Here is a 57671-nt window from a genome sequence, read left to right on the forward strand (position 1 = left end):
CTGCGCCCGACCGACGACCTCTCGGTGATCCTCGGCAGCCGTCTGAGCACCTTCAAATACAACGAGGACTACTCCTATAACGCCGGCACCGGCATGTCCGACACGCATGCCAGCTACAAGGAACACGGCGTCGTCACGCCTTACGCCGGTGTGGTCTATGACCTCAACGACACCTACTCGCTGTACGGCAGCTACACCAACATCTACCAGCCGCAGATCTACAAGGATACCGACGGCAAAACCCTCGCCCCGGTCGAAGGCAACGCCTACGAAACCGGTCTGAAGGCCGCCTACTTCGATGGCCGCCTCAACGCCAGCCTGGCGTTCTTCCGCATCGAGCAGGACAACGTCGCCGAATCGATCGGCACCAACCCGGTGACCAACGAAGGCATCTACAAAGCCATCGACGGCGCCACCACCAACGGTGTCGAACTGGAACTGGCCGGTGAACTGCAAGAAGGCTGGAACCTCTCGGCCGGCTACACCTACGCCCGTACCCGTGACCAGGACGAACAACGGATCTACGGCTACCCGCTGTCCACCACCAAACCCGAGCACGTGTTCCGCACGTTCACCACTTACCGCCTGCCGGGTGTGCTGAACAAGGTCACCGTCGGTGGCGGCGTGAGCTGGCAGAGCGCGTTCTACGGCAAGATCTACAGCGCACCGGCCGGCGACTACACGCGCATCAAGCAAGGCGGCTACTCGCTGGTGGACCTGATGACCAAGTACGAATACGACGAGCACCTGAGCTTCACCGTCAACGCCAACAACGTCTTCGACAAGAAGTACCTGACGGGCCTGGGCAACTTCGACACCACGTTCTACGGCGAGCCACGCAACCTGCAACTCACCGCCAAGTACAACTTCTGATTCACCCCGGAAACACCCATGCCCGTCTCGAAAGAGGCGGGCATTTTTTTTGCCCCGTCGTGGGTCTCGTGGACTTTCTGTCGGGCAAAAAAAACCGCCATTGCCGGCTCGGCAAGGGCGGTTCCCGGATCAGATCAGGTCAGATGTGTGAGCGTACCCACTGCGCCACCTCGGCATGGATCGCCTCGACCTCACCCAGCAGCCCGGCCATGCGCAGGAAGTCGTGGGTCATGCCCGGCTGTTCGAGCAGGGTCATGTCATTGCCGGCCGCGCGCAGGCGCTCGGCGTAGGCCAGGCCTTCGTCATGCAGCGGGTCATACCCGGCGAGGTACACCAGCGCCGGGGCGACACCGGACAGATCCTGCGCCAGCAACGGCGAGCAGCGCCAGTCGGCCAGATCTTCCGGGGTGCGTGCGTAATGCGCGTAGAACCAGTCCAGCGTCGGGGTCTCCAGCAGATAGCCTTCGGCAAAATCACGATGCGAAGCGCGATGGTGGGTGGCGTCTGTTACCGGGTAGACCAGAACCTGCGCCTTGGGCAGCAGCTCCAGTTCCTCGGGTTCGCGCACCGCGATCAACGCCAACACGGTGGCCAGCGTCGCACCGACGCTGTCACCGGCCAGCACCGTGCGCGCGGCGTCCAGGCCCAGACCTGCGCCTTCGCGCACCAGCCAGTTGCCGGCATCGCAGGCATCTTCTACCGGGGTCGGGAAACGCCATTCCGGCGCCAGGCGATAGTCCACCGTCAACAGGGCGAAACCACCCTGCGCCGCCAGGCGCCGGCACAGTGCATCGTGAGAATCGAGGCTGCCGACCACGTAACCGCCACCGTGGAAATACAGCATCACCGGTTGCAGGCCGTCAGTGGCCTGCCCGGCGCGGTACAGGCGTGCCGCCAGACGGTGACCATCGCGGGCGGCGATGGTGAAATCTTCGCAGGCAACGTGGTCCAGCGGGACATCGAGAAACCCCGAAGCCGCTTCGAAATCGATGCGTGCCTGTTGCGGGGTCTGCTCGTGCATCGCACGGCTTTTGCCGGTCAGTCGGCCGAACTCGGCGAGTTCGAGAAATGCTTGCAGCTCTGGCAGTACCGCCATCGTTTACATCCTTCCAAAAACAGGTGAATGACCGGGCAGCGTTGGCTGCCCGGCAGTGATCAAGCGACTGTGGTGCGACGTTCGAGCAAGGCTTGCAACTGATCGAGCAACTCGTCACCGCGCATCAATTCATAGTGCCCGCCAGCCAGTAGACGGTCGACGCCATGGCGTCCGACCTGAGCGGCGAACACCTCGCGCTCGGCGTCTCGCTCAGCCACCCACCAGCGGTACGCCGCCACCTGGATCTTCGGCAGTTGCTGCTGGGCCAGCGCCAGTTGCTTGAGCGCGGCACCGGTGGCGAAGATCCGCGTGAACTCATCGGCGCCCAATGCTGCATCGCTGCTGGAACCGTGCAGCGCGGCTTCGATCACTGCCGCAGCGGCGGCCTGTTCGTCGAGCCCAGCGGCTTTTTCAACGATCAGCGCCTGAGCCTCGTCAACCGACAGGCCGAGCACAAATTTGAGGAAATCCGCCAAGTCTTCACGCCAGTCTCCCGCCTCGGCCGTGCCGGCCACGTAGCTGTCGACCAGACCGGCGAACGCGACGGTTTCACCCTGGCTTTCCAACTCGCGCGACACCAGTTGCACCAGCGCCCCGCCCAGCGACCAACCGAGCAAGTAATACGGGCCTTCCGGTTGCTGCGCACGAATGCGCTGGGCGTAGGCCTGGGCCATCGCCGGCAGCGATTCATCCTGCCATTGCGGGTCGAGCAGCATCCGGCATTGCAGGCCGTAGACCGTGCGCCGACCTTCCAGACGCCGGGCCAGCGGCTCGTAATCGAACACCGTGCCGAACCCGGCGTGCAGGCAGAACAGTGCCGGCACATGGGCCAGGCGGCTGTTGAGCGCCAGCAACGGATCCGGCGCAGTGGCCGCCTCCTGCACCTGATAACCACTGAGTTCGGCAATGCACGGCTTTTGCATCAGGTCACGCAGCTTCAATTCGAAACCGAGTTGCGGCTGACTGCGCACCCGCGAAATGACTTTGAGCACCTGCAACGAGTCGCCGCCCAGTTCGAAGAAGTTATCGTCGATGCCGATTTGCGGCACGCCGAGCACCTCCTGCCAGATCGTCGCCAGTGCCTGCTCCAGCGCATTGCGGGGGGCGCGATAACCGCCCAGCGCCCACTCCGGTTGCGGCAGCGCCCGACGGTCGAGCTTGCCGTTGGCCGACAGCGGGAAGCGCTCCAGCAGCATGATCCGCGCCGGCACCATGTAGTCGGGCAGTTGCGCCTGCAGCTCGGTCTTGATGCGGCGATCCAGACCGGTCACACCTGCTGCGACCACATAGCCCACCAACTGCTTGCCGGTCGGCGTGTCGTGCACCACCACGGCGGCATCCTGCACCCCGGCGCATTCACGCAGGCGTGCTTCGATTTCGCCGAGTTCGATGCGGAAGCCGCGAATCTTCACTTGCTGGTCAAGACGCCCGAGGTAGTCGATCAGACCGCATTCGCGCTGGCGCACCAGGTCGCCGGTGCGGTACATGCGCCCACCCGCGTCGAACGGATCGGGAATGAAGCGTTCGGCGCTCATGCCCGGGCGCTGGTGATAACCGCGCGCCAGGCATTCGCCCCCCAGATACAGCTCGCCACTGACCCCGGCCGGCAACGGATTGAGGTCGGCGTCGAGTACATACAATCCACGCCCGGCCACGCCACGCCCGATCGGCGCGTAGGCCGCCTCGCAGCGCTCACTGGCTTCGGCACGCCACAGCAGCGGCGTGACCACGGTTTCGGTCGGGCCATAGCCGTTGACCAGACGCTGTGGACGCAAGGCGCGTTTGACCTGTTCGAAACTGGCCTCCGGCACCGCATCACCGCCGAAGCAATACACCTGCACCGCCGGCGCATGCCCCAGGCGTTCAGCCACTTCAGCCATCTGTTGCAGGTAGGCCGGCGGGAAGCAGGCGACGCTGACCTGATGGCGCTCCAGCACTTGCAGGGTCTGCTCCGGCGTCCACAGATTGTCCTCGCGAACCACCAGACTGCCACCAGCCAGCAACACGCTCAGCCAGCGCTCCTGAGCACCGTCGAAGGCGAACGACATGAAGTGCAATTCACGACTGTCCGGCACCAGTTCGTACAGGTCGATGATGCCTCGGCAATGCCGGGCAATCGGTCCGCGCGCCACTGCCACGCCTTTGGGCTGACCGGTGGAACCGGAGGTGTAGATCAGGTACGCGAGGTGCCCTGCCAGCGGCTGCGTCAACGGGCATTGCGCGCTGTCGTCGTGAGGCAGTTGATCGAGCAACAGGCGCGGCACATTGTCGGCCAGGGTCAGGCGCTGCCCCAGGTCGCTGTCGCAGAGCAGCAGGCTGGCCGCCGAATCATCAAGCATGTAGGCCAGACGCTCCGGCGGGTACGCCAGGTCCAGCGGCAAATACGCCGCGCCGGCCTTGAGCACCGCGAGAAACGCGATGATCGTGCGTTCCGAGCGCGGCAATGCCACGGCCACCAGACTTTCCGCACCGATACCACGCTCGATCAATTGCCGGGCCAAGCCGTTGGCCCGGGCTTCAAGCTCGGCATAACTGACTTCACGGTCTTCACAGAACAGCGCGGTTTTCTGCGGCTGGTTGCGCACGTGTTGGTTGAAGCTGCACAGCAGATCAGTCTCGTCGGTCGACGCTTGTGGCAGGCCCGGACGCGCCCCGGGCAAGCCGAGATTGCCGATCAGGCAGCGTTCATCTTCCGGCAAGGTGCGCAGCAAACCTTCCAGTTGCGCGCGGATCTGCTCGACCTCGGCATCACTGAAACGATCACGCAGGTACAGGTATTCGACTTCCAGGCCATCGTCGTTGGCGCTGACCATCAAGTCCATCGGCACGTTGGTCACGCCGGCGCTGCCGACTTCGGCAAAGCGCAACTCGCCCTCCTCACCGCCGCGCAACGCCCGATCGACCGGATGGTTTTCGAACACGATGATGCTGTCGAACAGGCCCTGGCCACCGAGTCCGGCCCAGCGCTGGATGTCCGACAACGGCGTGTGTTCATAGTCACGCACGGTCAGGTTGTAGTCCTGCAGTTCACGCAACCACTCGCCCAACGGCTGCTGCGGGTCGAGGGTCTGGATCACCGGCAAGGTGTTGATGAACAGACCGAGCATTTCCTGCGCCCCCGGCAGGCCGGTCGGGCGCCCCGCCACCGTGGCGCCGAACGCCACGCTGCGCTGGCCGCTGTGCCGTTGCAACAACAGCAGCCAGGCGGCCTGCACCAAGGTGTTGAGGGTCACGCGCTGACGCTTGGCAAACGCGTGCAGCTTGCGCGTCGCCTCGGCATCGAGATCGGTGTACATCACGCCGTGCCCGGAGCCCGTGGCGCCGCTGGCCTTGGCCAGAATCGTCGGTGCTTCGAGCAACGCCAGACGCTCGCGCCAGAAGCCTTCGGCCTGAGCGCTGTCCTGACGTTGCAGCCAGCCGATGTAATCGGCGTAACGGCCATTGAGCGCTGGCAGGCTGGCGTGGTGATACAGGCGCAGCATCTCGCCGAGCAGGCGCGATGCACTCCAGCCGTCGAGCAGCAGGTGATGGTAGACCCAGATCATCTGATAACGCTCGGCATCGAGGCGCACCAGCACGAAACGCATCAGCGGCGGGCAGCTCAGGTCGAAACCCTTGGCCTGCTCGGCGGCGGCCAGTTCGCTCAGCACCTGCTCGGTGTCGCTGCGCTCGCGCCAGTCGAGTTCTTCGATTGGCAACTCGACATCGGCGAACACTGCCTGAAGCGGATCGGCCAGCCCATCACGCCAGCGGAACGCGGCACGCAGCACCTCATGGCGTTCGATCAGGGTTTGCCACGCCGCACGGAAACGCGGCACCTGCAAGCCGTCCACGGCCACGCTCAACTGGTTGACGTAGGGGTTCAGCTCCGGTGAATCCAGGCAATGGAACAGCATGCCCTGCTGCATCGGCGACAGCGGATACAGGTCTTGCAATCCTTCGCGAGCGGCCCCGTCGATGTGCGGCACCAGCGCGAACGCGGCGACTGTCGGCGCCTCATTCAAGGTCGTTTCGCGAGTGACCGCCACGGCTGCCAGCGCGCGGATGGTCTGCTGTTCGAACAGCTGCTTCGGACTGAACACCAGCCCGCGCTGCCCGGCGCGGCTGACCGCTTGCAGGGAAATGATCGAGTCACCGCCCAATTCGAAGAAGTTCTCGGTGACGCCCAGAGTGTCCAGGCCCAGCAGGTCCTGCCAGATCTCCACCAGCAGCGCTTCCGCCGGTGTCGCGGCCGGCACCTGATCCTGAGCCTGGCGCGCAACGTCCGGTGCCGGCAGCCCCTTGCGGTCGAGTTTGCCATTGGGCGTCAGCGGCAATGCGGCCAGGCACATCAGGTGCGCCGGCAACATGTGCGCCGGCAGACGGCTGCGCAGGTGCGCGGTCAACGCGGCGTGCAGGTCCTGCTCGTTGGCCAGTGGATCGCGCGGCACGATGTAGCCGACCAACTGGCGGCTCACCGGCCCGTCGCGATCGATCACCAGTGCTTCGCGCACGCCTTCGTGCTCCAGCAGGCAGGCTTCGATTTCCCCCAGCTCGATGCGGAAACCGCGAATCTTCACCTGCTGGTCGATCCGGCCGAGGTATTCCACCACGCCATCGGCGCGGAACCGCGCCAGGTCACCACTGCGATACAGGCGCGCCCCCGGCACGAACGGATCCGGCACGAAACGCTCGGCAGTCAAGTCCGGACGCTGGTGATAACCCCGGGCAACGCCCTCGCCGCCCAGGTACAACTCGCCGGCCACCCCCACCGGCAGTGGCTGCAAACCACCGTCGAGAATGTAAGCGCTGCGGTTGCCCACCGGCCGGCCGATCGGCATGAAGGCCGAGTCGAATTCGGTGTCCGGGTAGGCCAGCCAGATCAGCGGGGTGATCACGGTTTCGGTCGGGCCGTAACCGTTGATCAGGCGCTGCGGTTGCAGCACCTGCTGCACTTCATCGAACGCATGCTTGGGCATGCCTTCGGCGCACGGCGTGTAGGAGCGGATCGGCAGGTCGCGCCCCGCTTCCCCCATGAAATCGGCGATCTGCAACAGATAGCTCGGGGTAAAGCAGGCAATGGTGATGCCGTGCTGCTGGATTTCCGCGCAGGTGCGCTCGACGCTCCACAACTCATCGTCACGCGGCATGACGGCCGAACCGAACAGCAGCGGGGTCAGCCAGCGTTCGTGAGCACCGTCGAAACTGATCGAGGCAAACTGCAGCTCGCGATCCTCCGGGGTCATGCCGTACAACTCGCCGATTGCCAGGCAGTGCATCGCCAGTGGACCGTGGGCCACGCTGACGCCTTTCGGCCGCCCGGTGGAGCCCGAGGTGTAAATCAGGTACGCAAGGTTTTCCCCACAAGTCAGGTTGACCGGGTTGCTGTCCGCCATCAATTCCAGTGGCTCGCGGTCGATGTCCAGCACCGGCAGGTCGTCCGGCAGCGCCAGTTTGTCCCGCAGCCACGACTGGCTGAGCATCAGCACAATGCCGCTGTCCTGCATCAGGTATTGCAGGCGCTCGGCGGGATACGCCGGGTCGAGCGGCACGTAGGCACCGCCGGCCTTGAGGATCGCCAACAGACCGACGATCATCTCCGGCGAACGCTGCATCGCCAGACCGACCCGCACCTCCGGCCCCACCCCGAGGTTGCGCAGGCGATGGGCCAGGCGATTGGCGCGACGGTTGAGCTCGGCGAAGGTCAGCTCGACCTCGGCAAAAATCAGCGCCGTGGCCTGCGGACGAATCTCGGCCTGGGCTTCGATCAGTTGATGCACGCACAGCGGATTTTCGTTCGCGGCGAAGGCCGGGTTCCAGGTTTGCAACTGCTGCGTGCGCTCGCTGGCGGTCAGCAGATCCAGTTCGCTCAAGGCGCCCTCAGGTGCGTCGACCATCGCGTTCAGCAGCACAACCAGATGCTCGCTCATGTGGGCGATGGCCGCGGCGCTGAAGTGGCTGCACTGGTAACTCCAGTTCAGGCTCAGGGTGTTTTCCGCGGTGGCCGCCAGGGTCAGCGGGAAGTTGGTGCGTTCATGGTTTTGCGGCGTCGAGAAGCTCAGGCCGGCCGGCGCACCCTGTTGCAACGCCTCGGCCACCGGGAAGTTTTCGAACACCAGCAGGCTGTCGAACAACGGCTCACCGGCACGTCCGGCCCAACGCTGGATGTCGCCCAGCGCGGTGAACTCGTGCTCACGCAGCTCCAGGTTCTGTGCCTGCAAACGGCTCAGCCACTGGCTGACTGTTTCCACCGCGTCCGGGCAACTGATCACCGGCAAGGTGTTGATGAACAGGCCCAACTGGCTTTCCGCTCCCGGCAGGTCCACCGGGCGCCCGGCAACGGTCGCGCCGAACGCCACGCAGCGCTGGCCGCTGTAGCGTTGCAACAACAGCGCCCACGCGCCTTGCAGCAAGGTGTTGAGGGTGACTTTCTGCTCACGGGCAAACTCGCTCAAGCGCCGCGTCGCAGCCACGTCGAAGGTTTGCAGATGGTCGGCAAAGGCGTCGCTGGTCGACTGTTTCAGATCGCCATGGGCCAGGCTTTGGGCCAACAGAGTCGGGTTGTCCAGCGGCGCCAGTTGTTCCAGCCAGAAGCGCTCGTCGGCCTGTGCATCCTGGCGTTGCAGCCAGCCGATGTAGTCGGCAAAACGTCCGCTCGGGGCCGGCACTGCTTGCCCGGCGTAACGCTGCAGCACTTCGCTGAGCAACAGCGAATTGCTCCAGCCGTCGAGCAGCAAATGGTGGTGGGTGTAGATCAGTTGCTGACGCTCATCGTCCAGCCGCACCAGGGTCAAACGCATCAACGGCGCTTGAGCCGGGTCCAGTTGCAGGCGCTCGCTGTCGATCAGTTGCGCCAGCGCCTCGGCCTGATCGGCACGGCCGCGCCAGTCCAGGCAACGGAACGGCAGGCGCAGATGACGCTGCACCAGTTGCACCGGCGCCTCGAAGCCCTGCGGGAAGTGGAAACTGCTGCGCAGGATCGGATGCGCATCGATCACCGCCTGCCACGCCTGCCCCAGTCGCTCGGCGTCCAGACCACGGGCCTCGACATTAAGCTGGTTGACGTAGGCACCGGACGCCGACTCGAACAGGCTGTGGAACAGCAGGCCGGCCTGCATCGGCGACAGCGGGTACAGGTCCTCGATCTGCGTCGCCGCCACTGGCAAGCCATCGAGTTGTGCCTGGCTCAAACGTGCCAGCGGGAAATCCGCCGGGGTCACGCCACCGGCCTCATCGCTCAGGCAATGCTCGATCAGCGCCAGCAGTTCGTGGCGATAGTCTGCAGCCAGCTGTTCGATTTCACTGTGGTCGAAGCATTCGCGGCTGAAGGTCCAGTCCAGTTTCAGTTCACCGCCATACACCTGACCGTCCACCGACAGCCAGTTCGGCAACGGCGCGTCGGCCGATTGCGCGGCACCGCTGGCTTCGCTGGCGGGGCTGAACAGCGCGTCCTCGGCGAAACTCTGGTCGAACTGCCCCAGGTAGTTGAACGTCACCCGCGCCTGCGGCAACGCCGTCAGCGCCGCTTGAGTCGCGGCGTCGCCCATGTAGCGCAGCAGCCCGTAACCCAGGCCTTTGCCGGGGATTTCACGCAGCTGCTGTTTGATCGCCTTGATCGAACCGACAAGGTCCGCCGTCGGCGTCAGGCACACCGGGAACAGGCTGGAGAACCAGCCGACCGTACGGGTCAGGTCGATGTCGTCGAACAGGTCTTCGCGACCATGCCCTTCGAGCTGGATCAGCGCCGAGGCGTGACCGCTCCAGCGACTCAAGGTGCGGGCCAGCGCGGTCAGCAGCAGGTCATTGACCTGGGTGCGATAGGCCGCCGGCGCCTGTTGCAGCAAACGCCGGGTCTGCTCGCGATCCAGCGCAATGCTCACGCCTTGACGCAAATGTCCGGCCTGACTGGCCTGGGCATTGGCCGCCGGCAAACGGTCGCTGGCCTGGCCCAGTTGCGTCTGCCACCACGCCAATTCGGCGAGCGCCGCCTCACTGCGCGCATGGTCTTGCAGCTTCAGCGCCCAGGTCTGGAACGCGCTGGTCTTGGCCGGCAGTTCCTTGTCCTGATAAGCCGCCTGCAAGTCTTCCAGCAACACTCGCCACGACACACCGTCCACCGCCAAATGGTGGATCACCAGCAACAGGCGCTGGCTGCCGTCGGCCTGGGCGATCAGAGCGACACGCAGCAACGGGCCGTCTTGCAGGCTCAGGCTGCGCTGGGCCTCTTCGCACACCGATTCCAGCGAGTCATTGCTGGCGACCCGGGCGGTCCAGAGCATGTCGACGACGTCGGCACTGTCGGCGCCGACATAGCGCGCCGACCACTGGCCGTCGACCTGACCGAAGCGCAACCGCAAGGCGTCGTGCTGCTTGAGCAGGCGTTGCAATGCCGCTTGCAGGCGTGGCAGTTCCAGCGGCTGACGCGGGACCAGCAACACCGCCTGGTTCCAGTGCTGGCGTTGCGGGATCGGTTCGTCGAAGAACCAGCGCTGAATCGGCGTCAGCACCTGCCCGCCCTCTACCGGCCCCTGTGGCGCCAGCGGCGCGGCCTGCACCTTGACCACCGCAGCCAGCGCCTGCAGCGTCTGCTGCTGGAACAGATCACGCGGTTGCAGGCTCAGGCCGGCACGCCGGGCGCGACTGACCACCTGAATCGAAATGATCGAGTCGCCACCCAGCTCAAAGAAGTTGTCCTGGCGCCCGACTTGCGCCACACCGAGCACCTCCTGCCAGATCTGCGCCAGCGCTTGTTCATGCGCTGTACTCGGCGCTTCGAAGGCGCGCTGGCTGACTTGCAGGGTCGGTGCCGGCAGGCGTTTGCGTTCAAGCTTGCCATTGGGGCTGAGCGGCATCTGCTCGATCAGCACGGTCTGCGCCGGCACCATGTAGTCCGGCAGGCTCGCGAGCAAATGAGTTTTCAGGGTTTCGCGCCAGGCGTTCTGCCGGGCGCCATCGGCATTCGGCAGCGCCCGATCCTGCGGCACCACGTACGCCACCAGTTGCTTGCCGCTCGGCCCGTCCAGCGCCAGCACCACCGCCTCCTGAACCTCGGCATGTTCTTGCAGGCGCGCTTCGATTTCGCCCAGTTCAATGCGCAGGCCGCGAATCTTCACCTGATGGTCGATACGTCCGCAGTACTCGATGGCCCCGTCGGCGCGGTAGCGCGCCAGGTCACCGGTGCGGTACAGGCGCTCGCCGCTGCCGAACGGGTCGACGACAAAACGCTCGGCGGTCAACGCGCCACGCCGGTGGTAACCACGGGCCAGGCCGATACCGCCCAGATACAACTCACCCACCGCGCCCAGCGGCAACGGCTGCAATTCGCTGTCGAGGATCAAGGTGCGCAGGTTGGCGATCGGCCGACCGATCGGCACGCTGTCGCGGCCCTCTTCCACACACGTCCAGTGGGTCACGTCGATGGCCGCTTCGGTCGGGCCATAGAGGTTGTACAGATTGGCTTGCGGCAAGCTGTGCAAGGTCTGGCGCTGCAACGCCATCGGCAACGCTTCGCCGCTGCAGATGATCCGCGTCAGCGAGGTGCAGGCCAGCGACTCGTCGGCGCTGATGAACGCGGACAGCATCGACGGCACGAAATGCAGCGTGGTGATCGACTGCTCGACGATCAGCGCGGCGAGGCGCTGCGGATCACGGTGCTCGCCGGGCGCGGCAATCACCAGTGTTGCGCCCTTCATCAGCGGCCAGAAAAACTCCCAGACCGACACGTCGAAACTGAACGGGGTCTTTTGCAGCACCCGGTCGCGCGGTTGCAGATTGTAGGCCTGCTGCATCCACTCCAGACGGTTGTGCAGCGCTACATGACGGTTGCCGGCACCCTTGGGTTTACCGGTGGAGCCGGAGGTGTAGATCACGTACGCGAGGTTTTCCGCCAGCGCCAGATTGGGCAGATCGCTGTCCGGCAGTTCGCTCAGCCAGTCGGCGTCCGCTTGCAGGCACAGGGTACGCAGCGAATCCGGTGTCGGCAGTTGCGTCAGCAAATGCTCCTGGGTCAGCAGCAGGGAAATGCCGCTGTCTTCGATCATGTAGCTCAGGCGATCGAGCGGGTATTCCGGGTCCAGCGGCACGTAGGCGCCACCGGCCTTGAGAATCGCCAACAGGCCGACAACCATCTCCAGCGAACGCTCGCAGGCGATCCCGACAAGCACTTCCGCGCCGACGCCTTGCGCACGCAAGTGGTGAGCCAGACGGTTGGCGCGCCGATTGAGCTCGGCGTAACTGAGGGTCTGGCCCTGGAACACCAGCGCCGTGGCGTCAGGTTGCTGCGCCGCACGCGCTTCGAAATGGCGCTGCACGCAGGCTTCGCCCGGGTACGTCTGTGCAGTGTCATTGAGGTCAGCGAGCATGCGCAGACGCTCGTCGGCGTCCAGCAGCGGCAGTTCTGCCAGCGGGCATTGCGGGTTTGCCACTGCCCCGGCCAGCAGGTTGCGCCAATGCCGGGCCAGGTGTTCGATGCGCTCGGCGTCGAACAGATCGGTGGCGTAGGTCAGGCTGGCGAACCACTGCTCACCGACTTCCTGAGTATCGAGTTGCAGGTCGAACTGGGTGGTTGGCGTCGTAGCGTTCAGCGCCTCGACCCGCAGCCCTGCGAGCAAGCCGCCGACTGCCGTCGCGTTGCTCTGTTGATGGTTGAACATCACCTGGAACAGCGGACTGTGGCTCAGGCTGCGATCGCCTTGCAGCGCCTGCACCAGACGTTCGAACGGCAAGTCCTGATAAGCCTGCGCGTCCAGCGACGCGGCGCGGGTCTGCTCAAGCAATTGGCTGAAGGTCTGACGCCCGTCGACCTCGACGCGCATCACCTGGGTGTTGACGAAGAAGCCAATCAAGCCACGGGTTTCGGCGCGGTTGCGGTTACCGATCGGCACACCGATGCGCAGGTCGGACTGGCCGCTGTAGCGATAGAGCAAGGCCTGGAAACTGGCCAGCAGCAACATGAACGGGGTGACACCGGCCTGCTTCGCCAGGGCCATCAAGCCAGCGGCCAGATCGGCCTCCAGCGCAAACTCCAGACGCGCACCGCGCTGGCTTGGCTGGGCCGGACGCGGGCGGTCGGTGGGCAGTTCCAGCAGCGGTTGCTCGCTGCCCAGGGTGTCGCGCCACCAGTTCAACTGGCGCTCAAGCTCGCCGGCTTCCATCCAGCGGCGTTGCCAGGCGGCGTAGTCCGAGTACTCGATCGGCAGCGCTTCAAGCTGCGCGTCCTGGCCCTGACAGTGAGCCGCATACAGGCGCGAGAACTCCTCGATCAACACGCCCATCGACCAGCCGTCGGTGACAATGTGATGCAGGGTCAGCACCAGCACGTGGTCTTCGGTCTCCAGTTGCAACAGGCTGACGCGCAACAGCGGGCCGTGCTGCAGATCGAAAGGCCGGGCAATCTCAGCTTCGACCTGGCGCATGGCGCAGGCCAGACGCTCGGCCTGTGGCTGCGCCCGCAGGTCATGCGGTTCGATCGGCAGCGAGGTGACCGCCGCGAGGGTTTGCATGACCTGACCGTCGTCCTCGACGAAACGGCTGCGCAGGCTCTGGTGACGCGCCAGCAGCACGTCGAAACTGTGTTGCAAGGCAGCGACGTTCAGCGGCCCTTGCAGACGCAAGACAGCAGGAATGTTGTAGGCCGCGCTCTGCGGGTCGAGCTGCCAGAGAAACCACTGGCGTTGCTGCGCGTACGACAGTTCGAACGTCGTTTGTGGCTCGGCGGCGGGTGGGATCGGCAGTTGCCCGAAGCTCACGCCCTGCTCTTGCATGCGTTGCAGAAATTCGCGGCGCTTGTCTGCCGGCAACGCGGCAAAACGGGTAGCGATGCGCCAGGCGGTAGAGTGTTCCATCAGTTGATCTCCATCTCGTCGAGAAGCGACTCAAGCGCATCCAGACGTGCATCGTTGTCAGTCGGGGCGAGTTGCCCGGCCAGGGCGGCATAAGCCTGAAGGTCGCTGGATTCGAACAGCGCACGCAGCGCCAGCTCGATGCCCAGTTCCAGCGCCACACGGGCGCTGGCCTGCGCGGCGAGCAGCGAGTGCCCACCCAATTCAAAGAAGTTGTCGCGCCGCCCGACTTGCGCCACGCCCAGCACGTCGGCCCAGATCGCCGCCAGTTGCCGTTCGAGTTCGCCTTCGGGGGCTTCATAAGGGCGCTGCAAGGCCTGGGCATCGGGCCGCGGCAAGGCCTTGCGGTCGAGCTTGCCGTTGTTGGTCAGCGGCAAGGCATCGAGCAGCAGCCAGTGGCTCGGCACCATGTAGTCCGGCAGATCGACCTTGAGTGCCGCGCGCAGGTTGTCGCGCCAGGCGATCGGGTCGGCCGGGGTGTGCTCGGCCACCACGTAGGCGCACAACTGCGGCCCACCCTCGTCACCGTGTACGCTCAATACCGCGTGGCGCACGCCGGGTTGCGCGAGCAGCGCCGCCTCGATTTCCCCCAACTCGATGCGGAAACCACGGATCTTCACTTGCTGGTCGATCCGCCCGAGGTAATCGATGCTGCCGTCGTGTCGCTGGCGCGCCAGGTCGCCGCTGCGATACAGGCGCTCGCCGCTGCCGAACGGGTTCGGCACAAATCGCTCGGCGCTCAGGTCGAAGCGCCCGTGGTAACCGCGCGCCAGACCGGCGCCGGCGATATACAACTCACCGGCCACACCCTCTGGCACCGGTTGCAACTGACTGTCGAGCAAGTACCAGCGCAGGTCGCGAATCGGCAGGCCGATCGGGCTCTGCGCCTTGCCGTCGAGGTCGACCCGACGGATCGCGCGATAGGTCACGTGCACCGTGGTTTCGGTGATGCCGTACATGTTCACCAGCGTCGGCTGTTGATCGCCGAAGCGTTCGAACCACGGTCGCAGGCTCGCCACTTCCAGCGCTTCGCCACCAAAAATCACCTGGCGCAGGGCCAGGTTGCGCGGGCTGGCGCAGGCGATCGGCAGCAGTTGCCGGAACGCGGTCGGCGTCTGGTTCAACACCGTCACGCCTTCGTCGCACAGCAGGCGATGGAACGCCTGCGGCTCACGGCTGATGTAATACGGCACGATCACCAGGCGCCCGCCGGTGCACAGCGCACCGAACAGCTCCCACACCGAGAAATCGAACGCACAGGAATGGAACAGGGTCCAGACGTCGTCCGCGCCGAAGTTGAATTCACAGGCGGTTGCGCTTAACAGGCGCCCGACGTTGGCATGGCTGAGCAACGCACCTTTCGGCCGGCCGGTGGAACCCGAGGTGTAGATCACATAGGCGAGGTTGTCCGGGCGGCTCAGGCTCGGCAGATCGTCCGCGCTGTAGCCGTCCAGTGCCAACGTGTCGAGGCACAGAACCTGCACCTCATCACGCGCCGGCAAACCTTCGAGCAGAGGTTGCTGAGTCAGCAGCAACGCAATGCCGCTGTCTTCGATCATGTAGCTCAGACGCTCCGCCGGGTATTGCGGATCGAGCGGCACGTAGGCACCGCCAGCCTTGAGAATCGCCAGCACACCGACCACCAGCGCCAGCGCACGCTCGGTGGCGATGCCGACCCGCACTTCCGGGCCGACGCCCTGCTCGCGCAGTTTGCGCGCCAGACGGTTGGCCTGGGCATTCAGCGCGGCATAACTCAGGTGTTCGTCTTCATAGACCAGCGCAATCGCCTGCGGACACAGCGCGACCTGGGCTTCGAACAACCGGTGCAAGGTCGGCGACGGCGGTTGCTGTTCGAACAGCGGGTTCCAGACAGCGATCAATGCCTGACGCTGAGCGCTTGCCAGCAATGGCAGCTCGGCCACCCGCTGCTGCGGATCCGCCGCCACCGCGCGCAGCAGGTTCAGCCACTGCTCGGCGAAGCGCTGCATCGAGGCCGGGTCATACACGTCGGTGGCGTAGGTCAGGCTCGCGTCCAGCGTGTCGCCCTGCTCCTGCGTGTCGAGGACCAGATCGAACTGTGTGGTGGTCTGCTGCCAGTGCAAACGCTCGACGTGCAAGTCGCCGACTGTGCGCTCGACGCTGGCGCCCAGTTGCTGCTGATGGTTGAACAGCACCTGGAACAACGGGCTGTGATTGAGGCTGCGATCCGGTTGCAAGGCATCGACCAGTTGCTCGAACGGCAGGTCTTGATTGGCCTGCGCCTGCAACGCCACATGCTTGATCTGTTGCAGCAGGCTGCTGAAGGATTGCTGAGCGTCGATCTCGGCACGCAGCACCTGAGTGTTGATGAAGAAGCCGATCAGGCCTTCGGTTTCCAGGCGCGAACGCCCTGCGCTCGGCACACCGACATTGATCGACGCTTGCCCGCTCTGGCGGTGCAACAAGGTCTGCAGGCTCGCCAGCAACAGCATGAACAACGTCACTTGCTGCGCCTGCGCACATTCGCGCAGCGCCGCCAGCAACGGCGCATCGACGTTCAGCAGCAGGCTGGCGCCACGCTCGCTGCGGCGCGCCGGACGGCTCAGCTCACTTGGCAATTCCAGCGGTGTCTGGCTGCCGGCCAGGCGCTCGCGCCAATGACCGAGCTGGCGTTCGCCCTCGCCCGCCTCCAGCCACTCGCGCTGCCAGCGGGCGTAATCGCTGTAGCTCACCGGCAACTGTTTGAGGTCGGCGGCACGCCCTTCGACAGCGGCCTGATACAGCGCACTGAATTCATCGACCATGATCTGCATCGACCAGCCATCGGCGGCGATGTGATGCACCGTCAGCACCAGCACATGTTCCTCGGTGCCAAGCTGCAGCAGCAACATGCGCCACAGCGGGCCGTTGCGCAGATCGAACGGACGGGCGATTTGCGCGGAGATGGCGGCATCGAGAGACGCTGCATCGATCTGACGCTGATCAAGTTGCAGCGGCAACTGCGCATGTACACATGGCCGCGCCTGCTGCCCGTCCTGTTCGAAGGTGGTGCGCAAGGTGGCGTGACGCGCCTGCAATTGCTCGAACGCCAGCCGCAGGGCCGCCTGATCCAGACGGCCCTTGAGGCGCAACGCCGCAGGAATGTTGTACGCCGGGCTCTGCGGATCCAACTGCCAGACAATCCACTGCCGCTGCTGGGCGTAAGACAACAGCGCCGGCTGCTCGCTGGCCTGCAACAGCGGTTGCGCGCTGCCGCTGGCCGACGCGGCGCGCTCGGCAAATTCAGCCAGCGTGGCCGCCGAAAACAGGCTGCTGACCGGCAACTCCAGTTGCAGTTGCTGACGCACCCGCGAGATCACTTGCAGCACCAGCAGCGAATGGCCGCCCAGCTCGAAGAAGTTGTCCTCGCGCCCCACGCGCTCGACTTGCAGCACCGCTTGCCAGATCTGCGCCAGCTGCATTTCCAGCCCTGGCGCCGGGGCCACGAACTCGCGCTGACCAGCGCCAGCGGCAACCCGTGGCAAGGCGCTGCGATCGAGTTTGCCGTTGTTGTTGAGCGGCAACGCGGCCATCAACACCAGGTGACTCGGCACCATGTAATCCGGCAACGACTGGCGCATTGCGGCGTCGAGGGCTTGTCGGTACTGCGCCTCATCGCTCGGCACGCCGTTGGCCACGACATACGCCACCAGTTGCGTACCGTCCTGAGCGATAACCGCGGCATCGCGCACCTCGGCACGCGCTTGCAGGCAGGCCTCGATCTCACCCATTTCGATGCGCAAGCCACGAATCTTCACTTGGTGGTCGATACGCCCGACATATTCCAGATCGGCGTTGGCGTTGTAGCGCGCCAGGTCGCCGCTGCGGTACAGACGGGCGCCGGGCTCCACGGCAAACGGGTCCGGCAGGAAGCGTTCGGCGGTCAGCGCCGGGCGGTCGAAATAGCTTTGCGCCAGACAGGCCGGCGCGCCGATGCACAGCTCGCCGATGCCGCCGGCCGGCAGCAATTGCCCGGCGCTGTCCAGCACATACAGGGCACGTCCGGGGATGGCGCGGCCGATCGGCACACCGAAGCTGTCGCTGGCGTCGTCCAGACGGCAATCCTGCACGCTGGAGACCACGGTGGCCTCGGTCGGACCGTAGGTGTTGAGCAAGCGCACATGGCCCTGGCCGGCCTGATGCCAGAGGCGCAAGCCCTCGACGGACATGGCCTCACCACCGACATGCACCTGACGCAACTCGCCCAGTGTATTGATCGCGCCGCTCGCGCATTCACGGGCCAGCAGGTACCAGTAGGCGGCCGGCAAGTCGGCGACGGTGACGCCATGGCGCACGATTTCAGCGGCCAGACGCCCGGCATCCCACAGCTCGTCGCCACGCATGATCAGCGCGGCGCCGACGCACAGCGCCGGGAAACACTGCTCAACGAAACCATCGAAACTGAACGTGGCGAACTGCAGCACGCGGTCCGCCGGCGACAGCCGCGAATACGCGGCAGCGCTCTGGCAGAACTCGCGCAGCGCGCCCTGGGCAATCGCCACGCCTTTCGGTTGCCCGGTGGAGCCGGAGGTGTAAATCACATAGGCCAGATCCTGCGCGTCAGCCTGAATCAGCGGGTCGTTCTCGGCAAAACCTTCGCTGTCATCCAGCACCAGGCGCACCACCGCCGGCACCGGCAGATCCTGCAGCAGACCGGCCTCGCACAGCAGCACATCGAGGCAGCTGTCGGCGATCATGTAGCGCAGACGCTCGGCCGGGTATTTAGGGTCCAGCGGCACATACGCGGCGCCGCTCTTGAGCACCGCCAGCAGGCTGACGATCAGTTGCGGGCCACGGTTGAGCGCCAGCCCCACCCGAGTGCCCGGGCCGGCACCGTGAGCGATCAAGCGATGGGCCAGGCGGTTGGCCTGAGTGTTGAGCTGGCCGTAGCTCAGGCTCTGGCCGTCGACCCGCAGCGCCAGTGCATCGGGCGCGGCCGCCGCGCGGGCGGCGATCTGTTGATGGGCCAGACGCGAGTCCTGCAACGCCACCGCTGGCGTTTGGCTGACCGCCAGCAACGACACCTGAGATTCGGCATCGAGCAGCTCCAGGGAACCCAGCGCCGCCTCGGCATCAACGACCAATTGCATCAGCAGGTGCTGCAGGTTGGCCGACAATGTCGCCACTTGCCCGGCACTGAAACGCGCGCGGTCGTAGCCGAAGTCGAGGGTCAGGGTCGCGCCGATTTCGACGCCCAGCGTCAACGGATAGTGGGTGCGCTCATGGTTGTGCAGGTTGCTGAACGACAGCCCCGCCGGTGCGCCCTGTTTCAGCGCCTCGGCCACCGGGAAGTTTTCGAACACCAGCAGGCTGTCGAACAACGCACTGCCCTGCTGACCGGCCCAGCCTTGAATGTCATACAGCGGCACGTGCTCGAAATCGCGCAGCGCCAGGTTCTGCCCCTGCAAGTCGCCGAGCCACTGGTTGACGGTCTGTTGCGGGTTGGGCGCACAGATCAGTGGCAAGGTGTTGATGAACAGTCCGAGCTGCTCTTCGATCCCCGCCAACGGTGCCGAACGCCCGGCCACCGTCGCGCCGAACGCCACGCAATCCTGGCCGGTGTAGCGTTGCAGCAACAGGCCCCAGGCGCCTTGCAGCACAGTGTTGAGCGTCACCTTCTGTTGGCGGGCGAACTCGCCAAGGCGCCGGGTCGCGTGGCTGTCGAGAACCACGCGCAGGTCCGCACTGCCCTCGCCCGCCACCGGTGGACGCAAGGCGTCGGCCAGCAGTGTCGGCGCTTGCAGTGGCGCCAGCGCCGCTTTCCAGAACTGCTCGCCGGCACTGGCCGATTGCACCTGCAACCACGCCAGATAATCGCGGTATTGCCCGGTCGGAGCCGGCAGCGGCTGGCCGGCGCTGTAGTGTTCAATCACTTCGGCGAGCAACTGCGCGTTGCTCCAGCCATCCATCAAAATATGGTGGCTGGTGTAGATCAGGTGCCAGTCATCGTTGCCGCTGCGCACCAGTTTCAAACGCAACAACGGCGCGCTATCCAGCGCGAAACCCTGTGCCCGTTCGGCATCGGCCAATGCGTCGGTGTCGGTCGCCTGCAAGATCTCCAGCGGCAACGCCACCTCACGCACGATCGCCTGATGCGCGGCGTCGAGGCCGTGCCAGTGGAAGCTGCTGCGCAGAATCTGATGACGCGCCAGCGCCGCCTGCCACGACTGGGCAAAGCGTTGTGGGTCGAGGCCGTGAATGTCCACGCGCAACTGGCTGATGTAGGCGCCGACTTGCGGTTCGTACAGGGTGTGAAAAAGCATGCCCTGCTGCATCGGCGACAACGGATACAGGTCTTCGAGTTGCCCGCTCGGCAGCGGCAGCGCATCGAGTTGTGCCTGCGTGACCCGGGCCAGCGGGAAGTCCGACGGCGTCGCCTGCGGCGTGTCGATGGCACAGCAGTGCTCGATCAACGCATTCAGCTCGCTGGCGTATTCATCGGCCAGTCGCTGCACGGTGGCGCGGTCGAACATCTGGCGGCTGAAGCCCCAGTTCATCGACAGCTCGCCGCCGTACACCTGACCTTCGACGGTCAGCCAGTTGCCCAGCGGCGCCGACGGATCCTGAGCGACACCGCCGCCTTCGCTGGACGGCACAAACAACGCCGCCGCGTCGAACTGACGGTCAAATTGCCCGAGGTAGTTGAAGGTGATACGCGGCTTGACCTGCGCGGCCAGGGTCGCGGCGGTTTGCTCATCGCCCAGATAACGCAGCGCACCGTAGCTCAGGCCTTTGTCCGGCACCGCACGCAGTTGCTCCTTGATGGTTTTGATCGAGGCACCGAGGCTGTCCGCCGGCACCAGATGGACCGGGAACAGGCTGGTGAACCAGCCGAGGGTGCGGGTCAGGTCGATGTCGTCAAACAGGTCTTCGCGGCCATGGCCCTCCAGTTGAATCAGGCTGCCGGTGTGACCGCTCCAGCGGCAGATCACCCGCGCCAGCGCAGTCAGCAGCAGGTCGTTGACCTGGGTGCGATAGGCCGCCGGCGCCTGTTGCAGCAACTTGCGGGTCTGCTCGGCGCTGAATGTCAGCTCGATTTTCTGCTCGTGGCGGTTTTCCAGCGAACCCTGCGGGCGCTCGCATGGCAGGTCGTTCTGCGCAGCTTCGCGCAGTTGCGTCTGCCAGTAATCGAGGCTCTGCGCGAAGTTCGGCAAGTGACTTTGCAGGCGTGCGACCCAGTGCTGATAGGCGCTGGTCTTGCCCGGCAAGGCAATCACCGCGCCGCTCAAGGCCTGGGCATAAGCCTGCTGCAAATCCTCCAGCAGTACCCGCCACGAAACACCGTCGATCACCAAATGGTGGGCGACCAGCAGCAGGCGGTGACTGCCGTCGGCGAGGTCCAGCAACAGCGCGCGCAGCAACGGTCCGTGACTCAGATTCAGACTGCGCTGGGCTTCGTCGCACAGCGCCTTGAGGTCTTGCGTCGAGGCGGCGCTGCGCTGCCACAGCACCGATTCATCGGACAGCGCGGCATAGGCCTGCTGCCAGCCCGCGCTACTCAGGGTGTAGCGCAGGCGCAAGCCGTCGTGATGGTTGATCAGATGCTTGAGCGCACGATCCAGCGCCTCGACATTCATCGTCTGTTGCGGCACCAGCAACAGCGACTGGTTCCAGTGCTGACGCTCGGCAATCTCCTGTTCGAAGAACCAGCGCTGGACCGGCGCCAGCGCCACCGCACCGACGGCAGGCCCCTGATCGATCAGGCTTCGTTCACCCTGCCGCGCGACTTGCGCCAGGCTGCGGAGGGTCTGGTACTGGAACAGTTCTTTGGGGCTGAGGACGATCCCGGCCTGCCGTGCCCGACTGACCACTTGCATCGACACAATCGAATCGCCGCCCAGCTCGAAGAAGTTGTCCTCCACGCCGACGTTTTCCAGCGACAGCACGTCCTGCCAGATCGCGGCCAGGGCCTTTTCCATGACGCTGCGCGGCGCTACATGTTCGCGCTGCTGCTGGCGCCCGTCGACCGCCGGCAAGGCCTTGCGGTCGAGCTTGCCGTTGGGGGTCAGCGGCAATTGTTCGAGGAACAGCAAATACGCCGGCACCATGTAATCCGGCAGGTGTTGGCGCAATGCCGCTTTCAGCGTTTCGCGCAGGCTCGCCTGCGCATCGGCGTCTGCCGCCAGCACAGCGGCGTCGCTCGGCACAATGTAGGCCACCAGTTGCTGACCGCTGGCACCGTCCTGCGCCAGCACCGCCAGTTCGCGCACGGCGTCCTGCTGCAACAGCCGCGCTTCGATTTCACCCAGCTCGATACGGAAACCGCGCACCTTCACCTGATGGTCGATACGCCCGACGTATTGCAGCGCGCCGTTCGGCTGATAACGGGTCAGGTCGCCGGTGCGGTACAGCCGCTCGCCGGTGCTGGAAAACGGATTCGGCACGTACTTTTCAGCGGTCATGGCCGCACGTCCCAGATAACCCCGGGTGATGCCGGCGCCGGCCAGATACAGTTCAGCGGCGACGCCTTGTGGCACCGCTTGCAGATCGGCGTCCAGCAGGTAGCTGGCGGTGCCGGTCAAAGGCCGGCCGATGTTCACTGCACCACCCGCCTCGCGGTGCGTCCAGGTCGAGTACGTGGTGTCTTCCGAAGGCCCGTACAGATCAAACACCTGCTCGACCGCGGTCTGCTGATACAGCGCGTCGACCAGGCTCTGCTTCAACGGCTCGCCCGCGAGATTGATAATGCGCACGCTTGAACCAATGGCGCCGTCACGCAGCAAGGCATTGATCGCCGACGGCACGGTGTTGATCAGGCGCACTTGATCGCGCGCCGGCAGTTGCGCCAGCTCCAGGGCATTGCGCGCGATGATCAGCGAGCCACCGTTGGCCAGCGTGACAAACAGCTCCCACACCGACAGGTCGAAACACACCGACGTCGAAGCCAATACGCCCTGAATGTCATCGCGGCGATAGACGCTGCGCGACCAGTCGATCAGCGCCTGCACATTGCGGTGCGCGATGGCGACGCCCTTCGGCTTGCCGGTCGAGCCGGAGGTGTAGATCACGTAGGCCAGGTTGTCCGGCGTCACCGAAGTGACAGGTGCATGGCGTGGGTAAGCCGCCAGTTCGGCATCGATCCGGTCAAGCAACAACACCTGGGTGTCGGCGCCCACCGCGAGTGTCTGCGCGATGCTCTGCTCGGTCAGCAGCACCCGCGCCCGGCTGTCTTCAAGCATGTAAGCCACGCGGTCGGCCGGGTAGTCCGGATCCAGCGGCACATAGGCGCCCCCGGCCTTGAGCACGGCGAGCAAGGCCACCAGCAGCGTGTCGGAACGTTGCAGGGCGACGCCGACCCGCACCTCCGGGCCGACCCCGTACTCGATCAGTTTGTGCGCCAGACGATTGGCCCGTGCGTCGATGTCGGCGTAGCTGAACGCCCGGTCACCGAAGGTCACCGCCAGCGCCTGCGGCTGGCTCGCGACCTGTTGCCCGATCAATTGATGAATGCACGCGGCTTCAGTGACATTCGCCTCGATGCGATTCCAGTCGTGGACGATCCGTTGATACTCGGCACTTTCCAGCAGCGGCAGATCGCTGATGCGCTGGCGGCTGTCCTCGACCATGCCGCGCAACAGGTTGAACCAGTGCTGCGCCATGCGCTCGATGGTCTGCGGCTCGAACAGGTCGTTGGCGTAGGTCAGCGCGGCGTGCAACTTGCCGGCCTTCTCATAGGTATCCAGGGTCAGGTCGAACTGGGTGGTGCGGCCCTGCCACTCGATCACGCCCAGTTCCAGCCCGGAGGCGGTGCTGACGGTGCTGATGTCGGCGACTTGCGGCTGATGGTTGTACATCACCTGGAACAGCGGTGTGTGGCTGAGGCTGCGTTCCAGTTTCAGCGCTTCGACCAGTCGCTCGAACGGCAGGTCCTGATGGGCCTGGGCGCCGAGCGCGGTTTCCTTGATCGCGCGCAGCAGCTCGTCGACACGGGTCTGGCCGTCCAGCTCGGTCCGCAGCACCTGGGTGTTGACGAAGAAGCCGATCAGGCCTTCGATTTCGCCGCGATTACGGTTGGCAATCGGCACGCCGACGCGGATGTCGGTTTGTCCGGTGTAGCGATGCAGCAGCACGTTGAACGCGCCGAACAACAGCATGAACAAGGTGATGCCGTGCTGCTGGGCGGTACTGCGCAGTTGTTCGGCCAACGCGCCATCGAGCGCGAATTCGTAACGGGTGCCGCGATAACTCGGCATCGCCGGGCGCGGGTGATCGGTGGGCAACTCCAGCACCGGGTGTTCATCACCCAGTTGCGCCTGCCAGTAGTCGAGTTGCCGCGCCTGCTCCCCGGCTTCCAGCCAGCGGCGCTGCCACAGGGCGTAGTCGCTGTACTGGATCGGCAGCGCCGCCAGTTGCACCGGCTGGCCGGCATCGAACGCGTCGTAGCAACGAATGAATTCGTCGATCAGCACGTTCATCGACCAGCCGTCGGAGACGATGTGGTGCAAGGTCAGCAGCAGCACATGCTCCTGAGTGTCGAGCTTGAGCAGTTTGATCCGCAGCAGCGGCCCCACGCCCAGATCGAACGGCAGCAGCGACTGGTGCTGGGCGGCGTCGGCGACCGCGAGCTCACGTTCGGCCGGGGTCAGGCCCGTGAAGTCCACCTGTTCGATCAACAACGGTGCCGTCGCCGGCACCTGCAGCAGGCTGTCGTCGGCCTGGTGCTGGAACACCGTGCGCAGGGTTTCGTGACGCTCGACCAGATGGGCGAAGGCCTGCTCCAGCGCCGCCAGGTTCAACGGCCCGGTCAGGCGCACCGCGCCCGGCAGGTTGTAGGCGCCGCTGTGCGGATCGAGCTGCCAGAGAAACCACATCCGCTGCTGCGCGTAGGACAGCGCCTGCCGGTCATCGGCCTCGACCCCCTGCGGGATCGGAAAACGGGCGAAATCCACGCCCTCCTTGTGCAAGGCCGCGAGGAACATCTGGCGCTTTTCCAGGGGCAACCCGATAAACCGGCGAGCAAGTTTCAAGGAGTCTTCAGCATTCATTTCTCAGCATCCGGATCAGTAGGCAGGAAGCACAAAGGCACGTCGTCCCTATAAAACGAATGCAGACCGGAAAAATTAGCGAATGAGAACAACTATCAGGCGTGAGGTAGAACGGGGATTTTCTGTCGTATTGCAAACACCCTGTAGGAGCTGCGGCACGCTGCGATCTTTTGATCTTAAAGATCAGGATCAAAAGATCGCAGCGTGCCGCAGCTCCTACCGGGGAGCGTGTCAGGCAGTGGCGGCCATGGCATGCCGGCGATGGTGCACATCCAACTGATCCTTGATCACCTTCAGCACCCTGGCTTCATGCTCATGAATGAAAAAGTGCCCGCCGGCGAGCATGTCCACGGAGAAGCTGCCAAGGGTTTCCTTGCTCCAGCCGATCAGTTGTTCGGTGGTGGCGCGGTCGGTGGTGCCGCCCAGTACGTGGATCGGACATTTGAGCAGCGCACGCTGAACCGGGCGGAACGTGCCGCACAACAGGAAGTCGGCGCGCAGGATCGGCAAGGTCAGGCTCATCAACTCGGCACTGGCCAGCACCTCCTCGCTGGTGCCATTGAGGGTGCGCAACTGCTCGATCAGTTCGGCGTCGGTTTTCGGCTCGGCGAAACCACGGTCATAGTCGCTGCGCATCGTCGGCGCTGCGGTGCCCGAGGCGAACAGCGCCACCGGCTCCGGCAGGCCCAGCGCCCGCAACGCATGCGCCAGCTCACAGGCCAGCAAGGCGCCGAGGCTGTGGCCGAAGATCGCGTACGGCGCGCGCAATGCCGGTTGCAGCTCAGCGGCCAATTGTCGGGCCAGGGTGCGCATGTCGGTTTGCAGCGGTTCGCTGAACCGCGCGCCGCGTCCCGGCAGTTCCACCGGTTGCAGCGTCAGCCACTGGGGCAGTTTGCGCCGCCAGCGACTGTAGACCATCGCACTGGCGCCCGAATAAGGAAGGCACAGCAATGTCAGCTGAGTCACCCGGCTTACCTCGAAAAGTTGTCTGTATAAAAGAACGAAGACAACCTTGCGCAAATTAGCCCTGCACCTCGGCAAACGTTATTTCAGATGACGGAAACTCTGCACCGCCGAGCCAAGCACCACGGCCCCGGCGACAATCGCCAGCCAGAACCCGCTGCGCGCGCCGAAGGCATCCACCAGTGCACCAGACCCCGCCGCCCCCAGCGCCACGCCGATGCTCAGACCGGTCACCAGCCAGGTCAGGCCTTCGGTGAGCTTGGCCGGCGGCACGATGCGTTCGACCAGCGCCATGGCGACAATCAGCGTCGGCGAGAAGAACAGCCCGGCGACAAACACCGCCAGTGACAGCCCGAAAATATTGCTCGCCAGCAACAGCGGCAGCGTGGTCACGGCGGTCGCGATGCCGCCATACAGGAACAGGCGTGGCAACGGCAGTTTCGAGCGCATCGCGCCGAAGGCAATACCGGCCAGACAGGAACCGATGGCGTACACCGAGAGCACGATGCTCGCCGCTGCCGGCTGCCCCTGTTGTTGGGCGAACGCGACGCTGACCACATCGACCACGCCGACGATCACGCCCATGGCGACCATCAACGCCAACAGCCATTGAATGTCGGTGGAACGAATGATCGAACCCTGATGTTGCGACTCCTGTGGATGCACCGCCGGCTCGGTACTGCGCTGGGCGACAAACGCCGTCACGCCGATCGCCAGCGCCAGCAGCGCCGCCAGTGGCCCGGCCTCGGGAAACGCCACCACGCACAGCCCCACCGACAGCGGCGGGCCGACGATGAAACAGACTTCATCGAGCACCGATTCCAGCGCATAGGCCGTCTGCAATTGCGGCTGGCCGCGATAGATCTCGGTCCAGCGCGCCCGCACCATCGCCGACATGCTCGGCATGCAACCGGCCAGCGCGGCAAAGATGAACAGCGTCCAGGTCGGCGCCTGCAAGCGCGTGCACAGCAACAACATCAGCAACGCTCCGCCGCCGATCAACGCCGACAGCGGCAGCACCTTGCCCTGACCAAAGCGGTCCACCAGACGTGACACCTGCGGCGCGCAAAACGCCGTGGCCAAGGCAAACGTCGCCGCCACCGCACCGGCCAGCGCATACCCGCCCTTGAGTTGGGAGAGCATGGTGATCACGCCAATGCCGGTCATGGAAATCGGCATGCGCGCGATCATTCCGGCGAGAACAAAATTTCGCGCACCGGGGGCGGTGAACAATTCGCGGTAGGGGTTTGCCATGGGTTGCAGCCTCATCAAGGGCCGCCAAGTTGCCATAGGGTCGGATGGCGGGGAAGCAAGGAATTGTTGGTGGAATGTGAAGCCCCTGAAGATCAAAAGACCGCAGACTTCGGCAGCGATCTTTTGATCTTTGTTACTGAACTCTCCCGGCTTGCGACCAGTCAGCTAAATAGGCCCTCACCCAAGGCACGACTTCGCATGCAGATCTCCCTCACCCGACAAGTAGCCCTGGTCACCGGCGCCAGCGCCGGCATCGGTCACGCCGCCGCCAAAGCCCTGGCCGCTGCCGGTGCCGCGGTGGTCATCAACTACAATCGTCAGGCTGAACCCGCCGAAGCCCTCGCCCGGCAGATCATCGCCGACGGCGGTCAGGCGCTGGCCATCGCTGCCGACGTGTCGCAGGAAGACGAGGTCGAACGGCTGTTCGCCGAGACCCTCGAGGCGTTTGGTTCGCTGGACATACTGGTGGCCAACTCCGGCCTGCAAAAGGATGCGGCGGTCGTGGACATGAGCCTCGAAGACTGGAACACGGTCATCGGCGTCAACCTCACCGGCCAGTTCCTCTGCGCTCGCGCCGCGCTGCGGATTTTCAACCGCCAGGGCGTGCGCGAAGGCGTGTCCCGGGCGGCCGGCAAAATCATTCACATGAGCTCGGTGCACCAGCGCATTCCGTGGGCCGGGCACGTCAACTACGCGGCATCCAAGGGCGGCGTCGATCAGTTGATGCAGACCTTGGCCCAGGAAGTCAGCCATCAACGCATTCGCATCAACGGCATCGCGCCGGGGGCGATTCGCACGGCGATCAATCAGGAAGTCACCGAAGGCGCCGCCGCTGAAAAACTGCTGGAGCTGATCCCCTACGGACGCATCGGTGACGTCGAAGACGTGGCCAACGCGGTGGTGTTTCTCGCCTCCGACGCCGCCGACTACATCGTCGGCACCACCCTGTTCATCGACGGCGGCATGAGTCTTTATCCGGAGTTTCGCGGCAATGGCTGAGCATCACCTCGAACGACAAAGTCCGATCGACGCCCACGGCATCATCGGCGACATGCGCAGTGCGGCACTGGTCAACGACAGGGGCAGTGTGGATTTTTTCTGCTGGCCGGAGTTCGACAGTCCGTCGATCTTCTGTTCGCTGCTGGACACCCCCGACGCCGGGATTTTCCAGCTCGCGCCGGACCTGCCCGACGCGCGCCGCGAGCAGATCTACCTGCCGGACACCAACGTGCTGCAGACCCGCTGGCTCAGCGACGATGCGGTGGTGGAAATCACCGACCTGCTGCCGGTGGGCGACAGCGAGGATGACCTGCCGATGCTGATGCGTCGGGTGCGGGTGGTCAGCGGCCAGGCCACCTTTCACCTGCGCTGCGCGGTGCGTCACGACTACGCCCGCGCCAAGACCCGAGCGCAAAGGGACCAGCAATCGGTGATTTTCAGCGCCGAGGGCCAGCCGTCACTGCGTCTGGTAGCGGATCAGGCGCTGCACATTGATGGCGCATCGGCCGTCGCGACGTTCAGTTTGCAGCAGAACGAAACCGCCGAATTCATCCTCGGCGGCGCCGATGATCCACGCTTGCGCAATGACGCTGCCAAATTGTGCCTGGAACGCACGCTGAAGTTCTGGCGCGACTGGAGCCGCCAGTCCAACTACCGTGGGCGCTGGCGGGAAATGGTCAATCGCTCGGCACTGGCACTGAAGCTGCTGACCTCACGCAAGCACGGCGCGATCCTCGCCGCCGCCACCTTCGGCCTGCCGGAAACCCCCGGCGGCGAGCGCAACTGGGATTACCGCTACACCTGGATCCGCGATGCGTCGTTCACGGTCTACGCGTTCATGCGCCTGGGCTTTGTCGGCGAGGCCAACGCCTACATGAGCTGGCTGCGCGGGCGGGTCAGCGATTGTCGGGGCCGTCCGATGAAACTCAACATTCTGTACGCCGTCGACGGTCGTCAGGAATTGCCGGAAACCGAGCTCACGCACTTGTCCGGGCACGGCGGCGCGCAACCGGTGCGCATCGGCAATGGCGCGTATGAACAGATTCAGCTGGATATCTTCGGCGAGCTGATGGATGCGGTGTATCTGGTCAATAAATACGGCGACGCGATTTCCCACGAAGGCTGGAAACACGTGAGCGAAGTGGTCGATCAGGTGTGTGAGACCTGGCAGACCAGCGATGTAGGCATTTGGGAAATGCGCGGTGAGCAGCACCACTTCCTGCACTCGCGACTGATGTGCTGGGTAGCGCTGGACCGGGCCATTCGCCTGGCCTCGAAACGCTCACTGCCGGCACCGTTCGCCCAGTGGGACCAGACCCGCCAGGCGATCTACAGCGACATCTGGGACAACTTCTGGAACCAGGAGCGCGGGCATTTCGTCCAGTACAAGGGCGGCACCGCGCTCGATGGTTCGATGCTGCTGATGCCGCTGGTGCGTTTCGTCAGTGCCAAGGACCCGCGCTGGTTGTCGACCCTTGAAGCCATCGAAAAGCATCTGGTGCGCGACGGCATGGTCTATCGCTACCGCAACGACGACAGCAACATTGACGGCCTGACCGGCACTGAAGGCGCGTTTGCCGCCTGTTCGTTCTGGTACGTCGAGTGTCTGGCTCGCGCCGGCCAGGTGGAAAAGGCCCATCTGGAGTTCGAACAACTGCTGCGCTATGCCAACCCGCTGGGGTTGTACGCCGAAGAGTTCGACAACCATGGCCGGCATCTGGGCAACACCCCGCAGGCGCTGACGCACCTGGCGTTGATCAGTGCGGCGAGTTTTCTGGATCGGCGCTTGAGCGGGGAAAAGAGTGAGTGGCAGCCGTAATATTCGACGCAAGCTGTAGGAAATCTCTCAGCCAATAGCCACGCTACAGGATCATTTCCTACACACATTGAAGCGCAGCGCAAAATCCTGTGGTGAGGGGGCTTGCCCCCGTTGGGCTGCGAAGCAGCCCAAATTCCTTCGGCCAATGCCCCCCAGATGTACCGCAGCGTCTGGCTTGACGACTGCTGCGCAGCCGAACGGGGGCAAGCCCCCTCGCCACAAGAAATGGAATCAGGGCTTACAAGGTTTCAACAATCCGGCCTACAAACCTTCAATGCCCCGAGTTCATCCTTCCCCCGCAACCTGCACTTACACCCAGAAATACCTTGTTGCCAGCTGTTACATCCCCCCCTACCATCCACCGCAACGGGCACAGCGGAGCTGTCCAATAAAACCCGAATTCAAGGAACCAGAATGACCCAGCACGTCCATCGCACCATCGCCACGCCCCTGCGCACCGGCCTGACCCGCACCCAACTCTGGGAAGCCGCCGACAAAGGCCTGATCAAATGCTGGGAAATCGGTCGCCAGCGCGCCGCCCGCTTCCCCGACCTCGCCCAAAAATGCCTCGCCGGCGAACTGCCGGTGCTCGGCTGGAAAGGCGGCGTGAGCCGCAGCCTGAAGAAAAACGAAAAATACGGTTCGCTCAAATACCTGGCGCAGTGGCAGGGCTTGCGTGGGGAAGATCTGGATATTGATCTGGGCGAGGAACGTGCGCTGACCTGTTCGCGGACGAAGATGCGAGTGACGTTTACTCCGGATCGGACCAAGTATTTCAATCAGGTGGCGGAAGCTGAGGCTTAAGGAGAAGCAGCGATGGTCGATTTGCATCAGGAATTTCAAAACAGCCGGTTCTTTCACGAAGCGCGGATCGACAGGCGTTCAGCGGATGCGCTGGGAGGAATTGCTGTAGGGCTTGCCGCAGACGGAAAGATTAACCAGCAGGAAGCCGAGTTTCTAAAGACCTGGATCGAAACCCACTTGGTGCACCTGGAAGATCCGGTGGTAAACATTCTCTATAGACGTCTTGCCAACATGCTCAGCGATGGCGTGCTGGATGCCGACGAGTCTGTGGAATTGCTCGGAATGCTCCATCAATTCACTGGCTTGCCGGCCGGCGTTGCGACGATGTCCCACGCGCCTGCCAGCCTTCCTTTCGATAGTCCTGCCCCCGAACTCAGTTTGCCTGATCGAGTGTTCCTGTTTACCGGCGTGATGTCGTATGGACCGCGCAAGGAGTGTGAATCCGTGATCGTCGAGCGAGGTGGACTGATCGGTAGCTCTGTCAGCAAAAAGGTTCATTACCTCGTCGTCGGTAACATTGGCAACGAACAATGGCTGCACAGCAGTTATGGCACGAAGATAAAAAAGGCCGTTGAGCTAAGGGAAAACGGTGTTCCCATCGCCATTATTGGTGAAGACCATTGGTTGAAAGTGCTGTTCGGGTAGGCGCTCCCTCAAGGCATCACTGGATCTGCTCCAGCACTGACCGAAAACCGCTCACGATACGCCTGCGGCGTCACGCCAATCGCCCGCAGAAAACTGCGGCGCAATGTCTCTTCACTGCCAAACCCACAGTTGGCGGCGATGCGTTTCAACGGCAGCCCGGTGTCGCTGAGCAAGCGCCGGGCGGTTTCGACGCGGATCAGTTCGATGGCGCGGGCCGGGGTCTGGCCGGTGTCGGCGCGGTAGTGCCGCACGAAACTGCGTTCACTCATGCCGGCCTGTTCGGCGAGGGTCGGCACGCCAAGGTCGCAGGTGAGGTTTTCGGCAATCCACGCGTGCAGGTCATCGAAACGATTGCCCTGATTTTGCAACGCCAGGGTCACGCTGAATTGCGACTGACCGCCCGGGCGTTTGAGAAACACCACCAGATGCCGGGCGACGTCGAGGGCGATGTCGCGTCCCAGATCCTCCTCGACCATCGCCAATGCCAGATCGATGCCGGCGGTGACGCCCGCCGAGGTCCAGACCGGGCCGTCGTTGATGAAGATCGGATTGGCTTCGACCTGCAGTTTCGGATGCTGACGCGCCAGTTGTTCGCAACGGGTCCAGTGGGTGACCACGCGACGCCCGTCGAGCCAGCCGCTGGCGGCCAATAGAAAAGCGCCGGTACACACCGAGGCCACGCGTCGGCATTTCGCCGCGTGCTCACGCACCCAGTCCACCAGCGCCAAGTCCTCGGCCGCCGGGTAAATGCCCCAGCCACCGGCGATGATCAAGGTATCGCTGGCCTGCTGCGGCAACGGCTCGGCGAGCACCGCCAGCCCGGCTGACGACATCACCGCCCCGGCCTCACTGGCAATCACCGACGGTGCATACGGCACGGGCAAGCCGCGCTGGCGGGCGATGTCGTTGGCCGAGGCGAACACTTGCAACGGGCCGGTGACGTCGAGGATCTGCATGTTGGCAAACGCGAGTACGTGAATGGCTTTGGGCATTTGGCGTAATTCGTGGGGTTATTGGCGTATACGCCAGAACCTACGCGCCTACAGTGAAGCCGTCCACCCCTCAAATGGAGAAATACACCATGACGTTGCAGATCGGTTTTCTGTTGTTTCCACAGGTGCAGCAACTGGACCTGACCGGTCCTTATGACGTGCTGGCCTCGCTGCCGGACGTGCAGGTGCACCTGATCTGGAAAGATCTGGTGCCGGTCACCGCGAGCACCGGCCTGCTGCTGAAACCGACCACCACCTTCGACGACTGCCCGGACCTGGATGTGATCTGCGTGCCCGGCGGCGCCGGGGTCGGGCCGCTGATGGAAGATGAACAGACACTGGGGTTCATCCAGCGCCAGGCGGCGCAGGCCAAGTATGTGACGTCGGTGTGCACCGGTTCGCTGGTGCTTGGTGCCGCCGGGTTACTGCGTGGCAAGCGCGCAACCACGCACTGGGCCTATCACGAACTGCTGCCAAAACTCGGCGCGATCGCGGTGCAGGACCGGGTGGTACGCGACGGCAATCTGTTTACCGGCGGCGGGATTACGGCGGGGATCGATTTTGCATTGGTGCTGGCCGAGGAACTGGTGGGGGCCGATGCGGCGCAGTTGATTCAACTGCAACTGGAATATGCGCCGGCGCCGCCGTTTGAATCGGGCAGCCCGGATACGGCACCGAGCGCGATCGTCGATGAGGCCCGTGATCGTGCAGCGGCATCGTTGAAGACACGCACGGCAATTACTGAACGAGCAGCAGTGAAACTCAATTTGAGCTAAACCTCCTTCGTTCAATGTAGGAGCTGCCGCAGGCTGCGATCTTTTGACTTTGTTTTGAAGATCAACATCAAAAGATCGCAGCCTGCGGCAGCTCCTACAGGGAGGATTGCGGCGTGTCACAGTTTCCCGCCACACCTTTACTTGTCCCCAGGCGCCCACCCGTGTAGAAAGCCCTTCCACAGAATTCTGCACAAGGACTTTCGATGAAGGTGTTGCCATGGCTCTATCTGGCACTTCTCAGCCTCGGTTATGGATTGGCGTTGAGCTTCGGCCAACTCGGCTGGCTCGCGCTGATCTCCTTCGGATTGTTGCTGGTGGCCGGTTTCGCCGTGCGCCAACAGCAGGTGCCGGTGGCGCGGGTGCTGGGGCACGCTCTGTTTATCTTCCTCGCCCTGTCGCTGGCGCTGCACTGGTTGCCGGGGTTCGACAACGGCCGGGCCATCGCCCCGCTGCGGTTCACCGATGACGCCGTGCCGTTCGCGATGTACCTGAACCTGGACAAACCCTTGCTCGGCTTCTGGCTGTTGCTGGCCTGCCCATGGATTGTGGCGGCGCGCTCGCTGCGTCTGACGGCCTGCGCCAGCGTCCTCGCCCTGGCGTTGAGCGCAGTCCTGGCACTGGGCGGCGCGCTGTTGTTCGGCATGATTGCCTGGGCGCCGAAGTGGCCCGATCAGGCGTGGCTGTGGCTGCTGAACAATCTGCTGCTGGTGACACTGGTCGAGGAAGCACTGTTTCGCGGCTATATACAGGGCGGTTTGAGCCGCCTGCTCAAGCATTTGCCCCAGGGTGACAACCTCGCCTTGCTGCTGGCGTCGCTGATCTTTGCTCTGGCGCATCTGGGCGCGGGATGGCACTGGGTGCTGCTGGCGGGTCTGGCGGGTGTCGGCTATGGTCTGGCCTACCGTTTTGGTGGCCTTGCTGCGGCGATCGCCACGCACTTTGGGCTGAACCTGCTGCATTTTGCGCTGTTCACCTATCCGATGCTGGCCGGTTGAAGCAAGAGCGGTTTTGCGACGCCGTACTTATATCTGAAAAAAAACTTCAATAATTTCCTGGCAGCGCCGACAACCTTTCAAAGCCTTGCGGATTGAAAAACCATGCGTAATAACCAGCCCATTACACAACGCGAACGGACTTTCCCGGCTCAGCAGCGGTTGATTTCCACAACCGACGCCAAGGGCGTGATCACCTACTGCAACGACGCTTTCGTCGAAATCAGCGGGTTTTCGCGTGAAGAGCTGATCCGTGCGCCGCACAACCTGGTCCGTCACCCAGACGTGCCGGCGGCGGTGTTTTCGCACATGTGGGGCACACTGAAACAAGGCTTGCCATGGATGGGCATTGTCAAGAACCGCTGCAAGAGCGGTGATCACTACTGGGTTAACGCCTACGTGACACCGGTGTTCGACGGCAGTCAGGTGATCGGTTACGAGTCGGTGCGGATCAAACCCACCGCCGAACAGATCCGCCGCGCCGAAGCGCTCTACCAACGCATCAACCAGGGCAAGTCGGCGATCCCTTCCAGCGATAAATGGCTGCCGGTGCTGCAGGACTGGCTGCCGTTCATTCTGGTCAGCCAGCTGAGCTTCGTGATCGGCGCGACCCTGAACTCGCAATGGGGTTTCGCCCTCGCCGCCGGTCTGTCGGTTCCGCTGGGCCTGATGGGCCTGCAATGGCAGCAGCGCGGGCTCAAACGCCTGCTGCGCCTGGCTGAGCAGACCACGTCCGACCCGCTGATCGCGCAGATGTACACCGACAGCCGTGGCGCCCAGGCGCGTCTGGAAATGTCGATCCTCAGCCAGGAAGCGCGTCTGAAAACCTGCCTGACCCGTCTGCAGGACACCGCCGAACACCTGACCGATCAGGCCAAACAGTCCGACACCCTGGCGCACAACAGCTCCAGCGGCCTGGAACGTCAGCGCGTGGAAACCGAACAGGTCGCCACCGCCGTCAACCAGATGGCCGCGACCACTCAAGAAGTGGCGAGCCATGTACAGCGCACCGCCGACGCCACCCAGGAAGCCAATCGCCTGACCGGTCGCGGCCGCGACATCGCCGGCGAAACCCGTGAAGCCATTCAGCGTCTGTCGGTGGTGGTCGGCGAAACCGGCCTGACCGTCACCCAACTGGCCAAGGACAGCGACGAAATCGGCGGTGTGGTCGACGTGATCAAAGGCATCGCCGATCAGACCAACCTGCTCGCCCTCAACGCCGCCATCGAAGCCGCACGTGCCGGCGAGATGGGCCGAGGTTTTGCCGTGGTGGCTGACGAAGTGCGTCAACTGGCGCAGCGCACCAGCGAATCCACCGGGCAGATCCATGCCCTGATCGCCAAGCTGCAGCAGACTGCAAGCAGCGCCGTGCAAACCATGGAAGCCGGACACCGCCAGGCGGAAGAAGGTGTGGCGCGGGTGCTGGAAGCGGATCAGGCACTCGTCGGTATCAGCGAAGCGGTGGCCAACATCACCGACATGACCACGCAGATCGCCGCGGCGACCGAAGAGCAAAGTGCGGTGGCTGAGGAGATCAGCCGCAACATCAGCAACATTTCGGAACTGGCGGATCAGACTTCCGAGCAAGCGCATAACTCGGCGTTGCTGAGTGAAGAGCTGACCAAGACTGCCAATACGCAGTATTCGTTGGTGGAGCGGTTTAACCGCTAAAAGCAAAAGATCGCAGCCTTCGGCAGCTCCTACAGGAACCTGCATTCCAATGTAGGAGCTGCCGAAGGCTGCGATCTTTTGATCTTGCTGGTCCCTCCCCAAAAAACCGGGCAGCGAAAGCTTCCGGTTTTTTTATTGCTTGCGCTACCTGTCAGATCTGACAGTAGACGAACATCTGTTCGAGCGGGTATCAAGAGAAACCGTAATTGCAGTCGGTTGTAACACCTCCTCTTACTCGAAAAGGCAGGTATGACAATGACCACTCAAGTTATTTTTCTCCCGAAAGAAAAGCCACTAGTGCTAGTGCGCGATGACACATTTCAATGGAGATTGGGCGGTAAACAGAAAACAGCCAAATTCAGATCTTTCTATCAGGGCGAGTTTTTGGGTGAGCCGTATTGGGCCATTGATGGTGGAACGGGAAATTTCGACGATGAAAGCTATTTTGCTTTCTCCCTGACTCTGCCCTACCAATCCGATGAGGCACTCACAGGCACCTATAACCTCAGCCACGGGCTGACATTTGGACATAGCCATTGGATCCCTGCACCGCCGGGTTTTATCGGAATGGCTAGGGTAACCGCCGACTCGGCGACCCTCAGCATCAAATATGACACTAAAACGGACATTGCTACGGGATCATTCGAGGCCGTGTTCAAAAGTCATCGCTATCGTCTGAACCCCAAGGGGATTTTCACCATGACGAGGCTGAGACCGCCTGAAGCCAACTAACACTGGCTGGGTTGAGCGCTGCAACTGCGGGCAAGTACCCTTCGAGGTACATCGAAAAGATGACACCGTGCAGGAGCTGCCGCGGTTGTGATCTTTTGATCTTGAAAGCCCGGACAGCGAGAGCTTCCGGGCTTTTTGTTGGCTGTCTGAAATTGATGCTACCTGGCAGGCCGCCATCGCGAGCAGGCTCACTCCTACAGGGGCACGCGCAGCTTATCCAGCAGTCGATTGACCAGCAGCTCGTTCAGCATGATCAGCTGTTGCAGCGCCAGCAGCGGTTTACGCTCCGGGCCGCTCACGGAGTTGGCGATGTTGCCGGCCATGGCTTTGGCCGAGGACAGCGATTCACAGGCTTCGACGAGCAGGGTTTCGTCATCCAGTGTGGGATCGACGAGGTAGATGGGACGAGTCTTGGGCGGCGCTACCAGAGCTTCGGGTCTGAGGTAGTAGTCGAGGGCGCGATCCGTTGCCTCTTTGGTCTTCTGAGACTCAAGCGCTGGGTCGTGGGGGATTGGGTCAGTGTGCGGTGGGTTGGGTGTGATTTTGAACATGGATGAACTCCTATCGCAGATTTCAAGGAGCCATCACCCTCGCTACCAAACGAGGGTGGCGGCCATACGCGGGTTGGTAGACCGGCTGCAATAGGAACCCGGCGCTCACGAATGAGCCCCACGCATGACCACCATAAAACCGAGCCCCCAAAAAGGGACTGCATACGGTGTCGCCATACAGCTATTACAGACGGGCTACCAAACCCGATCACTGTTTTTCAGTGACAGGGAAACGATATAGCCCGACCTATAGCCGCGTAAGCCGGCGGATTCTGGCGTAGGCGTAGGTAACGGCGCAAGGCGTTGTAGCCTTTATGGCGTAACGGTTCGTGTAATTTAAACAGGGCATGAAGTGCCGGGAATTGCCCTCAATTTCGATGGTGTCTGGTCCGCCGCTTTCGCGAGCAAGCTCGCACAGTTGGATTGGGTACACCTAGTAGAAATGGGGCGGCTGGCAGGCCGCCATCGCGAGCAGGCTCACTCCTACAGTTGAATTGGGTACATCCGGCAGAGATTGGTCGGCTGTCCGGCCGCCTTCGCTGGCAGGCCAGCTCCCACAGTTGGATTGGGTACACCAAGTAGAAATGGGGTGGCTGGCAGGCCGCCATCGCGAGCAGGCTCACTCCTACAGTTGGATTGGGTACATCCGGCAGAGATTGGTCGGCGGTCCGGCCGCCTTCGCTGGCAGGCCAGCTCCCACAGTTGGATTGGGTACACCCAGTAGAAATGGGGCGGCTGGCAGGCCGCTTTCGCGAGCAGGCTCACTCCTACAGTGGGAATGGGTGGGGTCAGTTAGAGATTGGTCGGCTCGTAGGCCGCCATCGCTGGCAGGCCAGCTCCCACTGAAATCAACAGCACACCGCTTCTGCTCTTCACCACTCAACAGGATGAGCGCAAGCTCGGCTGCAGCTTTTGATCTTGATCCACGGGCGACGTCGGAAGGCCTCGTTCCGGGATTCATCCGGGGGTGGGAGCGCAGCGACCGTTTGGCGCAGCCAAACACAGCGAGAGGAGGTGCAGCGAAGCAAACCGTAGGCGATGCGCCCGGATGGATCCCGGAGCGAGGGAACCCCGAGCCCCAGCGAGCGGGCCGCACGTAGGAGCAAGCGTTTTTTTGCTTACTTTTTTTAGGCGTTTGTAAAAAAAGTGAGTCGCCGTCAGGGCGAAACCCTAAGCCGCCGTTACCGCAGCAACGGATATACACCCCAAGTGAAGCCTCACCGAAGAAACCCAGCCACACGCCCAGCCGCACGGGCCAAATGCTCCTCATGCGTAAACCCCGAAACCTTCAAAGGCTTCAAATCATGATCCCCAGCCGCCAACCAAAACACCTCAATCTCAGGCGATAACGTGTAAGCCTCGACAGCCTCGCGATTGCCCAACGCATCCCGCTCCCCCTGCACAATCAAAGCCCGAGTCCGCAAACCCGCCAAATGCTCAACCCGAGGCCTCTCCGGCTTCCCCACCGCATAAAACGGATACCCCAGACACACCATCGCATCAACACCCAACTCATCCGCCACCAAACTCGCCATCCGCCCGCCCATCGACTTGCCGCCAATGGCCAAAACCCCAGTGACATGACGCCGCACCTCGGCATAAACCTCACGCCAGCATTCTTGCAATTTCCCAGCAGGATTCGGCGGCCGCTTCACCCCATCCACCCGCCGCTGCGCCATATACGGAAACTCAAACCGCAACACGTTGATACCAAGCCCGGCAAGGCGCCCAGCCATATCACTCATCCACTCACTGTCCATCGGCGCACCAGCGCCGTGGGCCAGGATCAACGTCGCCGCAGCCTCGCCCGACGCGGCATCCCAAAGCCACCCATGCTCACGCACACACTGCGCCCATTGATCCCCGTCAATACTGGCCTTGTGCTGTTTGTCCATGCTTGCCTCGCTTTTAGTCTGCCTATAACTCCAGACGAAGGATTCGCGGCGTTCTCGCGCGCGCTCACTTCGGCTGAACCGTGGATGGGGAACCATGAACACTTCTATCAGTACCGCCTACAACTACAAGGTGGTCCGCCAATTCGCCATTATGACGGTGGTGTGGGGCATCGTCGGCATGGGGCTCGGGGTTTTTCTCGCCGCCCAATTGGTCTGGCCTGAACTCAACTTCAATTTGCCATGGACCAGTTTCGGCCGTCTGCGCCCGCTGCACACCAACGCGGTGATCTTCGCGTTCGGTGGCTGTGCGCTGTTCGCCAGTTCGTTCTACTCGGTGCAACGCACCTGCCAGACTCAGCTGTTTGCGCCGAAAATCGCCGCGTTCTGCTTCTGGGGCTGGCAACTGGTGATCCTCCTGGCGGCGATCAGCCTGCCACTGGGCTACACCAGTTCCAAGGAATACGCCGAGCTGGAATGGCCGATCGACATTCTGATCACCATCGTCTGGGTCGCCTACGCCATCGTGTTCTTCGGCACGATCATGCAGCGCAAGACCAAGCACATCTACGTCGGCAACTGGTTCTTCGGCGCGTTCATCATCACCGTAGCGATCCTGCACATCGTCAACAACCTTGAGTTGCCGGTGAGTTTCACCAAGTCCTACTCGGTGTATGCCGGTGCAACCGACGCGATGGTGCAATGGTGGTACGGCCACAACGCCGTGGGTTTCTTCCTCACCGCCGGTTTCCTCGGGATGATGTACTACTTCGTGCCGAAGCAGGCCGAACGTCCGGTGTATTCGTATCGCCTGTCGATCGTGCACTTCTGGGCTTTGATCACCCTGTACATCTGGGCCGGCCCGCACCACCTGCACTACACCGCGCTACCGGACTGGGCGCAGTCGCTGGGCATGGTGATGTCGCTGATTCTGCTGGCACCGAGCTGGGGCGGCATGATCAACGGCATGATGACCCTCTCGGGCGCCTGGCATAAGTTGCGCAGCGACCCGATCCTGCGTTTCCTCGTGGTGTCGCTGGCGTTCTACGGCATGTCGACCTTCGAAGGCCCGATGATGGCGATCAAGACCGTCAACGCCCTCTCCCACTACACCGACTGGACCATCGGCCACGTACACGCCGGCGCCCTCGGTTGGGTGGCGATGATTTCCATCGGCGCGCTGTACCACATGATCCCGAAAGTCTTCGGCAAAGAGCAGATGCACAGCGTCGGCCTGATCAACGCGCACTTCTGGCTCGCGACCATCGGCACCGTGCTGTACATCGCGTCGATGTGGGTCAACGGCATCGCTCAGGGCCTGATGTGGCGCGCAGTGAACGAGGACGGCACGCTGACCTACTCCTTCGTCGAAACCCTGGTGGCCAGCCACCCAGGCTTCATCGTGCGACTGGTGGGCGGCGCGATCTTCCTCAGCGGCATGTTCCTGATGGCTTACAACACCTGGCGCACCGTGCGGGCCTCGCAGCCTGCTGATGTCGTTGCTGCCGCGCAGATGGCCTGAGGAGTCCGCCATGAAACACGAAACGATTGAAAAGAACGTCGGCCTGCTGATGCTGCTGATGGTGTTCGCCGTGAGCATCGGCGGCCTGACCCAGATCGTCCCGCTGTTCTTCCAGGACGTCACCAACAAACCGGTGGAAGGCATGAAGCCCTACACCGCGCTGCAACTGGAAGGCCGCGACATCTACATCCGCGAAGGCTGCGTCGGTTGCCACTCGCAGATGATCCGGCCGTTCCGTGCCGAAACCGAACGCTACGGGCACTACTCGGTGGCCGGTGAAAGCGTCTGGGATCACCCGTTCCTGTGGGGCTCCAAGCGTACCGGTCCGGACCTGGCCCGGGTCGGCGCGCGTTACTCGGATGACTGGCACCGCGCGCACTTGTACAACCCGCGCAACGTCGTGCCGGAATCGAAAATGCCGGCCTACCCGTGGCTGGTGACGCAAGCGGTCGACAGCAGCCACACCGAAACCAAGCTCAAGACCATGCGCACCCTCGGCGTGCCGTACACCGACGACGACATCAGCGGCGCGGTCGCCAGCCTCAAGGGCAAGACCGAAATGGACGCCCTCGTCTCCTACCTGCAAGTGCTCGGCACTGCGATCAAGAGCAAGAGGTGAGCACGATGGTCATTGAAATGAGTGCAGGCCTGATTCGCGGCCTCGGCACGGTCGTGGTGTTCGTCGCTTTCGTCGGTCTGACGCTTTGGGTGTTCAACCGCAAGCGCACCCCGGAGTTTGCCGAAGCGCGCCTGCTGCCGTTCGCCGACGAGCCGCAACCCGACACTACCCCAGCATCTGAGACAAGGAGTACCCGGCCATGACCACCTTCTGGAGTACGTGGATCTGCGTACTGACCATCGGCAGCCTGATCGGCCTGACATGGCTGCTGATCGGCACCCGCCGGGGCGAGACCAAGGGCAGCGTCGACCAGACCATGGGCCACAGCTTCGACGGCATCGAGGAGTACGACAACCCGCTGCCACAGTGGTGGTTCATGCTGTTCGCCGGCACGCTGGTGTTCTCCGTGGGCTACCTGATCCTGTATCCGGGCCTGGGCAACTGGAAAGGTGTCCTGCCCGGCTACGAGGACGGCTGGACCGGCGTCCACGAGTGGGAAAAGGAAATGAACAAGGCCGACGCCAAATTCGGACCGATCTTCGCCAAGTTCGCCGCCATGCCGGTGGAAGAAGTGGCGAAGGATCCGCAGGCGCTGAAAATGGGTGGCCGGCTGTTCGCCTCCAACTGCTCGGTGTGCCACGGCTCCGACGCCAAGGGCGCCTTCGGTTTCCCTAACCTGGCCGACAAGGACTGGCGTTGGGGCGGCAGTGCCGAGACCATCAAGACCACCATCATGGGTGGACGGATGGCGGCGATGCCGGCCTGGGGCGAAGTGCTCGGTGAGGCGGGCGTGAAGAACGTCGCGGCGTATGTGCGTCACGAGCTGGCCGGCCTGCCGCTGCCCGCCGACAGCAAGGCGGACCTGCAAGCCGGACAGCAAGCGTTCAGCACCACCTGCATCGCCTGTCATGGCGCAACCGGGCAAGGCACGGAAGCCATGGGGGCGCCGAATCTGACGCACCCGGCCGGATTTATCTATGGCACCAGCCTGACGCAGCTTGAGCAGACCATCCGCCATGGCCGCCAGGGTCACATGCCGGCGCAGAACGAGCTGTTGGGTAACGATAAAGTGCAATTGCTCGCCGCGTATGTATACAGTCTTTCAAAAGATCGCGATCAATTGAGCGACAAGCTTCAAGCTGAAAGCTCCAAGTAAAATCAACAAAACTGTATACAAACCTGCAGGCGACTTGAACCATCTTGTCGCTTGCAGCTTTCAGCTCGCAGCTGCTTCTTTTTGTCGCACCCCGTCACACCCTCTCCTTTCGGATCCCCCGATTCGGGTCTACGCTTGCACGATGCGGACTGGCCCGTGCCGGTTGCAGGTCGACCTTGAGCGATGTGTTCGACAAATCGCCTGACTGACAGGGCGCAAAGCCCGGTAGATACCGGCTGTCGCGCCAATGACCGTCCGTCACCCGATCACTGCGTTCGAACACACCCCGTTACAACTGACCTGAACCCCTCGCTTTTTTCGTCCGCTGCGACATTTTGTCCGAGGCCAATTTTGTCCTTACGCGGCGTATGGAAAGGCCGCAGAATCAGCGTTGGAAAGCATTGACCCAGGTCATGGCGCGTTGCAATGACCCCTTGCTCTCTGCATACTTGCGGCCGATTTTAATCCTAATAAAACACCTAAACCGTGGAACCTTAGAATGAGCACAGCAATCAGTCCGACTGCTTATAACTATAAGGTAGTCCGCCAGTTCGCCATCATGACGGTGGTCTGGGGGATCCTTGGCATGGGGCTCGGTGTCTTCATCGCCTCGCAACTGGTCTGGCCGGAGTTGAACTTCGGTCTGCCGTGGACGAGCTTTGGACGCCTGCGCCCGTTGCACACAAACCTGGTGATTTTCGCCTTCGGTGGTTGTGCACTGTTTGCCACTTCCTACTATGTCGTGCAGCGAACCTGCCAGACGCGACTGATCTCCGACAGCCTCGCCGCCTTCACCTTCTGGGGCTGGCAAGCGGTCATCGTCGGCGCAATCATCACCTTGCCGCTGGGTTACACCACCACCAAGGAATACGCCGAACTGGAATGGCCACTCGCCATTCTGCTGGCCATTGTCTGGGTCTCCTACGGGCTGGTGTTCTTCGGCACCATCACCAAGCGCAAGACCAAGCACATCTACGTCGGCAACTGGTTCTACGGCGCATTCATCGTCGTGACCGCGATGCTGCACATCGTCAACCACGCGTCCTTGCCGGTCAGCCTCTTCAAGTCCTACTCCGCCTACTCGGGCGCGACCGATGCGATGATCCAGTGGTGGTACGGCCACAACGCCGTGGGTTTCTTCCTGACCACCGGCTTCCTGGGGATGATGTACTACTTCGTGCCGAAACAGGCCGAACGTCCGATCTACTCCTATCGCCTGTCGATCGTGCACTTCTGGGCACTGATCACCCTGTACATCTGGGCCGGCCCGCACCACCTGCACTACACCGCACTGCCGGACTGGGCACAATCGCTGGGCATGGCAATGTCGATCATCCTGCTGGCACCGAGCTGGGGCGGCATGATCAACGGCATGATGACCCTCTCGGGCGCCTGGCATAAGCTGCGCACCGACCCGATCCTGCGCTTCCTCGTGGTTTCCCTGGCGTTCTACGGCATGTCGACCTTCGAAGGTCCGATGATGGCGATCAAGACCGTCAACTCGCTCTCGCACTACACCGACTGGACCATCGGCCACGTACACGCCGGCGCTCTGGGCTGGGTGGCGATGATCTCGATCGGCGCGGTCTACCACATGATCCCGAAACTGTTCGGTCGTGCGCAGATGCACAGCGTCGGCCTGATCAACGCGCACTTCTGGCTCGCGACCATCGGCACCGTGCTGTACATCGCGTCGATGTGGGTCAACGGCATCACTCAGGGCCTGATGTGGCGTGCAATCAACGATGACGGCACTCTCACCTACTCGTTCGTCGAAGCGCTGCAGGCCAGCCACCCGGGCTACATCGTCCGTGCCCTGGGTGGTGCATTCTTCGCCAGCGGCATGTTCCTGATGGCTTACAACGTCTGGCGCACCGTGCGCGCCTCGAACCCGGCTGAAGCCGAAGCCGCCGCCCAGATCGCTGTCGTTGGAGCTCACTGATGAAGCATGAAGCTGTCGAGAAGAACATTGGCCTGCTGGCCTTCTTCATGGTCATTGCCGTCAGCATTGGCGGCCTGACCCAGATCGTTCCGCTGTTTTTCCAGGACGTCACCAACAAGCCGGTCGAAGGCATGAAGCCGCGCTCGGCGCTGGAACTGGAAGGCCGCGACGTCTACATCGCCAACGGCTGTGTCGGCTGCCACTCGCAGATGATCCGTCCGTTCCGTGCCGAAACCGAACGCTACGGTCACTACTCGGTCGCCGGTGAAAGCGTCTGGGACCACCCGTTCCTGTGGGGCTCCAAACGTACCGGTCCGGACCTGGCCCGGGTTGGCGGTCGTTACTCCGATGACTGGCAGCGTGCGCACCTGTACAACCCGCGCAACGTGGTACCTGAGTCGAAAATGCCGGCTTACCCGTTCCTCGTGGAAAACAAGCTCGACGGCAAAGACACGGCCAAGAAGATGGAAGTGTTGCGCACGCTCGGCGTCCCTTACACCGACGAAGACATCGCCGGTGCAAAAGATGCCGTGAAGGGCAAAACCGAAATGGACGCGCTGGTGGCCTATCTGCAAGGCCTGGGCACCATCATCAAAAGCAAACGGTGATTCTTAATGGATATCGGGATGATTCGTGGCCTGGGCACCGTCGTTGTGATGGTGGCCTTCATCGGTCTGGCGCTGTGGGTGTTCAGCCCCAAGCGCAAGTCGGAGTTCGAAGACGCGACCTTGCTGCCTTTTGCGGATGATCCCGAAGCCATCAAGCACGTCGAGCAAGCTTCTAGGAGTAACAAAGAATGACTACATTCTGGAGTCTGTACGTCACAGTCCTCAGTCTCGGTACGATCTTTTCCCTGACCTGGCTGCTGCTGTCGACCCGCAAGGGCCAGCGTAGCGAACAGACGGAAGAGACCGTGGGCCACTCCTTCGACGGGATCGAGGAGTACGACAACCCACTGCCGAAATGGTGGTTCATGCTGTTCGTGGGCACCATCGTGTTTGCGCTGGGTTATCTGGTGCTGTACCCGGGCCTGGGCAACTGGAAAGGCCTGCTGCCGGGCTACAACTACCTCGATAACGACAAGCAGACGGCGTTCGCCAACGGCCAGACCGGCTGGACCGGCGTACATGAGTGGGAAAAGGAAATGGCTCGTTCGGACGCCAAGTTCGGTCCGATCTTCGCCAAGTTCGCGGCGATGCCAATCGAAGAAGTCGCCAAGGACCCGCAAGCACTGAAGATGGGCGGCCGTCTGTTCGCCTCCAACTGCTCGGTGTGCCACGGTTCCGACGCCAAGGGCGCCTATGGCTTCCCGAACCTGACTGACGCCGACTGGCGCTGGGGCGGCGAACCGGAAACCATCAAGACCACCATCATGGGCGGTCGTCACGCGGTGATGCCGGCCTGGGCCGAAGTGATCGGCGAACAAGGCGTAGCCGACGTGGCGGCCTTCGTGGTCACCCAGCTCGACGGCCGCAAGCTGCCGGAAGGCACCAAGGCTGACCCGGCCAACGGCCAGAAGCTGTTCGCCGCCAACTGCGTGGCCTGCCACGGTCCGGAAGGCAAAGGCACCCCGGCCATGGGCGCGCCCAACCTGACCCACCCGGCCGCGTTCATCTACGGTTCGAGCTTCGCGCAGCTGCAGCAGACCATCCGTTACGGCCGTCAGGGCCAGATGCCTGCGCAGGAACAACTGCAAGGCAACGACAAGGTGCACTTGCTGGCGGCCTATGTTTACAGCCTGTCCCACGGTGACAAACCCTCGGAAGCCGAGGCCCAGTAAAGCCAACGCCTGACGCAGGAAAAAGCCCCCGCCAGTGACCTGGCGGGGGATTTTTTATGGTCGATTGGCCCAGATCGACTTCACCGGCACTGTGGCGACCGGCTTACGATTTCGCCACTGATTACCCTCGACCAGGCTCACCTCCAGTTGCTTGCGGTCCGTGGAAAAACTGGCGGTCAGGTAGGTCTGCTGCGACGTCGCACCACTGAGGAACATCGGCACGCTCCCCAGGTAAGTCTTGCTGCCACCCTCGGCGTGGAAATGGCCCGCGAATATTGCCGTCACCTCATACCTTTCGATCATTTCGCGAAAACGCTTTTCCTGATCCCAACTGCCCGCCCAGTCATAGGGTTTGTGCATGTTGATAATGATCGCGTAGCCCTGCACTCGCGCCATTCGCAAATCATTCTCCAGCCAATCCAGCGACTGCCTGATATCGAATGTTGTCGGGTTCAGCGCGTGGGAAATCCTTACCTGGTAAGTCGGTTCATTATTCAGTTGTACCAGATGCACTTCCCCGATGTTCTTTGAATAAGCCAGACTGCCAAGATAGTGCCTATTCAGAAAACTGCCGCTCACTTCAAGATCGAACTGATCGACTTTATCAACGTGATGATCGCGATAATCGACAATACTCCCCGCCGCACAACTTTCACTAAAACAGTCGCCCACATTGTTCTGGTAATCATGATTACCCAGGCCATAGAGATAGTGATCACCAAAGTGCTTCTTCAGCATCGTCCCTACAAACGAACGCTGCCAGCCGTGGCCGAAAGCAGTCATGTCGCCGTTGATCATCAATGGCACGGCAGCCTGCCCGCCCATCTCGCTGCGAAACTGCGCAATACTCGCGAACTGGCTTTCCACCAGCCACTTCGAACGCTTGTCGAAGTCCGCGCTCGACTCATCTTCACCACTGTCCGATTTTTCCGTCCAGGGGTATTGCGGGTCTGAGGCAAATACCATGTGCTGCGGAACGCTTTCATTGGCACTGGCAAAAGAGGCCAGCGATAACAGGCACAGACAAGCGAAAAGCTTTTTAACTTCCTTGATCTTCATAACATTCCATTATTCCGTTAATTATCAAACTTGAACATGCAACCCAGCGATTGCAGAACAGCCACCAAGCTATTCGAAAACAATAAGAATTTAAAACCCATTAATTAACTAATGATATTTCCACAACATGGGTACAGCCCTTGAAATTAATACTTTGAGACACATGCCTGATGGACTCTATTCACCTTGCTCTGTAGGGTCTTCCACAGCCCGATGACCCGCATCGGAGCCACTTCAAGGATGAAGCCGCTATGCTGAATGACGACGAAACCCATCAATCGGTTGAGCACACACTCACGGAAATCGATCACGCCCCCCAATCATCGGACGCCCCCGAGGAATCCGTGGCCCTGGCCACGCGCGAACGAGAAGTGAGCGGCAGCGCCAAAACTGTCCATACTCAACAAGTCAATTGATCTGCATCAGGCTTTACCGCATTCGCTACACCAATAACGCTTTTTTCCCAACGCGACCAAAGGTCGCACCCTTGAGTTAGAGCGACAGGCGTATCATTGCGCCACTGCAAGATCTCTTTCTGACCGCGGTCGGCATGTATCGACCGAGGCATTTTTCCACTGCCGTGGGATGCAATGATGAGCAACCAGATTCCGGTACACGACGTTACACCGCCCAGCAAGAACGCGAACAACAGCGTCGATCTTTACGCCTCTCGAGAAAAAATCTACACCCGTGCTTTCACCGGCCTGTTCCGCAATCTGCGGATGATGGGCGGTGCCGCCCTGTTCCTGTTGTATTTCGGTACGGTGTGGCTCAACTGGGGCGGCCATCAGGCCGTATGGTGGAACCTGCCGGAACGCAAGTTCTTCATCTTCGGCGCGACCTTCTGGCCGCAGGATTTCATTCTGCTTTCCGGCCTGCTGATCATTGCCGCGTTCGGCCTGTTCTTCATCACCGTTTACGCGGGTCGCGTCTGGTGCGGTTACACCTGCCCGCAAAGCGTGTGGACGTGGATCTTCATGTGGTGCGAGAAGGTCACCGAAGGCGACCGCAACCAGCGCATCAAGCTCGACAAGGCGCCGATGAGCGGCAACAAGTTCCTGCGCAAGCTCGCCAAACATTCGTTGTGGCTGCTGATCGGTTTCGTCACCGGCATGACCTTCGTCGGCTACTTCTCGCCGATCCGCGAACTGGTCTTTGAGTTTTTCACCGGCCAGGCCGATGGCTGGTCGTACTTCTGGGTCGGTTTTTTCACCCTCGCCACCTACGGCAACGCCGGCTGGCTGCGCGAGCAGGTGTGCATCTACATGTGTCCGTACGCGCGTTTCCAGAGCGTGATGTTCGACAAGGACACCCTGATCGTTTCCTACGATCCGCGTCGCGGCGAAAGCCGTGGCCCGCGCAAGAAAGGCGTCGATTACAAGGCCCTGGGCCTGGGCGACTGCATCGACTGCACCATGTGCGTCCAGGTCTGCCCGACCGGTATCGACATCCGCGACGGCCTGCAGATCGAGTGCATCGGCTGCGCCGCGTGCATCGATGCCTGCGACGCGATCATGGACAAGATGGACTACCCGCGCGGGCTGATCAGCTACACCACCGAACACAACCTGTCGGGCCAGAAAACCCATAAACTGCGGCCACGCCTGATCGGCTATGCGGTAGTGCTGCTGACGATGATCAGCCTGTTGGTGACGGCGTTCTTCATGCGTTCGCTGGTCGGCTTCGACGTCAGCAAGGATCGTGTGCTGTACCGCGAGAACGCCGAAGGCCGGATCGAAAACGTCTACAGCCTGAAGATCATGAACAAGGATCAGCGCGACCACACCTACGTGCTGGAAGCCGCCGGTCTGCCGGATCTGCGCCTGCAGGGCAAACGCGAGATCAAGGTCCCGGCCGGGGAGATCTTCAGCATGCCGGTGGAGTTGTCGAGCGCACCGGAACAATTGCCATCGAGCACCAACGAGGTGAAATTCATCCTCAAGGATGCCGACGACGACAGCGTCCACGTTGAAGCCAAGAGCCGATTCATCGGCCCACAAACCCGTTGAGAGAACTGAACATGCCCGCAGCAAACGCCGCCAGCCCTTGGTACAAGCACCTTTGGCCATGGATCATCATCGCGATTCTGGCCTGTTCGGTGACCCTGACCCTGTCGATGGTGACCATTGCGGTGAACAACCCGGACAATCTGGTCAACGACAACTATTACGAGGCCGGCAAGGGCATCAACCGTTCACTGGATCGCGAGTTGCTGGCGCAGAACCTGAAGATGCGCGCCAGCGTGCACCTGGATGACCTCACCGGCGAAGTCGACCTGCGCCTGAGCGGCGACAGCCAGCCGAAAACCCTGGAACTGAACCTGATCTCGCCGACCCAGCCGGAGAAGGATCGCAAGATCGTCCTGACCCGCAGCGAAACCGAAACCGGTCGCTACATCGGCCAGCTGGGCGATAAGGTCGAGGGCCGCCGGTTTGTCGAGTTGCTGGGTACTCAGGATGATCACGTGTGGCGCATGTTCGAAGAAGAACTGGTCAGCCATGACAAGGATCTGCTGCTGGGAGATGAACCCCTGCAGGGCGCCGAAGACCTGAAAAAATAAACCGAACCCTGTAGGAGTTGCCGCGGGCTGCGATCTTTTGATCTTGCTTTGAAAAGGTAAAGTCAAAAGATCGCAGCCTGCGGCAGCGCCTACAGGAATGGTGTTGATTCGGCAGTATTAGTGAAAATCTGATGACCACCCCACTCCCCTGCTACCACTGCGCCCTGCCCGTTCCATCCGGCAGTCGCTTCACCGCCATCGTGCTCGGGGAGTCCCGCGAATTCTGCTGCCCCGGCTGTCAGGCCGTGGCCGAAGCCATCGTTGCCGGCGGTCTCGAAAGCTATTACCAACACCGCAGTGAAGCCTCGGCCAACCCCGAAGCGCTGCCGGTGCAACTGACCGATGAACTGGCGCTGTACGACCGCGCCGATGTGCAAAAGCCTTTCGTCCGTCACGAAGGCGAACTCGCCGAAACCACCTTGCTGATGGAGGGCATCAGTTGCGCCGCCTGCGGCTGGCTGATCGAGAAACACTTGCGCACCCTGCCGGCGGTGGCCGAGGCGCGGTTGAATCTGTCCAACCATCGCCTGCACGTGCGCTGGGCCGACGCGCAATTGCCGCTGAGCCAGATCCTCGCCGAACTGCGCCACATCGGTTACGCCGCCCACCCGTATCAGGCCGACCGCGCCAGCGAACAACTGGCCAGCGAAAACCGTCTGGCCCTGCGCCAGCTCGGCGTCGCCGGGCTGCTGTGGTTCCAGGCGATGATGGCGACCATGGCGACCTGGCCGGAATTCAACATTGATCTCAGCCCCGAACTGCATACAATTCTGCGCTGGGTCGCGCTGTTCCTGACCACGCCGATCGTGTTCTACAGCTGCGCGCCGTTCTTCAAAGGCGCGATGCGTGATCTGCGCACCCGTCACTTGACCATGGACGTCTCGGTGTCGCTGGCGATTGGCAGCGCGTACATCGCCGGGATCTGGACCTCGATCACCGGGGTCGGCGAACTGTATTTCGACGCGGTCGGGATGTTTGCGCTGTTCCTGCTCGCCGGGCGTTATCTGGAACGCCGCGCCCGCGAGCGCACCGCCGCCGCGACGGCGCAACTGGTCAACCTGCTGCCAGCCTCGTGCCTGCGCCTCGACGACAGCGGCCAGAGCGAACGCATTCTGCTCAGCGAACTGCGCCTGGGCGACCGGGTGCTGGTGCAACCGGGGTCGATCCTGCCGGCGGATGGCAAGATCCTCGACGGCCAGTCGAGCATCGACGAATCGCTGCTCACCGGCGAATACCTGCCGCAGCCGCGCATGACCGGTGACGCCGTGACCGCCGGCACACTGAATGTCGAAGGCGCATTGACCGTCGAAGTGCTGGCGCTGGGTCAGGACACACGGCTGTCGGCCATCGTCCGCCTGCTCGATCGCGCCCAGGCCGAGAAACCGCGACTGGCGGAAATCGCCGACCGTGCTGCGCAATGGTTCCTGCTGTTGTCGCTGATTGCCGCGGCGGCCATCGGCCTGTTGTGGTGGGAACTGGATTCGTCGCGGGCGTTCTGGATCGTCCTGGCGATGCTGGTTGCGACTTGCCCCTGCGCGCTGTCGCTCGCCACACCAACCGCCCTCACTGCTGCCACCGGCACCTTGCACAAACTCGGCCTGCTGCTGACTCGCGGCCATGTGCTCGAAGGACTGAACCAGATCGACACGGTGATCTTTGACAAGACCGGCACCCTCACCGAGGGGCGCCTGGTTTTGCGCTCGATTCGCCCGTTGGGCACGCTGAACAGCGACCAGAGCCTGAGCCTTGCCGCTGCGCTGGAAAACCGTTCGGAACACCCGATTGCCCGCGCCTTTGGCCGCGCACCGCTGGCCGCCGAAGAAGTCCACAGTACGCCGGGGCTTGGGCTCGAAGGGCTGGTCGGCGCACAGCGTTTGCGCATCGGTCAGGCCGCATTTGTCTGCGACCTCAGCGGCAAACCTATACCGGAGATGCCGAATGAACCGGGACAATGGCTGCTGCTCGGTGACGATCAGGGGCCATTGGCGTGGTTCGTTCTCGATGATCGCCTGCGCGACGATGCCCCCGCGCTGCTTGCCGCGTGCAAGGCCCGTGGCTGGCGCACGCTGCTGCTGTCCGGCGACAGCTCGCCGATGGTTGCCAGTGTCGCCGCCGAGCTGGGCATCGACGAGGCCCGTGGCGGGCTGCGCCCGGACGACAAACTGCAAGTGCTGCAACAACTGCACGCACAGGGTCGCAAAGTGCTGATGCTCGGCGACGGCGTGAATGACGTCCCGGTGCTGGCCGCCGCCGACATCAGCGTCGCCATGGGCTCGGCCACCGATCTGGCGAAAACCAGTGCCGATGCGGTGCTGCTGTCCAATCGCCTCGACGCGCTGGTGCAGGCATTCACGCTGGCTCGACGCACCCGCCGGGTAATCATCGAGAACCTGCTGTGGGCGGCGCTGTACAATGGCCTCATGTTGCCGTTCGCCGCCCTCGGCTGGATCACCCCGGTGTGGGCCGCCGTCGGTATGTCGATCAGTTCGTTGACCGTGGTGCTCAACGCCCTGCGCCTGACTCGCCTGCCGAGTGCGCCGGTCGCCGGCACCCGCTCAGAAACCCGCCCGTTGCCGGCTTGAGCCGCGCGGGCCTGGAGTAGCGATGCCAGCTCTTTACGTGATGATCCCGGCCGCCCTGCTGATCGTGGCCATCGCCGTGTACATCTTCTTCTGGGCGGTGGACAGCGGTCAGTACGACGACCTCGACGGCCCGGCCCACAGCATCCTGTTCGATGATCAGGACCCCAACCACACCGCTGCCGTGGACGAAGCCAAGTCCGACAAGCCGCAGGACAAGGCGCCACCCCATGCTTGAGCTGGCGCCCCTGCTGGTTTCGGCGCTGATCCTCGGCCTGCTCGGCGGCGGTCATTGTCTGGGCATGTGCGGCGGCCTGATGGGCGCGCTGACCCTGGCGATTCCCAAGGAACAGCGCAGCCGGCGCTTTCGTTTGCTGCTGGCGTACAACCTCGGACGCATCCTCAGCTACGCCACTGCCGGCCTGCTGATCGGCCTGGCCGGTTGGGCAGTGGCGAACAGCCCGGCGGCGATGTTCATGCGCATTCTCGCCGGGCTGCTGCTGATCGCCATGGGCCTGTATCTGGCCGGCTGGTGGAGCGGCCTGACCCGCATCGAAAGCCTTGGCCGTGGCTTATGGCGCTATATCCAGCCCGTGGCCAACCGCTTGCTGCCGGTGTCGACTCTGCCGCGTGCATTGCTGCTCGGCGCGCTGTGGGGCTGGCTGCCGTGCGGGCTGGTTTACAGCACGCTGCTGTGGTCGGCGAGCCAGGGCAATGCGCTGGACAGTGCGTTATTGATGCTCGCTTTCGGCCTGGGCACATGGCCGGTGCTGCTCGCCACGGGGCTCGCCGCCGAGCGTGTGACCGCGCTGTTGCGCAAACGCAGCGTGCGCATGACCGGTGGCTTGCTGGTGATTCTGTTTGGGATCTGGACGCTGCCGGGGCCGCATCAGCATTGGCTCATGGGACATTAAAACTGTGGCGAGGGGGCTTGCCCCCTCGCCACAAAAAAAACGACAGCTCCTACATTTGGAATGTGTTTCCCTGTAGGAGCTGCCGCAGGCTGCGATCTTTTGCTCTTATGCTCTTGATGCAAATCAAGAGCCCCCTCGCCGCCGCCCGATAGACTCGCCACACTGCCAGCCTATCCGGGGGAATGCCCGCATGCTCGACGCCATTCGTTGGGACACTGATCTGATCCGCCGCTACGACTTGGCGGGGCCGCGCTACACCTCGTACCCGACGGCCGTGCAATTCAACAGTCAGGTCGGCACGTTCGACCTGTTCCATGCCCTGCGCGACAGCCGCAAGGCGCTGCGCCCGTTGTCGCTGTACGTGCACGTGCCGTTCTGCGCGAACATTTGCTACTACTGCGCCTGCAACAAGGTCATCACCAAGGATCGCGGCCGCGCACAGCCGTATCTGCAACGGCTGGAGCAGGAAATCCAGCTGATTGCCTGCCACCTGGAACCGGCGCAGAAAGTCGAGCAACTGCACTTCGGCGGCGGCACCCCGACCTTCCTCAGCCACGACGAACTGCGGCAGTTGATGGCGCACCTGCGCAAACACTTCAATTTGCTGGATGACGATTCCGGCGACTACGGCATTGAAATTGACCCACGCGAGGCCGACTGGTCGACCATGGGCCTGTTGCGCGAGCTGGGGTTCAACCGGGTCAGCATCGGCCTGCAAGACCTCGATCCGGCGGTGCAGCGCGCAGTCAATCGCCTGCAAAGTCTGGAAGAAACTCGCGCGGTAATCGATGCGGCGCGCACCCTGCAATTTCGCTCGATCAACATCGACCTGATCTACGGCCTGCCCAAGCAGACGCCGGAGAACTTCGCGCGCACTGTCGAAGAAGTCATCAGCCTGCAGCCGGACCGGCTCTCGGTGTTCAACTATGCACACCTGCCGGAGCGCTTCATGCCCCAGCGGCGGATCAACAGCAACGAGCTGCCGAGCCCGGCGCAAAAACTGGAAATGCTCCAGCGCACCATTGAGCAACTGACCGCCGCCGGTTATCGCTACATCGGCATGGATCACTTCGCCCTGCCCGACGATGAGCTGGCGATCGCCCAGGAAGAACAGACCCTGCAACGCAACTTTCAGGGCTACACCACGCACGGCCATTGCGATCTGATTGGTCTGGGGGTGTCGGCGATCAGCCAGATCGGCGACCTGTACTGCCAGAACAGCAGCGACCTCAACCAGTACCAGAACAGCCTCGCTGCCGCGCAACTGGCGACCAGCCGGGGCCTGGTGTGCAATGCCGACGACCGCCTGCGCCGCGCGGTGATCCAGCAACTGATCTGCAATTTCAGCCTGGAGTTCGCCGAGATCGAGCAAGCGTTCAACGTCGACTTTCAAGGTTATTTCGGCGCGCTGTGGCCACAACTGCAAGGCATGGCCAACGATGGCTTGATCACGCTGGATCGCGAAAGGATCGAAGTATTGCCGGCCGGACGCCTCTTGGTGCGTTCGGTGTGCATGGTGTTCGACGCGTATCTGGAACAGCAGAACCGTCAGCGCTTCTCGCGGGTGATCTGAAACGTCCTGCCCATGAAACCGATTCCTTGCGAGTCTCGCGAACACCCTGAGCCTATTGTTTGCCCTGCGGCCTTATGCCCGTGGGGCAATCTCGCCGTGGACTGGCCTGAATGTCCTCCCGTGGGTTACCCTTACGGCTTATGTGTGTTTTCCCACAAGGATTTAAGAAATGTCCGAGCCAGTCAAACTGCGCGCTCATAACCAGGCCCATTGCAAGGATTGCAGCCTGGCCCCTCTCTGCCTGCCACTTTCTCTGAATCTGGAAGACATGGATGCGCTGGACGAAATCGTTAAACGTGGTCGCCCGCTGAAAAAAGGCGAGTTCCTGTTCCGCCAGGGCGACACCTTCGATTCCGTTTATGCAGTACGCTCCGGCGCCCTCAAGACTTTCAGCCTGAGCGACACCGGCGAAGAGCAGCTCACCGGTTTCCACCTGCCGAGCGAGCTGGTCGGTCTGTCCGGCATGGACACCGAGAAACACCCGGTGTCGGCCCAGGCCCTGGAAACCACCTCGGTGTGTGAAATTCCTTTCGAACGCCTCGACGAACTGGCTCTGCAACTGCCACAGCTGCGCCGCCAGTTGATGCGCGTGATGAGCCGCGAGATCCGTGACGACCAGCAAATGATGCTGTTGTTGTCGAAGAAAACCGCCGACGAGCGCATCGCCACGTTCCTGGTCAACCTGTCGGCCCGCTTCCGCGCTCGCGGGTTCTCGGCCAACCAGTTCCGCCTGAGCATGTCGCGCAACGAAATCGGCAACTACCTGGGCCTCGCGGTGGAAACCGTGTCCCGGGTGTTCACCCGCTTCCAGCAGAATGAACTGATCGCCGCCGAGGGCAAGGAGATCCACATCCTCGACCCGATCCAGCTCTGCGCCCTGGCTGGTGGCTCGCTCGAAGGCTGATCTCGATCCGCGGTTGAGCGAAGCGTTTCAGCCGCGGGTATACTGCGCCGTTTGCAGCCCTGCCAGGACACCTCGACGATGGTCTTCGACTCCTTCGACATCAAATCCCTGATCCGCCCCGTGATCGATTTTCCGAAACCGGGCGTGATCTTTCGCGACATCACCCCGCTGTTCCAGTCGCCCAAGGCCATGCGCCTGGTGATGGACAGCTTCGCCCACCGTTATGTGGAAGCCGACTTCACCCACATCGGCGCGATGGATGCGCGCGGTTTCCTGATCGGTTCGGTGCTGGCCTACCAGTTGAACAAGCCGCTGGTGCTGTTCCGCAAGCAGGGCAAACTGCCGGCGGACGTGCTGGCCGAAGGTTACGCGACCGAGTACGGCGAAGCGTTCCTCGAAGTGCACGCCGACAGCCTGTGCGAAGGTGATTCGGTGGTGATGTTCGATGACCTGATCGCCACCGGTGGTACGTTGATCGCAGCGGCCAACCTGATCCGCCGCATGGGCGCGCGGGTGCATGAAGCGGCGGCGATCATTGATCTGCCGGAGCTGGGTGGTTCGCAGCGTCTGGAAGACATGGGGATTCCTGCCTTCTGCCTGACGCAGTTTGCGTTGACCGATAAATAGTAAAGATCAAAAGATCGCAGCCTTCGGCAGCTCCTACAGGGAAACACCCATCTCAATGTAGGAGCTGCCGAAGGCTGCGATCTTTTGCTTTTAAAGCCCCATCTGCTTGCTGATGATCTCGTTCATCACTTCCCGCGTCCCGCCGCCAATCGACAGAATGCGGTTATCCCGATACAGCCGCTCCACCAGGCTCTCGCGCATGTAACCGAGGCCGCCGAGAATTTGCACCGCTTCAGTGGTGATCCGGTCCGAGGTATCCGTGGCAAAATTCTTGGCCATGGAAATCTCCTTGATCACGCTCTGTCCCGCCGCCATCTTCGCCGCCTGCCGGTAGGTGAACTCCCGCGACACTTCCAGCGCCGTGGCCATTTCGGCGAGGCGATGCTTGATCACCTGAAACTTGCCGATCAGTTTGCCGAAGGCCTCACGCTCGCGCGCCCACTTCAGGGCCTCTTCGAGCGCCAGCTGTGAAGTCATGTTGGCCATCAGCGCCAGTGCCAGCCGTTCGCTCTGGAAATTGCCCATGATGCAGGCAAAGCCCATATTCTCGGCACCGATCAGATGGCCCACAGGTACCCGACAGTCGTCGAAGAACAGTTCAGCGGTGTCCGAGGCCCACCAGCCCATTTTCTTCAGCTGGCGACCTACCGTGAAGCCTGGTGTGCCCTTCTCGATCAGCAGCAGGCTGATGCCGCCGAAACCTGGCGCGCCGGTGCGCACCGCGACGGTGTAGCAATCGGCGCGTACGCCGCTGGTGATGAAGGTTTTGCTGCCGCTGACCCGATAGACATCACCGTCACGCACGGCGCGGGTTTGCAGGTTAGCGACGTCGGAACCGCCACCGGGCTCGGTGACCGCCAGGGCGCTGATCTTTTCGCCACTGAGCACTTGTGGCACGACGCGCTCACGCACTTCAGAGCGCGCCCATTTGACGATCGGTGGCAGACCGATATCCAGCGACCCCAACCCGGCCACCAGACCGCCGGAGCCGCAGCGCATCAGTTCCTCACTGGCGGCGATCTTGGCGAACAGATCACCTTCGTGGCTACCGCCCAGTGCTTCTGGGTAACCAATACCGAGAATCCCCGCCGCCCCGGCCTTCAGGTACAGCTCACGGGGAAAACTTTCGGCTTCTTCCCACGCGTCGATGTCCGGCAGGATCTCGCGCTCGACGAAACGTCTGACGCTGTCACGGACCATTTGGTGGCTGGGGTCGAAGTATTCCTGGAAGGCAGGCATGGGCGAGCTCCATCGAAGGGTTCGCCGACGTTAACCGAGCGCTTGCTTGGTTTTCAAGATGCAGAAGATCAAAAGATCGCAGCCTTCGGCAGCTCCTACAATTGGAATGCATCCCTGTAGGAGCTGCCGAAGGCTGCGATCTTTTGCTTTGATCAGAGGGAAATCGGCTTACGCCCGGCAAACGAATGCGCCAGCGTCCCGCCATCCACCAGTTCCAGCTCACCGCCCAGCGGCACGCCATGAGCGATGCGTGAGGCGATCAGGCCTTTGTTGGCGAGAAGCTGGGCGATGTAATGCGCCGTGGCTTCACCTTCCA

At 62.6% G+C, this 57671-nt stretch carries 37 protein-coding genes (2 of these 37 running past the window's edge); 26 read left to right on the forward strand and 11 right to left on the reverse strand.

Annotated elements, in window-relative coordinates; translation table 11 throughout:
* Nucleotides 1–873 carry the final stretch of a TonB-dependent siderophore receptor gene (locus KKQ10_RS10510; protein ID WP_127652149.1) on the forward strand. Its footprint begins 1593 nt before the window's first position, so 873 of the gene's 2466 nt are visible here — the last part of the coding sequence; its start codon lies beyond the left edge, outside the window; it ends in the stop codon at nucleotides 871–873.
* A 139-nt stretch (nucleotides 874–1012) separates the two neighbouring features.
* On the opposite strand, the gene KKQ10_RS10515 is transcribed toward KKQ10_RS10510, so the two are convergent.
* The 5 genes from KKQ10_RS10515 to KKQ10_RS10535 form a co-directional block, all read right to left on the reverse strand.
* Nucleotides 1013–1969 carry an alpha/beta hydrolase gene (locus tag KKQ10_RS10515; RefSeq protein WP_215501046.1) on the reverse strand — a complete coding sequence of 319 codons (957 nt, stop codon included), beginning with the start codon at nucleotides 1967–1969 and terminating at the stop codon, nucleotides 1013–1015.
* Nucleotides 1970–2028: 59 nt separating this feature from the next.
* Nucleotides 2029–13791 carry a non-ribosomal peptide synthetase gene (locus KKQ10_RS10520; RefSeq protein WP_215501047.1) on the reverse strand — a complete coding sequence of 3921 codons (11763 nt, stop codon included), beginning with the start codon at nucleotides 13789–13791 and terminating at the stop codon, nucleotides 2029–2031.
* On the reverse strand, nucleotides 13791–24791 hold the full coding sequence (locus KKQ10_RS10525; protein WP_215501048.1) for a non-ribosomal peptide synthetase: 11001 nt from the start codon (nucleotides 24789–24791) through the stop codon (nucleotides 13791–13793). Before KKQ10_RS10525 ends, KKQ10_RS10520 begins: the two co-directional genes overlap by 1 nt.
* Before the next feature lie 231 nt (nucleotides 24792–25022).
* The gene (locus KKQ10_RS10530; protein ID WP_215501049.1) at nucleotides 25023–25757 is read right to left on the reverse strand and encodes a thioesterase II family protein; all 735 of its coding nucleotides are present in this window, start codon (nucleotides 25755–25757) and stop codon (nucleotides 25023–25025) included.
* Between the two features lie 78 nt (nucleotides 25758–25835).
* Nucleotides 25836–27008 (reverse strand): MFS transporter, encoded by a 1173-nt coding sequence (locus KKQ10_RS10535; RefSeq protein WP_215501050.1) that lies wholly within the window; start codon nucleotides 27006–27008, stop codon nucleotides 25836–25838.
* A gap of 198 nt (nucleotides 27009–27206) precedes the next feature.
* Between KKQ10_RS10535 and KKQ10_RS10540 the strand changes: the two genes are divergently transcribed.
* The 4 genes from KKQ10_RS10540 (at nucleotide 27207) to KKQ10_RS10555 (ending at nucleotide 31275) form a co-directional block, all read left to right on the forward strand.
* On the forward strand, nucleotides 27207–28007 hold the full coding sequence (locus tag KKQ10_RS10540; RefSeq protein WP_127652155.1) for a glucose 1-dehydrogenase: 801 nt from the start codon (nucleotides 27207–27209) through the stop codon (nucleotides 28005–28007).
* Entirely contained in the window at nucleotides 28000–29826 is a 1827-nt protein-coding gene (locus KKQ10_RS10545; RefSeq protein ID WP_127652156.1) for a glycoside hydrolase family 15 protein, read from the forward strand. Before KKQ10_RS10540 ends, KKQ10_RS10545 begins: the two co-directional genes overlap by 8 nt.
* 414 nt (nucleotides 29827–30240) lie before the next feature.
* Nucleotides 30241–30630, forward strand: a complete 390-nt coding sequence (locus KKQ10_RS10550) for a hypothetical protein (protein ID WP_127652157.1) — start codon at nucleotides 30241–30243, stop codon at nucleotides 30628–30630.
* A 12-nt stretch (nucleotides 30631–30642) separates the two neighbouring features.
* Nucleotides 30643–31275: a BRCT domain-containing protein gene (locus tag KKQ10_RS10555; protein ID WP_215501051.1), complete on the forward strand. Its 633-nt coding sequence runs from the start codon at nucleotides 30643–30645 to the stop codon at nucleotides 31273–31275.
* A gap of 8 nt (nucleotides 31276–31283) precedes the next feature.
* On the opposite strand, the gene KKQ10_RS10560 is transcribed toward KKQ10_RS10555, so the two are convergent.
* A complete protein-coding gene (locus KKQ10_RS10560) occupies nucleotides 31284–32267 on the reverse strand; it encodes a GlxA family transcriptional regulator (RefSeq protein ID WP_215501052.1) in 984 nt (327 codons plus the stop codon).
* 89 nt (nucleotides 32268–32356) lie between these two features.
* On the opposite strand from KKQ10_RS10560, the gene inhA reads away from it, so the two are divergent.
* From inhA to KKQ10_RS10580, 4 genes are all read left to right on the forward strand, one after another.
* Entirely contained in the window at nucleotides 32357–33043 is a 687-nt protein-coding gene (gene inhA, locus KKQ10_RS10565) for an isonitrile hydratase (protein ID WP_215501053.1), read from the forward strand.
* A gap of 203 nt (nucleotides 33044–33246) precedes the next feature.
* Nucleotides 33247–34038 carry a CPBP family intramembrane glutamic endopeptidase gene (locus tag KKQ10_RS10570; RefSeq protein ID WP_127652161.1) on the forward strand — a complete coding sequence of 264 codons (792 nt, stop codon included), beginning with the start codon at nucleotides 33247–33249 and terminating at the stop codon, nucleotides 34036–34038.
* A 102-nt stretch (nucleotides 34039–34140) separates the two neighbouring features.
* Nucleotides 34141–35706, forward strand: coding sequence for a methyl-accepting chemotaxis protein (locus tag KKQ10_RS10575; protein ID WP_127652162.1), 1566 nt, complete (start codon nucleotides 34141–34143; stop codon nucleotides 35704–35706).
* Between the two features lie 255 nt (nucleotides 35707–35961).
* Nucleotides 35962–36438 (forward strand): hypothetical protein, encoded by a 477-nt coding sequence (locus KKQ10_RS10580; RefSeq protein WP_215501054.1) that lies wholly within the window; start codon nucleotides 35962–35964, stop codon nucleotides 36436–36438.
* Between the two features lie 194 nt (nucleotides 36439–36632).
* Here KKQ10_RS10580 and KKQ10_RS10585 read toward each other — a convergent pair whose 3' ends face one another.
* Nucleotides 36633–36989, reverse strand: coding sequence for a DUF6124 family protein (locus KKQ10_RS10585; RefSeq protein WP_215501055.1), 357 nt, complete (start codon nucleotides 36987–36989; stop codon nucleotides 36633–36635).
* 1217 nt (nucleotides 36990–38206) lie between these two features.
* Nucleotides 38207–38884 carry an alpha/beta family hydrolase gene (locus KKQ10_RS10590; protein WP_215501056.1) on the reverse strand — a complete coding sequence of 226 codons (678 nt, stop codon included), beginning with the start codon at nucleotides 38882–38884 and terminating at the stop codon, nucleotides 38207–38209.
* Between the two features lie 94 nt (nucleotides 38885–38978).
* Between KKQ10_RS10590 and ccoN (KKQ10_RS10595) the strand changes: the two genes are divergently transcribed.
* The 8 genes from ccoN (KKQ10_RS10595) (at nucleotide 38979) to ccoP (KKQ10_RS10630) (ending at nucleotide 45900) form a co-directional block, all read left to right on the forward strand.
* Nucleotides 38979–40403 (forward strand): cytochrome-c oxidase, cbb3-type subunit I, encoded by a 1425-nt coding sequence (gene ccoN / locus KKQ10_RS10595; RefSeq protein ID WP_127652057.1) that lies wholly within the window; start codon nucleotides 38979–38981, stop codon nucleotides 40401–40403.
* Between the two features lie 10 nt (nucleotides 40404–40413).
* Nucleotides 40414–41022 (forward strand): cytochrome-c oxidase, cbb3-type subunit II, encoded by a 609-nt coding sequence (ccoO, locus tag KKQ10_RS10600; RefSeq protein WP_003223389.1) that lies wholly within the window; start codon nucleotides 40414–40416, stop codon nucleotides 41020–41022.
* 5 nt (nucleotides 41023–41027) lie between these two features.
* Nucleotides 41028–41225: a cbb3-type cytochrome oxidase subunit 3 gene (locus KKQ10_RS10605; protein ID WP_102358145.1), complete on the forward strand. Its 198-nt coding sequence runs from the start codon at nucleotides 41028–41030 to the stop codon at nucleotides 41223–41225.
* Entirely contained in the window at nucleotides 41222–42178 is a 957-nt protein-coding gene (gene ccoP, locus KKQ10_RS10610; RefSeq protein ID WP_215501057.1) for a cytochrome-c oxidase, cbb3-type subunit III, read from the forward strand. Before KKQ10_RS10605 ends, ccoP (KKQ10_RS10610) begins: the two co-directional genes overlap by 4 nt.
* A gap of 499 nt (nucleotides 42179–42677) precedes the next feature.
* The gene (ccoN, locus tag KKQ10_RS10615; RefSeq protein WP_127652054.1) at nucleotides 42678–44120 is read left to right on the forward strand and encodes a cytochrome-c oxidase, cbb3-type subunit I; all 1443 of its coding nucleotides are present in this window, start codon (nucleotides 42678–42680) and stop codon (nucleotides 44118–44120) included.
* A complete protein-coding gene (gene ccoO / locus KKQ10_RS10620) occupies nucleotides 44120–44728 on the forward strand; it encodes a cytochrome-c oxidase, cbb3-type subunit II (protein ID WP_024164411.1) in 609 nt (202 codons plus the stop codon). Before ccoN (KKQ10_RS10615) ends, ccoO (KKQ10_RS10620) begins: the two co-directional genes overlap by 1 nt.
* Nucleotides 44729–44734: 6 nt before the next feature.
* The gene (locus tag KKQ10_RS10625; RefSeq protein WP_003175465.1) at nucleotides 44735–44920 is read left to right on the forward strand and encodes a CcoQ/FixQ family Cbb3-type cytochrome c oxidase assembly chaperone; all 186 of its coding nucleotides are present in this window, start codon (nucleotides 44735–44737) and stop codon (nucleotides 44918–44920) included.
* Complete coding sequence (gene ccoP, locus KKQ10_RS10630; protein ID WP_215501058.1) at nucleotides 44917–45900, forward strand: cytochrome-c oxidase, cbb3-type subunit III; 984 nt, start codon at nucleotides 44917–44919, stop codon at nucleotides 45898–45900. Before KKQ10_RS10625 ends, ccoP (KKQ10_RS10630) begins: the two co-directional genes overlap by 4 nt.
* 54 nt (nucleotides 45901–45954) lie before the next feature.
* Here ccoP (KKQ10_RS10630) and KKQ10_RS10635 read toward each other — a convergent pair whose 3' ends face one another.
* Nucleotides 45955–46959, reverse strand: coding sequence for a metallophosphoesterase family protein (locus KKQ10_RS10635; protein WP_215501059.1), 1005 nt, complete (start codon nucleotides 46957–46959; stop codon nucleotides 45955–45957).
* A gap of 251 nt (nucleotides 46960–47210) precedes the next feature.
* On the opposite strand from KKQ10_RS10635, the gene KKQ10_RS10640 reads away from it, so the two are divergent.
* The 9 genes from KKQ10_RS10640 (at nucleotide 47211) to KKQ10_RS10680 (ending at nucleotide 56116) form a co-directional block, all read left to right on the forward strand.
* The gene (locus KKQ10_RS10640) at nucleotides 47211–47375 is read left to right on the forward strand and encodes a hypothetical protein (RefSeq protein WP_215501060.1); all 165 of its coding nucleotides are present in this window, start codon (nucleotides 47211–47213) and stop codon (nucleotides 47373–47375) included.
* Nucleotides 47376–47552: 177 nt separating this feature from the next.
* Nucleotides 47553–48968 carry a cytochrome c oxidase accessory protein CcoG gene (gene ccoG, locus KKQ10_RS10645; RefSeq protein ID WP_215501061.1) on the forward strand — a complete coding sequence of 472 codons (1416 nt, stop codon included), beginning with the start codon at nucleotides 47553–47555 and terminating at the stop codon, nucleotides 48966–48968.
* Between the two features lie 11 nt (nucleotides 48969–48979).
* Nucleotides 48980–49519 (forward strand): FixH family protein, encoded by a 540-nt coding sequence (locus KKQ10_RS10650; RefSeq protein ID WP_127652048.1) that lies wholly within the window; start codon nucleotides 48980–48982, stop codon nucleotides 49517–49519.
* Between the two features lie 131 nt (nucleotides 49520–49650).
* Nucleotides 49651–52101 carry a heavy metal translocating P-type ATPase gene (locus KKQ10_RS10655; RefSeq protein ID WP_215501062.1) on the forward strand — a complete coding sequence of 817 codons (2451 nt, stop codon included), beginning with the start codon at nucleotides 49651–49653 and terminating at the stop codon, nucleotides 52099–52101.
* 22 nt (nucleotides 52102–52123) lie between these two features.
* Nucleotides 52124–52336: a cbb3-type cytochrome oxidase assembly protein CcoS gene (gene ccoS, locus KKQ10_RS10660; protein WP_025110359.1), complete on the forward strand. Its 213-nt coding sequence runs from the start codon at nucleotides 52124–52126 to the stop codon at nucleotides 52334–52336.
* A complete protein-coding gene (locus KKQ10_RS10665) occupies nucleotides 52329–53012 on the forward strand; it encodes a sulfite exporter TauE/SafE family protein (RefSeq protein WP_127652046.1) in 684 nt (227 codons plus the stop codon). The genes ccoS and KKQ10_RS10665 overlap by 8 nt, the downstream gene beginning before the upstream one ends.
* Nucleotides 53013–53202: 190 nt before the next feature.
* Nucleotides 53203–54585 (forward strand): oxygen-independent coproporphyrinogen III oxidase, encoded by a 1383-nt coding sequence (hemN, locus tag KKQ10_RS10670; RefSeq protein WP_127652045.1) that lies wholly within the window; start codon nucleotides 53203–53205, stop codon nucleotides 54583–54585.
* 169 nt (nucleotides 54586–54754) lie between these two features.
* Nucleotides 54755–55489, forward strand: a complete 735-nt coding sequence (gene fnr, locus KKQ10_RS10675; protein ID WP_025110355.1) for a fumarate/nitrate reduction transcriptional regulator Fnr — start codon at nucleotides 54755–54757, stop codon at nucleotides 55487–55489.
* Between the two features lie 78 nt (nucleotides 55490–55567).
* Complete coding sequence (locus KKQ10_RS10680; RefSeq protein WP_127652044.1) at nucleotides 55568–56116, forward strand: adenine phosphoribosyltransferase; 549 nt, start codon at nucleotides 55568–55570, stop codon at nucleotides 56114–56116.
* A gap of 90 nt (nucleotides 56117–56206) precedes the next feature.
* Here KKQ10_RS10680 and KKQ10_RS10685 read toward each other — a convergent pair whose 3' ends face one another.
* Both KKQ10_RS10685 and recR read right to left on the reverse strand, forming a co-directional pair.
* Complete coding sequence (locus tag KKQ10_RS10685; RefSeq protein ID WP_215501063.1) at nucleotides 56207–57355, reverse strand: acyl-CoA dehydrogenase family protein; 1149 nt, start codon at nucleotides 57353–57355, stop codon at nucleotides 56207–56209.
* Between the two features lie 152 nt (nucleotides 57356–57507).
* Nucleotides 57508–57671, reverse strand: partial view of a recombination mediator RecR gene (gene recR, locus KKQ10_RS10690; protein WP_127652042.1) — the 3' portion only. 439 nt of this gene lie beyond the right edge of the window; 164 of the gene's 603 nt are visible here — the last part of the coding sequence; its start codon lies off the right edge, out of view; the stop codon is at nucleotides 57508–57510.

It is taken from the genome of Pseudomonas sp. MG-9 (assembly GCF_018729515.1).
In the GTDB taxonomy this organism is placed as follows: Bacteria; Pseudomonadota; Gammaproteobacteria; order Pseudomonadales; family Pseudomonadaceae; genus Aquipseudomonas; species Aquipseudomonas serboccidentalis.

Coding starts and splice junctions, on each gene's coding strand:
- KKQ10_RS10515 (WP_215501046.1), bottom strand. CDS start 1,969: ATGGCGGTACTGCCAGAGCTGCAAGCATTTCTCGAACTCGCCGAGTTC.
- KKQ10_RS10520 (WP_215501047.1), bottom strand. CDS start 13,791: ATGGAACACTCTACCGCCTGGCGCATCGCTACCCGTTTTGCCGCGTTG.
- KKQ10_RS10525 (WP_215501048.1), bottom strand. CDS start 24,791: ATGAATGCTGAAGACTCCTTGAAACTTGCTCGCCGGTTTATCGGGTTG.
- KKQ10_RS10535 (WP_215501050.1), bottom strand. CDS start 27,008: ATGGCAAACCCCTACCGCGAATTGTTCACCGCCCCCGGTGCGCGAAAT.
- KKQ10_RS10540 (WP_127652155.1), top strand. CDS start 27,207: ATGCAGATCTCCCTCACCCGACAAGTAGCCCTGGTCACCGGCGCCAGC.
- KKQ10_RS10545 (WP_127652156.1), top strand. CDS start 28,000: ATGGCTGAGCATCACCTCGAACGACAAAGTCCGATCGACGCCCACGGC.
- KKQ10_RS10550 (WP_127652157.1), top strand. CDS start 30,241: ATGACCCAGCACGTCCATCGCACCATCGCCACGCCCCTGCGCACCGGC.
- KKQ10_RS10555 (WP_215501051.1), top strand. CDS start 30,643: ATGGTCGATTTGCATCAGGAATTTCAAAACAGCCGGTTCTTTCACGAA.
- KKQ10_RS10560 (WP_215501052.1), bottom strand. CDS start 32,267: ATGCCCAAAGCCATTCACGTACTCGCGTTTGCCAACATGCAGATCCTC.
- inhA (WP_215501053.1), top strand. CDS start 32,357: ATGACGTTGCAGATCGGTTTTCTGTTGTTTCCACAGGTGCAGCAACTG.
- KKQ10_RS10570 (WP_127652161.1), top strand. CDS start 33,247: ATGAAGGTGTTGCCATGGCTCTATCTGGCACTTCTCAGCCTCGGTTAT.
- KKQ10_RS10575 (WP_127652162.1), top strand. CDS start 34,141: ATGCGTAATAACCAGCCCATTACACAACGCGAACGGACTTTCCCGGCT.
- KKQ10_RS10580 (WP_215501054.1), top strand. CDS start 35,962: ATGACCACTCAAGTTATTTTTCTCCCGAAAGAAAAGCCACTAGTGCTA.
- KKQ10_RS10585 (WP_215501055.1), bottom strand. CDS start 36,989: ATGTTCAAAATCACACCCAACCCACCGCACACTGACCCAATCCCCCAC.
- KKQ10_RS10590 (WP_215501056.1), bottom strand. CDS start 38,884: ATGGACAAACAGCACAAGGCCAGTATTGACGGGGATCAATGGGCGCAG.
- ccoN (WP_127652057.1), top strand. CDS start 38,979: ATGAACACTTCTATCAGTACCGCCTACAACTACAAGGTGGTCCGCCAA.
- ccoO (WP_003223389.1), top strand. CDS start 40,414: ATGAAACACGAAACGATTGAAAAGAACGTCGGCCTGCTGATGCTGCTG.
- KKQ10_RS10605 (WP_102358145.1), top strand. CDS start 41,028: ATGGTCATTGAAATGAGTGCAGGCCTGATTCGCGGCCTCGGCACGGTC.
- ccoP (WP_215501057.1), top strand. CDS start 41,222: ATGACCACCTTCTGGAGTACGTGGATCTGCGTACTGACCATCGGCAGC.
- ccoN (WP_127652054.1), top strand. CDS start 42,678: ATGAGCACAGCAATCAGTCCGACTGCTTATAACTATAAGGTAGTCCGC.
- ccoO (WP_024164411.1), top strand. CDS start 44,120: ATGAAGCATGAAGCTGTCGAGAAGAACATTGGCCTGCTGGCCTTCTTC.
- KKQ10_RS10625 (WP_003175465.1), top strand. CDS start 44,735: ATGGATATCGGGATGATTCGTGGCCTGGGCACCGTCGTTGTGATGGTG.
- ccoP (WP_215501058.1), top strand. CDS start 44,917: ATGACTACATTCTGGAGTCTGTACGTCACAGTCCTCAGTCTCGGTACG.
- KKQ10_RS10635 (WP_215501059.1), bottom strand. CDS start 46,959: ATGAAGATCAAGGAAGTTAAAAAGCTTTTCGCTTGTCTGTGCCTGTTA.
- KKQ10_RS10640 (WP_215501060.1), top strand. CDS start 47,211: ATGCTGAATGACGACGAAACCCATCAATCGGTTGAGCACACACTCACG.
- ccoG (WP_215501061.1), top strand. CDS start 47,553: ATGAGCAACCAGATTCCGGTACACGACGTTACACCGCCCAGCAAGAAC.
- KKQ10_RS10650 (WP_127652048.1), top strand. CDS start 48,980: ATGCCCGCAGCAAACGCCGCCAGCCCTTGGTACAAGCACCTTTGGCCA.
- KKQ10_RS10655 (WP_215501062.1), top strand. CDS start 49,651: ATGACCACCCCACTCCCCTGCTACCACTGCGCCCTGCCCGTTCCATCC.
- ccoS (WP_025110359.1), top strand. CDS start 52,124: ATGCCAGCTCTTTACGTGATGATCCCGGCCGCCCTGCTGATCGTGGCC.
- KKQ10_RS10665 (WP_127652046.1), top strand. CDS start 52,329: ATGCTTGAGCTGGCGCCCCTGCTGGTTTCGGCGCTGATCCTCGGCCTG.
- hemN (WP_127652045.1), top strand. CDS start 53,203: ATGCTCGACGCCATTCGTTGGGACACTGATCTGATCCGCCGCTACGAC.
- fnr (WP_025110355.1), top strand. CDS start 54,755: ATGTCCGAGCCAGTCAAACTGCGCGCTCATAACCAGGCCCATTGCAAG.
- KKQ10_RS10680 (WP_127652044.1), top strand. CDS start 55,568: ATGGTCTTCGACTCCTTCGACATCAAATCCCTGATCCGCCCCGTGATC.
- KKQ10_RS10685 (WP_215501063.1), bottom strand. CDS start 57,355: ATGCCTGCCTTCCAGGAATACTTCGACCCCAGCCACCAAATGGTCCGT.